Source organism: Paraburkholderia sp. (genome assembly GCF_047605525.1).
Classification (GTDB): domain Bacteria; phylum Pseudomonadota; class Gammaproteobacteria; order Burkholderiales; family Burkholderiaceae; genus Paraburkholderia.
The window spans coordinates 1-57,545 of the sequence record NZ_JASGFN010000007.1 but is presented as its reverse complement, the minus strand read 5'-3'; the positions used below and the strand labels follow the sequence as shown (position 1 = coordinate 57,545).

Below are 57,545 nucleotides of genomic sequence, written 5' to 3'. Positions count from 1 at the left end.
TCAGGGCTGCGGCGAGCCCCCAATTGAGCGAGGTCTGAATGTTGAAAGCGATCATGTTCGAGATCATCTGACCGGACTGGCCACCGACAAGAGCGGGAGTAATGTAGTACCCAAGGGCCAGGATCAGAACGAGCAGCGCGCCGGCTCCGACGCCGGGAAGCGTTATCGGGAAATAGACTTTCCAGAAGGAACTGAAGCGCCCCGCGCCAAGCGATTGCGCCGCGCGCATATAGCTGGGCGGAACGGCGACCATCACGCTGTAGAGCGGAAGTATGAAGAACGGCAACAGGATATGTGTCATCGAAATCAGGGTGCCGGTCAGGTTGTAAATCAACATGACGCGATTGTTTTCATTCACCACGCCGGCGAAGACGAGAAGATCGTTCACGACGCCCTGAGATTGCAGCATCACCATCCACGCGGTGACGCGAACCAGCATCGATGTCCAGAACGGCACGAGCACGAGGATCATGAGCCTGTTTGCGGTTGCCTTCGATCGCGTTGCCATCAGATAGGCAATCGGATAACCCATCACACCGCAAAGCAGCGTTACGACAATCGCGACCCAGAACGTCTTCAGATATAACGAGCGGTAAACCCGGCTATCCGCGGGCTGGGAGACGATGTGTCCTTGCTGGTCGCGACGGAAGTCCAACGCCGAAAGATAGTTGTCGAACGTGAACGGGCGCGTGGCACGCGCCAGCAGCGGGAGCACGCCTGCGTCATCCCACATCGGATCGACGCCGGCGAACCATTCACGGGTAGGCGCTTCGTCGGTCGCGGCAGCCCGCCGGGCGGTACGCTCCACGACGGAACGCAGGCCCGGACGTTGCTCGTTCAGCCGGCTTGCGACAACACCTATCTTGCCCTGCTCTCTTGCCGCAACGAGATCGTGCGCCAGACTTTTCCATATCCGGTCTTTCGCGCCGCCATCGAGTGCTCGAGCCGTAGCCGGAAGAAGGTCGCGCAACGTCGGATCGTACAGGCTTACCTGAAACATCTTTGCAATGGGTATCAGGAAAGCAAGCACCAGAAAGACAATCACGGGCAGTACCAGAAGCAGCGACTTGCGCGTCTCGTGGCGCCTCGCCTTCTGAACACGACTTTTCAAGGACGTGCCGCACCGCTCCTGATATGAGGCCTCGGGGCCTTTCCCGGTCATCGTCACGGGGCTCATCCCTGTCCTCCCGCGGCCAGCAGCGCACGACTGTCGACCGACCGCCAGCCAATAGGCAGTGTTTGTCCGGAACGCAGAGAACCCAAACCTGAAGTGTTGGCGACTTTCACGGCAATGTCATTGCCACTCGGGATTCTGCAGGTGAGGCGAACGTGATCCCCGAAATAGGTCGATTCGATGATTTCCGAGTTCACCCGGTTTTCGAAATCCGTATCGTGCGCCGCGATCGATACCCGTTCGGGCCGTAAAACAACGGAGACCCGCGTGCCCGACACCAGCGGCTTCGCAGTGAGTGCCTCGAACTGGCAACCTCCGTGCGTAACTTTTGCCCGGTAGTCGCCGCTCGACGACGCGTAGCATTCGTCTACGACGCCATCCAGAAGATTGTTGTCGCCTACGAAGCGCGATACGAATTCCGTGTTCGGCGACTCGTAGATCTCGGCCGGCTCCCCAATCTGCTCGATCATTCCATTGTTGAAGATAGCGACGCGATCAGACATCGCCAGAGCTTCGTCCTGGTCATGCGTAACGTACACGACAGTCACACCGAGCATCTTGTGCAGGTGCCTGATTTCCGTCTGCATATGCTCCCGGAGCTGCTTGTCCAGCGCACCGAGGGGCTCATCCATCAGGACCAGGGCCGGCTCGAATACCAAAGCGCGAGCAAGCGCAATCCGCTGTTGCTGCCCGCCCGAGAGTTGCGCGGGACGACGCGACGCAAAGTTCCGCATCTTCACCATCTCCAACGCCTGCGACACCCGCCTGCCGATCTCATTTCTCGGCGTCTTTCTTGCCGCAAGCGGAAACGCCACGTTGTCCGCGATGGACATATGCGGGAACAGCGCATAGTTCTGGAAAACCATGCCGATTCCCCGTTTGTGCGGCGGCGTCGTTGTCAGATTCACGCCGTCGATGCTGATCGTCCCGGCAGTGGGCGCCTCGAAACCGGCAAGCATCATCAACGTCGTCGTCTTGCCCGAGCCCGACGGTCCCAGTAACGTGAGAAATTCGCCACGCCTGACCGCGAGGGAAAGCGATTTCACGACATGGGTAGCGCCGTCGTAACTCTTCTCCACCTGCGAGAAAACGACGTGATTGCCGTCGGCTGACTTCTCGTTCGCGTGGTGTCGCCGCTGGGAGACGTTTAGCATTTTCATTACCCTGTTTCTCAACGGGCCATCCACGCAGCCCAGCGCCGATTGATTTCGTCCTGCTCGTCGTTCCAGAACGCCGTGTCGTTCGCGAGACCCACCTTCAGATTGGCGGGCGAGGTCGGCAGGTTGTCTCTTAGAGAAGCATCTACCATCGGCAGGGCCGAGCGGCGCGCGGGGGCATAGCTGATATATTTCGTCTGCTCGGCGAGCTGCGGCGCCGAGGTCGCGAAGCGAATAAAGTCGAGTGCCGCGGCTTTATTCCTGCTCACCTTCGAGATCGCGAACACATCCCCGTTGATGATCTGGCCTTGCCAGATGATTCCAAAAGGCTTCTTGTCCCTAGTGATCGCGTCTGTGAATCTGCCATTTCCTCCCTCGGTCATCACCACTTCACCATCGGCGAGAAGCTGGACGGACTGCGCCTGCGCTCCCCAGAAGATTGCGTCGGCCTTGATCGTGTCGAGCTTCCTGAACGCGCGCTCCAGTCCGGCTGGCGTGCGCAGGGTCGCGTAGATCTTTTCTCTCGGCACGCCATCGGCCATCAGTGCCCACTCCAGATTGCCGTTTGGTTTATTACTGAGCCCGCGCTTTCCGGGAAATTTCTTCAGGTCGAAAAAATCCGCGATCGTCGTCGGCTGCGCACCACCGAACCTGCGCTTGTCGTACGAAATTACGTTTGACCAGAGGATGGTTCCCACGCCGCAATCCATCAGCGTGCCGTCCACGAAGTCGGCGGACACGGGCTTACCGTCCGGGGAGTTTGTCAGCGAGGCTGGCCTGATTGGATCAATCAAGCCTTCGTCGCATGCGCGCGCGGCATCCTGAAACTCGAGATCGATCACGTCCCAGGCTCCGGAGCCCGCCTGCACCTGCGAGCGCAGCTCCGCCAGTCCGCCGTTATAGTCCGCCGGCAAAATTTTCGTGCCGGTTTTTGCGGTGTACGGCTCAAAAAAGGCCTTCGACTGGCTGGCCGTATATGCCCCCCCGAACGAAGCGACAACCAGTTGTTCCGCATGAGCGGAAGCGGCTGGAAGAATCGCGCTCACTAACAGAAAAAGACGCAGAAAAAGACACGCCCGGGCTCGTTTCGAACTGTTTCGGAGCTGCATATTTACCTCTCTACATGCGTTGAAGTTTCAATCGCTGGAGATCAGGCGCATCTACATGTGCGCCAGATCCTCTTCGAGACGTCGTGCAAGTTGCAGAAGCCGCTTGTCTTTTCCTGTTGCACCAACGAGCTGCACGCTCACAGGCAGACCTTTTTCATCGGTGCCGGCAGGTAGTGCAATGGCGGGCGCGCCGACCAGATTGAAAAAAGACGTAAACAGCGTCAGCGCGTTTCCAACCGGAAGGAGCTGATCGCCGACCGGTATCCTGCTGCTACCCGTCTCTGGGGCAACAACCGGACACGTGGGAGTCAGGATCGCGTCAATAGTCGCGAACTGCCTGATGAATGTGCTTCGGTACGCGCTCAGCAGTCTTTGACATTGGACGTAGCTCTCCGCGGACAACTGCTGGCCCAGGACAAATCCACTCCGGACATCCGACCCGTACATCTCACCCGACGTGGCTATCAACGGCGAGTGGTACGCCAACGCTTCAGCGAGTTGGATAGTGAGAGATACCGTCCTCGATTCCGCGGGATCCGGTAATTCGATCTCGTGAAACGTGGCGCCAGACGACCGCAAGGCAGTAACGGCCGACTGATACCCGGCTCGCACACCGGGCTCCAGAGCCAGAGGCGATCCCTTTGGAATTCCGATGTGAAGGGATGCCGGGGAGTCGTCCACACTGAAGACGTCGAGATCGGTCAGCCAGTCCGTGACGATGGAAACATCGTCTGCATTCGCCGCGATGATGCCGACATGATCCAGCGTCCAGCAAAACGGAATGACGCCAGTCGAGTCCAGAAGGCCGAATGATGGCTTGAAGCCGGTCACTCCACAAAGCGCCGCTGGAACGCGCACCGAGCCTCCTGTATCGGTGCCTAGAGCGAACGGCACGACACCAGCGGCAACCGCGGCGGCGGAGCCGCCACTCGAGCCACCCGCCAGACGCCGGCAATCCCAGGGGTTCACCGTGGTTCCGGTGAACTGATTCTCCCCGGTCGCGCCGTACGCGAATTCGTGCATGTTCGCCTTGCCGATAAGGACGGCACCGGCGTCCGCCAGCCTCCGCACGGCAGTTGCATCTTCCGCCGGGTAATGTTCGGCAAGCACCCTGCTTCCCGCGGTCGTTCGGATGCCTTCCGTCCTGAAAACGTCCTTGGCCACGTACGGAATGCCATCAAGCAGTCCAAGCGATACGCCGAGCCGGCGGCGATCATCAGCAGCCGCTGCCTGAGCACGCGCGAGCTCACCGGTGATGGTTATCAGGCTTTTAAGGCGCGGATTCGTCGCTTCCGCGAGGGCCAGGCAATAATCCACGATCCCGCGCGACGTGACCTCACCGCGCGACAACGCTGCCGACATCTCCCTTATGCGGGTGCCTTTTGCTTGCGTCACGGTTGGCACTCCGTGATCCAGGGCGGCGCCAGGTCAGCAAGGTCTTTCGCACGGATCGCCGATAGCCGGTCGACCAGGCTGGACAGGTCGGAGACGACACCGAAGCGCGGATCGACCAGTTCCTCGAGGTCGTCGTCATGCCAGCGACCACCGAAGAATTCACGATTCACCGCGATCAGGGTCCTCAGTGATACTGGATAGACCATGGCGCTCACACCACTGCCAGTTTGCGCGGGTAATCGGTCAGGTATTCGAATCCGTCCTTTGTGACGACGATCGAATCGCCCACACGTCCGCCGAACTCGCTTTCGATCGTGATACCGCCGTCGACGGCGAAAGTCATGCCGGCTTCCAGCGTGCGTTCTTCGCCGCGCTTCAGTTCCGGCGTCTCGAGGAACGAATAACCAATCGAACGCCCTGTGCGATATCCCGGCGCGAAACCCGCGCTGCGATAGACCTCTTCCGCAGCGGCATTGACATCTTCGCAGCGCGCGCCAGGTTTGATCCGCGCCAGCGCGGCCTGCTGCGCCGCGACCGCTGCTTCGTAGACTCGAGCCTGTTCATCGGTCACGGAGCCGACAAAGAATTCCCGGTCGAACCCGAGCTTATAGTTCCTGAAATTGGCGATGCCGCAAAAGCACAGGTAGACGGGATCGCCGCGCTTCAGTTTGCGTACCGAGGATCGACGATGCACGAGGCAAACGTCGCGGCCGGACTGAAGAATCTGCAGGTTGTAGATGGTGGGTGAAACAAACCTGTCGGTATGCTGATCCAGAAATGAAGCCGCTTTACGGGTTCCACTGGCGATGACCGCCAGTGCGATCTCGTACTCAGGTACGCCTTCCACGATCATCTCTTTCGCCGCCTCGACCATCGCAACAGCAATCTGGCCGGCCTGCTTCATGGTGACGATTTCGCTTTGAGTCTTGATCGCTCTGAGATCGAGGATGATCTGACCCACGTCGACCAGGTGGTCCGCCGCGACCGGCAATGCGGCTGAAACGAGCGGTGGCATTTTTGCGCGCTCGATCCCGAGACGCCGCACGCCCGTGGCCTGCAGTACCTCCCGCAGCAGCTTGCGCCATTCGTCGTCAATTCCGTCGGCCCAGCAACGTATGTCCTCGATCCAGCTCATCTGGGCGCACATCCCGGATTCCATTAGCGGCGTGATCAACACCGGATCGCGATCCCGTGCAACGACGAGCAGCGTCGGCCGGCCGAAATCCATGCCCAGGTAGTTCCAGAAGCCCCCGAAGTAGGCAACGGCATCCGGGTCGCTGATCAGCGCTACGTCGATGTCCGCGACATGTAGCGCATCCCGTAGTTTGCCCACCCGTCCTTCGTATTCGCTCACATTCCCTCCGCCCGATTAGCTGTATTCATCAAGTACACAGGTCCGACTCTAGGAAGGACAATTTCCGCTGTCAAGTGATGGATTTGCCTGGGCACGGATCAACATCGAATTAGCTCGCCTCCCAAATTTATCTAGTAATTTCATATATTTATATAACTCATCGCAGCCAACGCCGACGCTGTGCCGAAGTCTCAATCTGAAGCAAAACTTATTCACGACCAGAACCTTTACAGATGCTATCTATTTGCTGTGTACAGGTTGCATATAGCCGGCACTTGTAGTTATCATTGTCCGGTACGCTGTACCTGTTCGGTCATAACCGGGTTGGATCGCCGTGACCATTGCGGCGGCATCCTGTGAGGGAATATCCATGGCACGTGTCGTAAAACTGAAGGGTCAAGCGCGGCGGCTCGCACCGAGAGCGCCGGCAGCGCGCGGTCAGACGCCGGACATATATCGGGTAGTTCGGGATCGCATCTGTAGCCTCCACTACCCGCCCGGCACTTTGCTCGGAGAGGGTGTGCTCGCGGAAGAATTCGAGGTCAGCCGCACACCGATTCGACAAGTGCTTCAGCGACTCGAATACGAAGGACTGGTCGAAACAAAAAACGGCGTCGGTACCATCGTGAGCGGTGTGGATTTCCGTGAGTATCGGGACACTTACAATTTCCGCCTGAGACTGAGCGAGATGCTCGGAGACTTTTGCTCGCCTGCCGACGCACCCCAGGCACTCGAACGCATTGAACGCCTTATTCCCCGTGCCACTGCGTTATCCAGTCAACCACGTAACTTCGACGAGTTCTGGGCAATCCTTCACGAACTCCATTTCGCGATCAACGAATTGATCAGGAACAGGGAGTTGCGCCAGACGCACGACAGATGCTATTTCCAGGCCTCGCGCGTCTGGTACAACTTCGCTGCCGACCTGTGGGACGAGGAAATCGAATACCTGAACCGCGAACTCGAAGAATGCTGCAGAGCCTTGCGGGCTGCCGATATGCGAGCTCTGGGTTTGGTACAGCGCAACTACATATCTTTCGGCCTGGCGCGGATCGCCCGATTCATAACCGGTTAATCCGTCCAGCTAGGGCTTTGGGTCGCGAAGCATGCTACCGGGCGTGCGTCATCTTCAGACAGGAGTTCGTAACGTGGGACGGAACATTGGGTTCAATATCAAGTTTGACGGTGGTCGTCACGATCGTGCCAAGGCAGGTTTCGTTTTGCTCGCTACTGAGCAGACGATTGAAGACGACATGTTCGCGTTGCTTCCGAAAGGCGTGGGAATTCACTTCACCAGAGTCCCGAATCCGGACAGCATCACAAGGGAGTCGCTCGACAACATCGCCACCAGTCTCGCGGAATCGGCGGCGCGCATCCTCCCCGACGGAAGCCTCGACGTCATCTGTTATGGCTGTACATCCGGAAGCCTCGTCGTCGGCGAGAAGAGGGTCTTCGCGGAACTGTCGCGCGGCGCTCCCAATGCGAAAACGACAAGTATGGTCACGGCGGTCATTCGCGGACTCCGTGCCGTCGGTGCCAGGCGGATCGTCATCGGTACGCCGTACCTCGACGAGATCAACGTCATGGAGAAGGTCTACCTCGAGAACGAAGGCTTCGAAGTGCTGGCTATTCATGGCCTGCAGCTTGAAAAAGACAGCGATATGGTGCGCGTCACGCCTGACAGCATCATTCGGATGGCGCTGTTCCTGGACCGGCCGGATGCCGATGCCATCTTTATCAGTTGCGGAGCGCTGAGATCGATCGAGGTCATTGAGGAAATCGAGAAGCAGACCGGCAAACCGGTTATCACGAGCAATCAGGCAGTCGCGTGGGATGTGATGCGGCTTGCGGGACTGCAGGATCGCATCAGCGGGTTTGGTCGTTTGCTTTCAGAGCACTGAGCAAACCGTCGAACATTCACGGCGTGGCCCGATAACTCGTGCAGTCGCAACGCCGCCCTTTCATGCATAGGGAGAAGCAGAGAAAGGGCTGTTCATGTCGACAGCGCTGATCGGCTACTCAAGGGCGTCGTCGGGTTCACATGCATGAATAGGCATCGAGCGCTGTCGGGCTTTTTACGAGCGATCAATGACACGATCCCGTCCACCAATAGATCTACGTGCTCTGGAAGCATTCGTCACCGTGTGTGAAACCGGTTCAATGACAGCGGCCGCCAGGCATCTGCACGTCAGCCAGAGTGCCGTCAGTCAATCCATCGCCGCTCTCGAGCGCGAACAGAACGTAGAGTTGTTCGACCGGGAAAGCCGCCCACCGCGTCCTAACTTTGCCGGTCGGGCGTTGCTCGAACTAGCCGGCCCACTTCTGAAGCAGGCGCACGCGGTAAGTAGCCGGATCCGGGATGCTGCGCTGGGACAGACACTGCCTGTGCGCCTGGGGTGCGTCGATTCATTCGCCGCCACGATTGGACCAGAACTGATTCGCGCGATGTCGGGCTCGGCTCGACAGATCGAAATGTGGTCTGGGCTCACCCCCACGCTTTCCCAGCAAATTCATCAACGCGAAGTCGACGTCGTGGTGTGCACTCAGCCTCCCGTCAGCGACACCCGCATCGCGGAGGCGCCGCTTTTCTCCGAATCTTTTCTGGCGGTTGCGTCACGCCGCTGGCTTGAAAAACGCGATCCCGCCGACGTGGATTGGAGCCGATTGTCCTTCGACCTTCCGTTAATCCGGTACACCGCGCGTTCAGTGATTGGACAGCAGGTCGAACGCCTGGCTCGACATCTGAACATCGATAGCCCGCGCCGTTACGAGTTCGACGCGACGGATCCGCTGCTCAGTCTGGTCAGCGCAAATCTCGGATTTGCTATCTCCACGCCGCTCTGTCTGTGGCAAGCGCGACACTATCTCGACGAGATCATCGTGCTTCCGCTTCCGGACGGACGTCTTAGCAGGCGTGATTTCTTCATCATGCACAGGCACGGCGAGTGGGACGATCTGGTCGACAAGATCTCGTCGCTCACCGAAAAGATTCTCGATGAGATCATCCGCCCGGCATTCAACCGCAGTTTGCCTCAGATGCCGGAGAACGCGCTGCTCCAGACCAGACAATCTGGAAAACAACGGTGAGTGACTGCCCGCCATAAAACCACGCGCCCGACTCCACGCAACAGCCTATTGCCGCATACCGATCGCGAGCCGGTTGAACGCACTCATCAGCGCGATCGCAAAGCACAGGTCGGAAATTTCCTGATCGCTGAAGTGCGCTTTGAGCGGCTCGAAATCTTCATCCGGCGCGTGGGTACGCCCTACTTCCACCAGCGACTCCGTCCAGACCAACGCAACCCGCTCGCGCGCCGTAAAGCGCGAACTCGCCTGCCAACCCGCCACGCTGTCGAGCTTGGCGGCCGGCATGCCTGCTTCACGTAAGAGTCTCGTATGCATCTCCAGGCAGAACGCGCAGCCGTTGATCTGCGAGATCCTCAGATACACGAGTTCGATCAGCTCCATGCCGAGGCTGCTTTTTTCCAGCGCGTGCCTGGTGGCGATGAAGCCTTGATACGCTTCAGGGGACAACTTGCTGTACGGCAAACGAAGGGTACTCATGCGGATGCTCCGGTCGAAGAGAGTGTGTCGAGAAGGGAAAGCACGCTGCGCCGGGCATCGGCCCATGCGTGTTCCGGAGGCTGACGTCCCGCCAGGTAGCTGAACTGCACGTTGCGGATGCCTATCGTGTGCAACACGTGACGCAGGTAAGGTGTGAGGAAGTCAGGCTGGCGCGCGTCGTCGCCGGTGCAGACACCGCCCGAGCGCACCAGCACGAGCACGGGTTTGTCCTGCAACAGCCCGATTTTTCCGGCCGGCGTGGCAACGAATGTGCGCCCGACGCGCAGCACGTAATCGATCCACAGCTTCAGCGCCGCGGGCACGGTGAAGTTATGCATCGGCGTGCTGATAAGGACGCCGTCGCTATGTTCCAGTTCGTCGATCAGTTGCCCGGAACATGCGAGGACGTCGTCGTGGCGCTGGTCGGACGCGGTGATGGCCTGCGCGTACCCGGTCGAAATCGGCTCGAGCGCGGTCTCCGCCAGGCTGCGCGTCGTAACGCGCAACCCCGACGCGCCGGCCTCGTCAAGGATCGGGCGCAGCAGCCGCGCGCTGCCGGAGCGCCCGGCGTGCGGACTGCATTCCAGATAAAGCAGTCGTGCCATGGGTCACTCCCCCTGCAATGACTGGCCGAAGTGCAGCCCACGCGCCAGCAACCCGTGCCGGAAGTAGAAGCGCTGCCCCAGCGCATTGGCGAGCCCGGTATCGAGCACCAGATACGCGCAGCCCCGGTTTTTCGCTTCCTCGCGCACGGCGTCGATCAGCGCGGCACCGAGGCCATGACGGCGCGCGCCGCTGCTTGCCACCAGATCGTCGATATACACGAAGCGCCCGTACAACAGGTTCTCCATGACGCGGTAGCCGGCGAGCGCCACGACCCGGCCATCCCGCGAGGCGGCGAGCAGCCGATAACCCTCGCCGGCCTGCCGGCGCACCTGCCCGGCGAAGGCCGCCGCATCGGTCAGGTGGGGCCTGAGTTCGCGCATCACGTCGAAGCAGGCCTCGCGCTCTTCGTCGCTGTCGGCGTGTCTCAATTGAAAGGGGCTCATCGCGTCGATCCTTGTTTCAGAGCCCTTACTATAGAAAAATGATGACCTATCCGACAGGTGCAAGAAATTGATAATTGACCAGGACAAGACGATGGACCTGAAGCTGCTGGAACCCGACCGGGATCGCGCCGAGCCTATCTACCTGCAGTTGTACAGGCGCTACCGCGAAGCGATTGCCGCGGGCCGGCTGCAGCCGGGCGACCGCGTGCCGTCGGTACGCAGCCTCGCCAGCGAGCTGAACCTTGCCCGTGGCACCGTCGAACTCGCCTATCAGATGCTGACCAGCGAGGGCTATCTGCTGGCGCGCGCTCAGGCCGGCACGGTGGTGTCGCAAGGGCTGGAGAACCTGGGCGGCGCGCGGCCCCGGGTGCTTCGCAAGCCACGCGCGCTGATGCCGTCTCTCGTGGCGGGCACCACCCTTCGTTCATTGCAAATGGGGTTGCCGGCATTGGATGCGTTTCCGCACAAGACCTGGGCACGTCTGGCCGGCCGCGCCGCACGCACGCTGGATACCGCCGCGCTCGGCTACCCCGACCCTGCCGGCTACGAGCCGCTACGGCATGCGATCGCGAGTTATCTCGGCATTTCGCGAGGCATCGCCTGCGCGCCCGAACAGATTTTCGTCACCTCCGGGTACCGCGGCGCGCTGCACCTGATAAGCCATGCGCTCCTGCATGCCGGCGACACCGGCTGGTTCGAGGAACCCGGATATCCGATCGCGCGGCGCTACCTCGAACACATGGGCATGCGTCTGAAGCCGGTGCCCGTCGATGACGAAGGATTGAACGTGAACGCCGGCATACGACGCGCGCGCAACGCGCGGTTCGCGGTGGTCACGCCAACGCATCAAAGCCCGCTCGGCGTGGCGCTGTCGCTGCCGCGGCGGCTGGAGCTGCTGCAATGGGCGCGCCGCCAGCGGGCGTGGATCGTCGAGGACGACTACGACAGCGAATTCCGCTACCATGGCCGCCCGTTGCCCGCGCTGAAGAGCCTGGATCGCGACGGCCGTGTGCTTTACACCGGGACCTTCAGCAAGGTGCTGTTTCCCGGACTGCGTCTCGCGTATCTGGTCGTGCCGGAACAGGAAGTCGAGCGTTTCCGCGGCATCGCGCACCTGCTGGCCGGTTCGTGTCCAATCCTGCAGCAGCGCACCGTCGCCGAGTTCATCGAACAGGGACACTTCGCGCGTCACCTGCGCAGGATGCGCACGCTTTACGCGATCCGTCGCGAATGCCTCGTCGATGCGCTCACACAGGTATTTGGCTCGCATCTGCATATCCAGCCGCAGGCCGGCGGCATACACGTGACGGCACATCTGGATGCGGCACGGGACGACAAGGCGCTCGCTGCCGCGGCAAGAGAACGGGACCTCGCCATCGAGCCGCTGAGCGACTGGCACATGATGAAAACATCGCGCAGCGGACTGCTGATGGGCTTCACCAATATCGTCGATGCGCAGCAGGCACAGACCCTGGCGAGCAGATTGAAGCAAACGTTCGATGATCGGGCGGGCAAGCGTGCGCGCTAGACGCGCTCTTTACGTACGGTGTGCCCGGCTCGATTTGCGTCCTCGACGGCGAGCGGATCGCCGGGAAGTGTGCTATTCAGATCCGGACAGCAGCATCGCGAGCAGCCGCCGCAACTCCGAAGATTCCTGCTGCGTCAACGCGGCGGTGAGAATGTGCTCGACGCGTTCGACGCGCGGGCGCAACGTAACGAGCTGCTTTTTCCCGGTCGCGGTCAGGAACAGGACGTAGCTGCGTTTGTCGGCCGGATCGTCCGTTCGCTCGACGAGGCCGTTGCGCACCATCCGGGCGACCAGGTCGGCGATCGTGGACCGGTCCAGGTCCAGTTCGTCGCCGAGCTGCCGCTGGTTGATCCCCGGCATTTGCCGCAGGACGACGAGCGCCGCGTACTGCACGCTCGTCACCTCGGTCGAAACCTCATTGAGCCATATCGCCACGTGCCGCTGCTGCGCACGGCGTACCAGGCTGCCCGTGTATTGGGCGAGCGCATGGGAATCAGAGAGTTTCGTCGGCAATTTGGTAGTGTTCCGCGCAGTATTACTTCATCCGGAAAATGGGTTGCAGGAACGCGCTCAGTTCGGCGTACGCATTCAGCGGCAGCACATGAGCGACGTACTGATCCGGGCGGACCACGACCAGCGCACCCCGTTCGCGGTCGATGCCGCGCTCGTGGAAGATATCAGTTGCCGCGTCGCTCGTAAATGCCTTCTCATAGTCGATGAGTCCGTAGCGCCCCTTGCGCGGCATCAGCAGCGTGGGGAGCGTTTCGACACGTACGTCGCCATGAGGCTGCTGCAATACCGCGCGCAGATCAAACACGCTGTCCGGGTCGGCATCCGCGGGAGTGATGCGCCGCAGAACCGAATCGGACGCGTTGACGAAGTGCTCGCACAGCGCATCGAGCGCGCTGCGACTGGCGTCGGCGAAAGCATATAGACGCCAGCGGCCGTCCGCTTGCGCGGCGTGCCCGAGATGAACGGGCCTCGCATCGGCAAGCCGGATTACCGGCGACGAATGGAATCGCGTTCCGATCGTGAAGCCGCGCGCGAGCGATTGATGTGTCGCTTCGCCGATGAGCGGGCCGGGGCGGTAGCGCGTCGCGACCCCTGCCGTGTACCGCCCCGCGCGCACGAAATAGGCCTGCAACTCGGCGGGATCGACTCCGCCGGCCTCGGGACGGTTGGGGTCCCTGGGCCGCGCCGCCATCATGGCCGACCACTCCTTGTCGAAATCGATCAGTTCCTGTGCGATGGGCTGACGTTCGTCGGAATAGGTGCGCAGCAGTTCGGCGCCGCTGAGTCCCTGAAGAACCGCACCGAGTTTCCAGCCCAGGTTGAAGCCGTCCTGCATCGATACGTTCATTCCCTGCCCCGCCTTCGCACTGTGGGTATGACACGCATCGCCGGCGATGAACACGCGCGGCTCGCGACTGGTGCCGTCGGCGGCAATGGCGTCGTCGAAACGGTCGGTCAGACGCTGTCCCACCTCGTACACCGAGAACCACGCGACTTCCTTCACGTCCAGCGAATAGGGATGCAGAATCCGCTGCGCGGTCGCAATGATGCGATCGACCGTGGTTTGTTTGATGCTGTCGCGGTTTTCCGCCGTCACGTCGCCGAGATCGACGTAGAAGCGCACGAGATATCCGCCTTCGCGGGGAATGATGAGCAGATTGCCGCCGCTCGCGGACTGAATGGCCGCTTTCAGGCGGATGTCGGGGAAGTCGGTGACGGCAAGGACATCCATCACGCCCCACGCATGATTGGCGGCATCGCCGCGCAGCGTCTGACCGATGGCGGTGCGTACCTGGCTGCGGGCGCCGTCGCAGCCCGCTACATAGCGGGCGCGCACGATGAGTTCCTCGCCGGCGCGCGACGCATCGGTGCGACGCAACGTGACGCGCAGCGGATATTCGCCTGTGTCGTCGCGTTCGACGGCGACGACTTCGAGATCGTAATCCGGCTCCAGCCGTTGCGGGGACTGACGCATGACGTCGAGCAGATAGTCCTGGATACGCGCCTGATTGACGATGACATGAGGGAATTCGGACAGCCCATCTTCGGTGTCCTTGACGCGTCCGGTACGCCTGATTGCGCCGCGATCTTCGGCATCCGGCCGCCAGAATACGGTCTCGTTGACCCAATAAGCTTCCCGGATCAAACGCTCGGCCTGCCCGAACGCATGGAACATCTCGACGGTCCTGCAGGCGATGCCGTCGGCCTGGCCCATTTGCAGCGGTCCGCCGCGGCGCTCGACGATGCGGGTGGTGATCGCCGGGAATTGCGATAACTGCGCCGCAAGCACGAGTCCCGCGGGACCGCTGCCGGCGATCAGAACGTCGACCTTCTCCGGCAGCGCGTGACCGTGTACGCGCCGCGCGGCAGGCTCGATCGCAGGATCGCCGACGCGAAAACCGTTGAGATGAAATTGCATGATGTCTTCCTCCGTTTCGACGCATCTCCGTCCGGCGACAAATATACTCCGTACACAAACTATTGCAAGATGTTTTGTGGACGCGGAATTGATGCGACGAAACGGATTATGGATGCGGCGTGGAGTGACCGGCTCCCGCGCTTGAGTGGGCTTCCCAGCGCTCCAGCGTCACTGCGGATGTGTCTTGAAACGGTCATTGACTGCGCGTGGGTCGGGAAACGGTTCCCCATCCCACGGCGAGAACAACGCAAGTAAAGCAGGCCAACGAAAGGCAGTCAGTTGCCCATCCACTTCGAATGAACGCGGGGCATATCACTGCCCAGCCAGGATTCGCCGGCCTTATCACGAGAGCATCAGTATCATTTCCTTAATGATGCGACGGCATGAATTCCATCCCTCTCGTCAATCGGACTCCCGTCAATCGGAATCGCACGACGCTGCTTCGGAACGGCAAGCACCGCCATCGCGGCCACGAGGCCCGCACCGGCAAACGCGTAGAAATTCCACGGCAATGGCGCACCCGCCTGGGCCAACGCTCCACCGATCAGCGGTCCCACGATCGCGCCGAATCGGCCGATTCCCAGCGCCCAGCCGATTCCGGTTGCCCGGTTGCGCGGCGGATAGTAGTGGGTGATATACGCGCCAAGCAGCATGGTGTTTCCGATCGTGCCCACTCCGGCGATGCCGACGAGCACGTATGTTTGCGCGATGCCGTGGGCAAACGGCAACGCGCACAGGCTCGCGGCCGCAAGCAGATAGAGCACGCTGACCACTGACTTCGAGCCGACGCGATCGGCCACCGCGCCGCCGGCCAGTGAGCCCAATGCCGCGGTCGAATTGAGCATCACCAGTAATGCAAGGCTCGATCCGAGTGGAAATCCCGCCTTTCGCATCAACTGCGGCAGCCATGTGCTCAGCCCGTAAAGCAGAAGCAGGCCCATGAACATCGCTATCCAGAACGCCAGTGTCGCCCGCACGGTCGATGCGTCGAAAAGCGCGCGTATCGGCGCAGCATGCTCGCGGCTGGCCGCTTTCCCGACGCGCGTTGCCTGAGCTGCCGGTTCGTGGATCGCATCCGTGCCGAGCGCGGGGTGACGAATGCTCAATGCCCGCGCGACTTGCCGCGCCTCGTCCATTCGACCCCCGGCAAGCAGGAAGTCCAGGGATTCCGGCAGATGACGCCCGACGAAGAGCACAGCCGCCAACGGCGCCGCGCCGAGACCAAACAGCAATCGCCAGCCGTGCGTCGGCAACCAGGTCATCGCGAGCAGCGCGACGAGAATGCCGCCCAGTGAATATCCGGTGTAAATCAACGCGTAGTTGAACGAGCGACGGCCGGGCGGCGAGTACTCGACGGTGAGCGCCGCGGCAGTCGGCACCACGCCGCCCAGCCCGAGTCCGCCCACGATCCGCGCGACGACGAACCACGTCGGCGTGGGCGCGAGCGCGGCGGCCGCCATCATCGCGGAGAACAGCGCGACGCTGCCGAGCAGCATCCGGCGCCTGCCGATCATGTCGCTCAGCGTGCCCGCGACCATCGCGCCGATCATCATGCCCGCGAGCGAGCAACTGGCGATGGCGCCCAACTGCAGTTCCGACAAGGACCAGTCGGTTCCGTGCGTCAGCATCGGCAGCACGGCGCCGTAGATCGCGACGTCATAACCCTCCGCGAGAATCATCGCGAGGCAGATCGCGACGATTCGCACGGTTACGCGCGTGGGAATCGTCGCGACGGCCACTTCGGACCGCTGCTCGGCTTCGCCGCGCACACGACGCGCGGTGACGGCCTCTTCTCCGGATGACCAGGTATTCATGGACGGCATGCTCCTTCGAGTAAGTTCGGCCGGCTGTCAAACCGCCATGCACAGGTATTTGATGACGAGATAATCATCGATGCCGTAGTGCGAACCTTCTCGCCCCAGCCCCGATTGCTTCACGCCGCCGAACGGCGCAACCTCGTTTGAAATCATGCCGGTGTTGATGCCCACCATCCCGTACTCGAGTTGCTCGGCGACCCGCCAGATGCGTCCGATATCGCGGCTGTAAAAGTAAGCGGCGAGTCCGAACTCCGTATCGTTGGCCAGCTTCACGACTTCTTCATCGCTCGAGAAGCGGAACAGCGGCGCAAGCGGACCGAACGTCTCTTCTTTCGCGACATTCATCCGCGCGGTGGTATCGGTCAGAACCGTGGGTTCGAAGAAACCGTGGCCGAGCATGTGCCGCTTGCCGCCTGTGACAAGCGTCGCGCCTTTGTCGAGCGCGTCCGCGATATGCGCTTCGATCTTTACGAGCGCTGCCTCGTTGATGAGCGGGCCGAGGGCCACGCCCGTTTCCGTGCCGTGTCCAACCTTCAAACCTTGAACAGCATCGGCAAGCTTCGATGCGAAAGCGTCATAGACGCGGTCATGCACATAAAAGCGATTCGTGCAGACACACGTTTGTCCGTTGTTGCGGAACTTGGAAGCGATCGCGCCTTCCACCGCCGCGTCGAGGTCCGCATCGTCGAACACGATGAAGGGCGCGTTGCCGCCCAGTTCGAGTGTGACCTTCTTCACCGTGGGCGCGCTTTGCGCCATCAGCAATCGCCCCACCGCGGTCGAGCCGGTGAACGACAGCTTGCGGACCACGGGGCTGCTCGTCATCGCCTGCCCAATCGCCTTCGGGTCACCGGTCACGACATTGAGCACGCCCTTCGGCACGCCCGCGCGCTCGGCGAGAACGGCTAGCGCGAGCGCGGAGAATGGTGTCGCTTCAGCCGGCTTGACGACGATGGGACAGCCCGCCGCGAGCGCCGGGCCGACCTTGCGGGTAATCATCGCGTTGGGGAAATTCCACGGCGTGATCGCCGCGCACACGCCCACGGGTTCCTTGACCACCACGAGCCGTCTGTCCGACGCCGGTGTGGCGAGCGTGTCGCCCGCCACGCGCTTGCCCTCCTCGGCGAACCATTCGATGAACGACGCCCCGTAGAGAATCTCGCCTTTCGCCTCGGCAAGCGGCTTGCCCTGCTCGGCGGTGAGAATCAGCGCAAGGTCGTCGGCGTTCTCGAGCATCAGTTCGTACCAGCGCCGCAGCACGAGCGCGCGTGCCTTCGCCGTCCGCGCGCGCCACGCGGGCCACGCAGCGTTGGCCGCGGCGATCGCGCGCAACGTTTCGGCCTCGCCCATCCGGGGGACGCCGCCAAGAGCGTTGCCTGTCGCGGGATCGACTACGTCGAAACTCTCGCCCGAATCGGCCGCGCACCACTGGCCATCGATATAGGCCTGATCGCGCAATAGCGCCGGGTCCTTCAACAGGGTCTTCAATTCCACGATGATCGTTCCTTGATGGGAGAAAAAAATGCCGCGCCCGCAGGCGCGGCCGTCATGCGGCGCGTCGCCCTAGCCCGCCCGACGCTGCATCGCATGCTCATGCCCTTCCGCCAACAGCTTCCGGGCGATCTCGGCCACCCTGTTGACGTGCGCAATCGCGGCCTCGCGCGCACCCGGCGCGTTGGACGAGCGAATCGCCGAGAGAATCTGGTGCATTTCCTCGACGGCCTGCCGACCGCGGTCGTCGGAAGCGATCGTCAGCGCTCTCAGGCGGTTGATGCGCGCCGTCAACGACTGCACGATCTCCCAGGCGACGTGTTTCTGGCCGCCAACGAACATCCGCTCATAGAAAGCGGACGTGAGTGCCCTGACGGCCTGATAATCCTGCGCGTCGAAAGCCTGCTGAATCCTGTCGACATAGCCGGCCAGATCCGCGACGGTACGCTCGTCGGCATGCCGCGCGCAGGCCATGGCCGCCTCGCCCTCCAGCAATGCGCGAATTTCGTAGATCTCCGCCGCCGTATCGAAGTCGAGCACGGCGACGATCGGCCCCTGGTTCGGTATCGAGTCGACCAGCCCTTCCGTTTCCAGATGCCGCAAGACCTCGCGCACGACGGTACGGCTCACGCCGAGCAGCTCGCATAGCGAGCGCTCGACCAGCCGCTCGCCCGGATGGAAATGCGCGTCCAGGATTGCCGTGCGCATTTTCTCGAGCGCGAGTTCCCGCAAGGTAGCCGTCGGGCGTTTCACCTTCAGCGATGGAAGCGCGTCACTCATGGCCGTCATCGTCAAGCCTGCGCGAAGAGGCGCACGTCGCGCGCATCCCAGTCGACGAGCGCCTGCGCGCCGATCACGATGCCGCTGTCGTGGCGGTGCGCCGCCGGCACGCGAATCGAAATCTCCTGCTGCCAGGGCGTCGCCACCGCGTAGTGCATCGCGTCGCCCAGATAGGTGACGTCGCGCACGGTGACCGGAAGGCCCGACGCTCCCGTCGCGCTTTGCAGCGCGCTGATCCGCATCTGTTCCGGGCGGATCATCAGCGTGCCCTCGTCGCCGCTGGAGAGTGTCGCGCCGAAGGTGTCGGAAGCGATTCGATGACCGTTCGGGAACACGCCGTTCATACGGCCGTCGCTGTTCTTCGTCACTTTCACCGGCAGGAAATTCGAATTGCCGATAAAGCTCGCGACAAAGCGCGACGCCGGGTTCGCATACAGTTCCTCGCCGGTGCCGACCTGCTCGATGCGGCCCTGGTTGAATACGGCGATCCGGTCGGACAGACGCAGCGCCTCTTCCTGATCGTGCGTGACGTACAGGATCGTCACGCCGGTTTCCTGGTGAATGCGCCGCAATTCGAGCTGGATTTCCTCACGCAGCTTCTTGTCGAGCGCGGAGAGCGGCTCGTCCATCAGCAGCACCGGCGGATCATAGGCCAGCGCGCGCGCAATCGCGACGCGCTGCTGTTGGCCGCCCGACAGTTGCGCGGGCATGCGGTCGCGGCACTCGGACAGATGCACGAGCCTGAGCATCTGTTCCACTTTCGCCCTGATTTCCGCGTCCGGCCTGCGGCGCACGCGCAACGGGAACGCGACGTTCTCGCCAACGGTGAGATGCGGGAACAGGGTGTAGCGCTGGAACACCATGCCGATGTTGCGCCTGTTCGGCGCGACCTGAAGCAGCGGCTTGCCGTCGAGCAGCACGCGCCCGTCGGTCGGCTCCTGGAAGCCCGCGACGATGTAGAGCGTGGTGCTCTTGCCCGACCCCGAAGGTCCGAGGAACGTCATGAATTCCCCTCTGCGCACATCGAGGGAAACGTGGTCAATGGCGACCACATCGTCATAGGTCTTGCGCAGACGCTGGATTTGCAGGAAAGCAGTCATGGCTTGTCTACCTCGGTTATCGCACGCGGCGCAGCACGGCGCCCGCGAGCATCAATACGGTCGTCAATGCGACGAGCAGGGAAGACGCCGCCGCCACGACGGGCGTCAGGTCCTGACGCAGCGTCGACCAGATACGCACGGGCAGCGTCTGCAATGTCGGGCTCGACATGAAGATCGACACCACGACTTCGTCCCATGACGCGAGGAACGCGAATATCGCGGCGGCGAAGAGGCCCAGCCGTATCGCGGGCAGCGTGACGCGCAGTTTCACCGTGAGCGGCGAGGCGCCGCAGATGAGCGCCGCGTCTTCGAGCGCCGTGTCGAAGCTCACGAGCGAGTTGCTGATCGAAATGATCGAGAACGGCAATGCAATGATCAGATGGCCGATCACGAACCCGGTCATCGTGCCGTTCAGGCCGATGCGCAGAAAGAACGCGTAGAGCGCGACGGCCAGCACGACGACCGGCAGCACCATCGGCGTGAGGAAGAAGCCCTGCACCGCCTTGCGACCGCGAAACGTGCCGCGCACGAGCGCAAGCGAGGCGAGAAAGCCGATTGCGACGGAAAGCGCCGTGACGATCACCGCCAGCTTCGCGCTCGTCATCAGCGAGTCGAGCCAGCCGGGGTCGGTGAAGAGCTGGCGATACCACTCGAGCGTCCAGCCCGGCGGCGGGAAAATGAGCCACTGCGAATCGCCGAACGACAGCGCGACGATGAACGCAATCGGCAGCAGCAGAAACAGCGCGACGGCCGCGCCGACGGCCACCAGCATCCAGCGCAATGCGCCCAGACGATCGAAATCGAGCAACATGTCAGCGGCCTCCCGGACTTGCGCGCCCACCACCCGTGAAGCGCAGTTGCAACGCGTAGAGCGCGAGCGTCACGCTCAGCAGCACGAAGGCCGCGGCGCCCGCCAGACCCCAGTTCAGCAGTTCCTGCACGAGTTGCGCGATGAGTTCGGCGAGCATCATGTACGACGGACCGCCGAGCAGCGCGGGCGTGACGAAGTAGCCCAGCGCCATCACGAACACCATCAGCGCGCCCGACGCAATGCCCGGCATCGCGAGCGGCACGAGGATGCGCCAGAACGCCTGCCAGCGGTTGGCGCCGCACACCGCCGCGGCGCGCAGCGTGGACGGGTCGATGCTGCGCAGCGTCGCGTGCAGCGGCATCACGAGAAACGGCAGCATGATGTAGGTCATGCCGATCGTTACACCGACCAGGTTGTTTACGAGCCTCAGCGGCTCGTGGATGACGCCTATCGCCATCAGCACGCGGTTGATCGGCCCGGTCTCCTGCAGCAGCACCATCCAGGCGAAAGTGCGGGCAAGCAGGTTGGTCCACATCGAGAGCAGCAGGATCGCGAACAGCACCGAACTGAGTTTGCGCGGCGCGATCGCGAGCAGCCACGCCATCGGAAAACCCACCAGCAGCGTGACGAGCGTGACGACCGTCGCCACCAGAAACGTATTGCCGAAAACGCGCAGATACGTGGTCGTGCCCAGCAACTGCTGGTAGTTGTGCAGGCCCGGCGTCGGCTCGAGCACGCTGCGCAACAGCAGGGAGAGCACCGGCAGCAGGAAGAAGATCACGAGAAGCAGCATGGCCGGCGTGAGCAGCCGGATGCTGCGCCAGTCGCGCCGCTTGCGCGTGGCCGACGCGGGAGGATGCGCGACGGTACTCAATACGTTAGGCATGATGTCTCCAATGACGCCGGCTTGCGATGCGCCGGTCGCGTCTCGCCTCTATCGGCGCGTGCTTACTTCGATTGCCACGCGTACCAGCGCTTCGCAATCGCATCGCGGTTGTCGGCCCAGTACTTCATGTCGAGATTGACCTGCGAGTCCTTGTACTGATCAGGCAGCGTCTTCGCCAGCGCCGGCGGCATCAGCGCGGCCGACTTGAGGTTGATCGGCGCGTAACCCGTGTCGGCCGCGAACTTCGCCTGGGCCTGCGGGCTCGTCGCCGCCGCCAGGTACTTCATGGCTTCCGCGCGATGCTTCGCGCCCTTCGGAATCACCAGCATGTCGGCGGCGGTCAGGTTCTGGTGCCACGAAATGCCGACCGGCACGCCGGTTTGCGCGAGCGCGTGCAGGCGGCCGTTCCAGAACATGCCGATCGGCGCCTCGCCCGAAGCGAGCAACTGTTGTGACTGCGCGCCGCCGCTCCACCAGACGATGTCGCTCTTGATCGTGTCGAGCTTCCTGAACGCGCGGTCGAGGTCGAGCGGATAGAGCTTGCCGGGCGGCACGCCGTCGGCGAGCAGCGCGATTTCCAGCACGCCCGGCGCCGACCATTTGTAGAACGTGCGCTTGCCCGGGAAGCGTTTGGTGTCGAAGAGATCCGCCCACGTTTGCGGCTGCGCGCCCGTGTACTTCGTCTTGTTGTAGCCGAGCACGAACGAGTAGTAGAAGCTGCCCACCGCGGCGGGTGTCGCGAAGCGCGGGTCGAGCTCGTCCTTCTTCACGACCGAGTAGTCGATCGGCTCGATCAGGCCCGCCTGCTGCGCGGCATAGGCGAAGTCGCCCTCCACGTCCACGACGTCCCACGTCACGTTGCCGCTGTCGACCATCGCCTTGAGCTTGCCGTAGTCGGTCGGGCCGTCCATCAGTACGTTGATGCCGCTCGCCTGGGTGAACGGCTGCGCCCAATCCTTCTGCTGCGACGACTGGGTCGTGCCGCCCCAACTGGTGAACACGATCGGATCGGCGGCCAACGCGGGGCCTGCCGCGAGCGTCGTTGCGCAAAGCGCGGCAAGAGGTGCCAAAAACGGGATGCGTCTGCTGCTCATGTCTGTCTCCGGAGAAACGGTAGGTTGTCGCTTCGTCAGGCCGGCGGCGAGGATTGCGCCGGCTTCATGGTTGTGTTTTGCACCGCTTCGATGCGCCCTTCCTGCGCGCCGCGGTCTCTTCACTATGCGAGGCCGAGCGGCTGCACGGTGCCGGCCTCGCTGTCGCCGACATAAATGCCGAACGCGTCCTGCCTGCGTTCGCGCACATAGCGTTCGAGCATCGCGCGCACGGCGGCGTCGTTCACTTCGTCCCAGCGAATTTGCGAAAGCGGCACGATGCGCACGCTGCTGTCGAGCCAGGGCGAGCCGTTGTGAAGTACGCGGCCGCGATAATAGATTTGCACCTGGGACTCCGTGCCGCCGCGCTCCTCGAACACCGCGAACAGGAAGTCGAGATGCGCGCTCAGGCCGAGCTTCGCGAGCACGCCGCGCAGGCTCGCGGGGTCGCTTGCCGGTTCGAGCCTGATGCCCGTCGGCAGCGCCAGGCCTTGGGGCGTATCGACGAGCACCAGCCCGTCGCGATGTTCGAGAATCGCGCCCACGCGCGCTCGCGCGCCGGCCGCGGCGAGCGCGTCCTGCGAGAGGCTGAAGTTCACGTAGGCGCCACGGCAGTAGCCGAGCGGCGAGGAACTCGTATCAACGAAGTCGACCACGCGGCCGATCAGGATGATGTGATCGCCCGCGTCCACGACGTCATGCGTGGTGCAGTCGAAACTCGCCGCCGCGCCGTCCATGACGGGCGCACCGGTTTTGCGCGCGCTCCAGCGCACCTGCTCGAACTTGTCGGCGGCCTTCGACGCAAACACGCCCGAAACGTGCTTCTGGTCTTCGGCGAGCACGCTCACGGCAAAACGATGGGTTGCCGAGAACACGGCATGGCTGGACGCGGTCTTCGCGATGCACACGAGAATCAGCGGCGGGTCGAGCGAAACCGAGGTGAACGAGTTCGCCGTGAAGCCGCGCGGCGAGCCGTCGGGCTGGAGCGTGGTGACGACGGTCACGCCCGTGACGAACGCGCCGAGCGCGCGACGAAACCCGGCGACATCGAAAGCGTTTGCCGCGTTCGGGGCGGTACTCGACTCAGTCATGGCGTTCTCCACTGCTCACTGCGGGCGCGGCCGAGGCTTCGGCGAGGAACGCGAGCAGGCTTGCGTTGACGCGGGCCGGGTTGGTGACGTTCATCATGTGACGCTCGTTCGCGATAACTTCAGCGCGGGCGCGCGGCGCGACGGCCGCCATCGCCTGCGACATCTGCGGACTCGAATTCGGATCGCACTCGCCGGTGAGAAAGAGCGCGGGAACCGCGAGACCCGCGAGACGCCCCACGTGCGCGTCGTCCGAGCACGCAAAAAGACGGTAGGTGCGCGCGTAGCCCACCGGATCGACACCCAGCAGCAGCGTGCGCACCGCCTGCGCCGCCTGGGTCAGATGCCCCGGAACCGGATCGCCGAACCAGCGCGAAATCGTCGCGTCCACGCCGCTCGCGGCAGGCGCGTCGCCCAGACTCGCGGCGCGCGCCATCACCGCTTCGCGCTGGGCCGGCTCGCGGTCGTACACCGCGTTCAGCGCGACGACGCTCAACGCGCGCGGCGCGTTGACGAGCGCAAATTCCAGCGCTACCAGCGCGCCCATCGAATGCCCTATCACGTGCGCGCGCCCGATCTGCAAGGCATCGAGCAGCGCTTTGAGCTGCGCGGCGTATTCAGCGAGCGTGGGCGTCGCGCTCGGCAGCACGCTCTCTCCGTGACCCAGCATGTCGTAGACGACGACCCGGAACGATTCGGAGAGCGCTTCGATTTGCGGCGCCCAGACGCTCTGGTTCATGCCGACGCCATGAATCAGCACGACCGTTTCGCTCGCGGCGCCCGATCGTGATGCGTACACGCTGTAGCTCGTGCCCGCGGTGTGGCCCCGCGACACCGCACGCTGCGGCGCGAGTTCAGGTTTCATGGAATTCGGGCTCCTTTGGCAATGCGGCTGGCATCCGGTTCATGGGTTTCTCCCACGCGACGGAATGCACTTCGTCTTCGATGAGATTATGGTATTCCATCTTATGGTCGACAACAATGCACATCGTATTATGGAATACCATGAGATCGCCAACGGAGCTGCTGGCACGTTTCGGGCTTGGCGTAACGTCGCCCGGATCGATCAGGTCATCGACGGGCAAAGAAAAAGGCCGCCGGTTTTTGCCGGCGGCCTTTCTGAACTGAAGGAAAACGCGCGTGGGGAAATGGCGTCAGGCGTCGCCGACTGCCTCGTTCTGCTGGGCGAGTACGGACAACGCGAGTTCGGAGGTCCGTTTGATGTGGGCAAACGACGCCGCGGCAGCCGCATCGCCGTCGCGTCGCTCGATGGCATCGAGCAGCAGGTTCATCTCGCGGTTCGAATCGCCGCCGCGCCCCGGCATCGCGATGGTCAACGCGCGCAGGCGGTTGATGCGCGCATTGAGCGTCGTCACGACCCCCAGCGACACCAGCTTGTTGGCAGCTTCGAACAGCGTTTCGTAGAAGCGCTCGGTGTGCTCGAGCACGCGCGGCAGGTCGCGCTTCTCGAATGCATCTTCGATGGTCGCCCGGATCTCGCGCAGCCGCCGCACGACCTCGGGCGTGGCGTTCTCGGCGCAGGCACGGGCGGCGTTGGCTTCGAGAAGCCCGCGCAATTCGTAGATTTCGCTCACTTGCGTGGGATCGAGCCGCGCCACGATAGGCCCTTGCCGCGCGACGATCTCGACCAGCCCTTCGGTCTCCAGATGCCGCAGCACCTCGCGCACGACCGTGCGGCTCACGCCGAGTTCGTCGCACAGCGTGCGTTCGACGAGCCGGGTGCCCGGCCGGAAATATCCCTGGACTATCGCGGCGCGCAGTTTGTCGAGCGTGAGCTCACGCAGCGTTTTGACGTTGCGGTCGATTTTGAGGTCTTGCATAGGCGGCAGTTGGGAAATGGACAAAAGCCCGCGCACTGGGCACGTGCGCGGAATGCCATATTATGACCCAACTGACATCCAGCCTTCACGCAAGGGCACAATCAGCCATCCAGGCCCTCGACGATCGTGATCTGAGCCACGCAATGTCCATCGCGCCGGGTTTTGGCCGCCTGATATTCAGGCGAGTGATAACACCCGAGCGCCGTTCGCATGTCCTTGAACCGAATCACGACGTGCCGTTCGAACGACTCGCCTTCCAGAACCTCCGACGCGCCGCCGCGCGCGAGAAACACGGCGCCGAACTTCCTGAACGCCTCCGGCGCGATGTCCGTGTAGTCCTTGTATTTCACCGCATCGAGCACGGTGACATGGGCAATCCAGTATGCAGTCATTTCACCTCCTCTTCGCTTCCGGGATCGGTTGGGCAATTCCCGTCGCCTCGGGTTAACACTCATGGAATGCCGTAACATGGTATACCAAAATGCTTCACACGATCAACGTAACGAAGGAAGCTGCCATGAGCCTGATTCGCAAATCCATCCTCCATGTCGAGAACGTCTTCGTCGACGGCGACAAGGCCGCCGCGAAACCGCTGAAGATGATCGGAGCGGCCGCGGTGATCAAGAACCCGTGGGCGGGCCGCGGTTATGTCGAAGACCTGTCGCCGGAGATCCGCGCTATCGCGCCGCAACTGGGCGAACACCTGACGAAGCTGATCATCGACGAAGCCGGTTCCGGCGAAGCGGTCGAAGCGTTCGGCAAGAGCGCCATCGTCGGCCTCGAGGGTGAGATCGAGCATGCATCCGCGCTGATCCACACGCTGCACTTCGGCAACATCTATCGCTCGGCGGTCGGCGCGAAGTCGTATCTCGCGTTCAACAACACGCGCGGCCCCGCCAACGCGCCGCTGCTGATCCCGATGATGGACAAGAACGACGAAGGCCGCCGCTCGCACTACCTGACGCTGCAGTTCGCGATTCCGGACGCGCCGGCCGCCGACGAACTCGTCGTCGCGATCGGCGCCGCCACCGGTGGCCGTCCGCATCACCGCATCGGCGATCGCTACAAAGACCTCGCGGAACTCGGCAATGATGTCAAGAACCCTGCTGCTGTCAAATAATCGCGTCGCCCACTATCTCGAGCAGGGCACCGGCGAACCGCTGGTCCTGATTCACGGCGTGGGCATGCGGGCGCTCGCGTGGCACCCGCAAATCGAGGACCTGTCGTCCGGCTTCCGGGTGATCTCGGTCGATATGCCGGGCCACGGCGACAGCGATCCGCTCGAGGCGAACGCGGGCCTCGCGCAATTCGTCGAGTGGGCGGCGGATTTCATCGAGACATTGGACGCGGGCCCCGTCAACCTGGCCGGCCACTCGATGGGTTCGCTGATCGCCGCGGGCGTCGCCGTCACGCGGCCCGATCTGGTCAGGCGCGTGGCCGTGCTGAACGGCGTGTATCGCCGCACGCGGCAAGCGCGCGACGCCGTGCTGCGCCGCGCGGCCGAATTGCGCTCGGGCACCATCGACGTGCAAACGCCGCTGCAACGCTGGTTCACGGCCGGGGAGTCGCAACGCATCGCGGCGCAAAAGGTCGAGTCGTGGCTGAAGTCGGTCGACCTCGCGGGCTATGCCACGGCCTACACGGCCTTCGCCAATGGCGACGAGTTCTACGCCGACGGCTGGAACACGATCGCCTGCCCCGCGCTCGTGCTCACCGGCGCGGACGATCCCAACTCGACGCCGGCGATGGCGCGACAGATGGCGCAAGCCGCTCACCACGGCCGCGCCGTCGTGATCGAAAACGAGCGCCACATGGTGAACCTGACCGCGCCTAATGAAGTCAATCGCGCGCTGCGTGCGTGGTTGCAGACGCAGCCGCAGGCCGCAAACCTGAAATGGAAGTGTGATATGAGCGAACAGACAGCGAAGATCAACACCCGCGAGCTGCGCGATGCGTTCGGCGCGTTCATGACCGGCGTCACGATCGTGACCACGGCTCGCGAAGACGGCAAGCCGCTCGGCTTCACCGCGAATTCGTTCTCGTCCGTTTCGCTCGATCCCGCGTTGCTGCTCGTCAGCATTGCGAAAACTTCGGGCAATTACGAGACTTTTTCCACGACCGGACACTTCGCCATCAACATCCTCGCGGAAGGACAAAAGGATCTGTCCAACACATTCGCGCGGCCGAGCGACGATCGCTTCGCCAACGTGCGCTGGCATCCGAGCGCCAACCGCAACCCGCTGATCGACGACGTCAGCGCATGGTTCGACTGCACGACGCACGCGGTGATCGACGCGGGCGACCACGCGCTGATCATCGGCAAGGTCGAGGCGTTCCATTCCGCCGGATACGCGGGCCTTGGCTACTACCGCGGCGGCTATTTCACGCCGGCGAGGGTGTCGGCCGAGGTCATCGCGGGCCCGCAGGTCATCGTGAGCGCGATCATCGCGCGCGAGGACAAAGTGCTGCTCGTGAAGACCGCCGGCGACAAATGGGCACTTCCTTCGAAGGAGATCGGCAAGGAAGGCGCCGATAAGGCGCTCGCCGACATCTTCACGAGATACCAGCCCGATGCGTCGGCAAGCTTCATCTACTCGGTTTACAACAACACCGAGACCCATTACCAGTACATCTCGTTCCTGTGCAGCGCGCCGGACGAACTCGCCGCTTCGGGCGACGCGTCGGGCAGATTCGTGAGCCTCGACGACATCGAGACGCAAGCGTTCCAGGACAGTGCATTGGCCAGCATGCTCCAACGCTATCGCAAGGAAAGCCAGTTGAAGAGCTACGGGTTGTACTTCGGCGACCACAGCAACGGCACAGTCCGCCCGCTTCATTCCTGAAAGGTTAAATCATGCGTTTCTCGCTATTCGTTCATATGGAGCGCGTCTCCGACCAGACCAGTCAGAAGCAGCTATACGACGAAATGCTCGAGCTGTGCCAGATCGCCGATCGCGGCGGCATGCACGCCGTCTGGACCGGCGAGCACCATGGCATGGACTTCACGATCGCGCCGAATCCGTTTCTCAACCTCGTGGATCTCACCGGCAAGACCAGAAACGTCCGGCTTGGCACCGGCACGGTAATCGCGCCGTTCTGGCATCCGATCAAGCTCGCGGGCGAAGCCGCGATGACCGACATCATCACGAATGGGCGTCTGGAGCTGGGGATCGCGCGCGGCGCCTACTCGTTCGAATACGAACGCCTGATGCCCGGACTCGATGCCTGGGGCGCGGGTCAGAGAATGCGCGAACTCATTCCGGCCGTGAAGAAACTGTGGGAAGGCGATTACGCGCACGAGGGCGAGTTCTGGAAGTTCCCGTCGACCACGTCCTCGCCGCGGCCGCTGCAGCAGCCGCATCCGCCGATCTGGGTGGCCGCGCGCGACCCGAACAGCCACGAGTTCGCGGTGGCCAACGGTTGCAACGTCCAGGTCACGCCGCTGCATCTGGGCGACGAAGAAGTCGAAAAGCTCGTGAGTCACTTCAACGCCGCGTGCGAGAAGTTCAGCAACGTGCCGCGCCCGCAGATCATGCTGCTGCGCCATACGTATGTGGCGAGCAGCGAGGACGACGCGCAACGGGCCGCCGAAGAGGTCAACGTGTTTTACAACTACTTCGGCGCGTGGTTCAAGAACGAGCGTCCGGTGAGCCGCGGTCTGATCAGGACGCTGAGCCCGGAGGAGATCGCCGCTCATCCGTTCTACACGCCCGCCGCGATGCGCAGGAACAATGTCATCGGCACGCCCGCGGAAGTGATCGGGCGCCTGAAGGCATACGAGGCACTCGGCTTCGACGAGTACTCGTTCTGGATCGATACGGGCATGAGCTTCGAGCGCAAGAAAGCGTCGCTCGAGCGGATGATCAACGACGTGATGCCTGCGTTCAGGTAAGGAGTTGATTCCATGGATTTTCATTTTCAGCTTTATATCGACGGCCAGTTCGAGCCCGGCGCCGCGACGTTCGGAAGCGTGAGCCCGGCCACCGGCAAAGTGTGGGCGCACATGCCCGAAGCGCGCGCGGAGCAGGTCAATCGCGCCGTCGAGGCGGCGCACCGCGCGCTGACCGATTCCGCGTGGGCCGGCCTGACCGCCTCGGCGCGAGGCAAGCTGTTGTACCGGCTCGCCGGGCTCGTCGAAAAGGCGGCGCCGCGACTCGCTGAAATTGAAACCAACGACACCGGCAAGATCATTCGCGAAACGTCCAGCCAGATCGCTTACGTCAGCGAGTACTACCGCTATTACGCCGGGATCGCCGACAAGATCGAAGGCAGCAGCATTCCCGTCGACAAGCCGGACATGCAGGTCTGGCTCGAGCGCCAACCCGTCGGCGTGGTCGCGGCCATCGTTCCCTGGAACAGCCAGTTGTTTCTTTCCGCCGTCAAGCTCGGGCCGGCGCTCGCGGCCGGTTGCACGGTCGTGCTCAAGGCGTCCGAGGAAGCGCCCGGCCCCTTGCTCGAATTCGCGAAGCTCGTTCACGAGGCCGGCTTTCCGCCGGGTGTCGTCAACGTGATCACCGGCTTCGGGCCGGAATGCGGCGCGGTGCTGAGCGGCCATCCCAAGGTCGATAAAGTGGCCTTTACGGGCGGCCCCGAAACCGCGCGGCACATCGTCTCCAACACGTCCGGCAATCTCGCGAAGGTCTCGCTGGAACTGGGCGGCAAGTCGCCGTTCATCGTGTTCGCCGACAGCGATATCGAGAGCGCCGTCAATGCGCAGGTCGCGGCGATTTTCGCGGCAAGCGGCCAAAGCTGCGTGGCGGGCTCGCGGCTGCTGATCGAGGCATCCGTCAAGGCGCCATTCCTCGCACGGCTCGTCGAGCGCGTCTCGCGCATTCGGGTAGGCTCACCCAATGAGATGGCGACGGAATACGGTCCGCTTTGCACCGAAAGGCAACTGCGCAACATCGAGAAGATCGTCGCCAGTTCGGTGCGCCAGGGTGCCACGGTGCTCGCCGGCGGCCAGACGCTGGAGCGCGACGGCTACTACTACGCCCCGACGATTCTCGACTGCACCGGCGTGAGCAACGCCGACAGCATCACGACGGAGCTGTTCGGGCCGGTGCTTTCGGTGGATACGTTCTCTTCCGAGCAGGAGGCCATCGAGAAGGCGAACAGCACCGCCTACGGACTCGCCGCGGGCATCTTCACCGCCAGCCTCACGCGTGCTCATCGCGTTTCGCGGCGCGTGCGCGCGGGAATCGTCTGGATCAACACGTATCGCGCGGTCTCGCCGCTCGTGCCGTTCGGCGGCTTCGGGCTTTCCGGACACGGCCGCGAAGGCGGCATCAGCGCCGCGCTCGAATACACGACGACGAAGTCGGTATGGCTTCGCACGTCGGACGAGCCGATCAGCGATCCGTTCGTGATGCGCTGAGCGCGCCGCTCACCGCGGCACCGTTTCAAAGCCTCCCGGAGTCACACTACGCTACGCCCTGTCTGTCGGGGCGTGGCGCAGCCTTGTCCGTGCAATAGAGATGGAGACACCATGAAAAGTCCGGCGAACGATAACAGCGTTCTGACCATTGAAAGCAACTCGATCGAGTATGTCGCTCCCGAGAATCGGCATGGCAAGCCGGTCGATCTGTTCACCTTGTGGTTCTGCACGAATGTCGCGCCCCTTGCCGTGATTTCCGGCGCGACTTCAGTGCTGGTCTTTCACCTCGACGTGGTCAGCGCCATTCTCGCCATCGCGGCCGGACAGTTCTTCGGCGCCATTTTCCATGCCCTCACCTCCGCGCAAGGCCCGCTTGTCGGCGTGCCGCAGATGATTCAAAGCCGCGCGCAGTTCGGCCGGTATGGCTCCCTGCTCGTGGTCGGTTTCACCACGCTGATTTACCTCGGATTCTTCGTTTCGAACATCATTCTCGCGGGTAAAACGCTGCACACGGTGGCGCCCGTGGTGCCCGCGCAGGTAGGGACGGTGCTCGGCGCCATTCTCGCGACGTTCGTCGGCGTGATCGGGTATCACTTCATCCACCGCTTCAACAAGGTGGGCGCGTGGTTCATGGGCGGCGCGCTGCTGATCGGCATGATCATGATGGTGCCCGATCTCGACGCGCGGGTCTTCCAGCAGGGCCATTTCGAGGTGTCGGGCTGGTTTGCGATGTTCGGGCTGTGCGCCGTCTGGCAAATCAGCTTCGCGCCCTACACGTCCGATTATTCGCGTTATCTTCCGACCAGCACGGGCTTCGCGAAGACGTTCGCGTACACGTATTTCGGCACGTCGCTCGGCACGATCTTCGCATTTCTGTTCGGCGTGCTCGCGGTCAGCAGCGGCCACGCCACCGACGCCATGCAAGCCATCCGGGCGCAAACGGGCGTGTTCGGCTACGTTCTGATCTTCCTTTTTCTGGTCAATATCATCGGCCATAACGGCATGAATCTGTATGGCGGCGTGTTGTCGTTCATTACCGCCGCGCAAACCTTCCGTCCCAACTGGGTGCCGGGCCGCAACGTGCGCGTCCTCGTGTCGACGGTGCTGCTGGTTTCGTCCACCGTCACCGCGTTGTGGGCGTCGAGCAACTTCCTTGCGATCTTCCTGAACGCGATCTTCGCGATGCGTATCGTGCTCGTGCCCTGGGTGGCGATCAATCTGGTGGACTTCTACCTGATCAGCAACCGGCGCTACCGTGTCGCCGAGATCATCAGCAGCAACGGCGGCATGTACGGCTCGTTCAATTTCAAGGCCATCGCTATCTACATCTTCGGCATTGCGATCCAGGTGCCGTTCATGGACGAAAGCTTTTTCCACGGTCCGTGGGCATCGATCATGGGCGGCGCGGATGTCTCGTGGATGGTCGGCCTGATCGCGACGGCGCTGACCTGCTACCTGTTCGGATCGAACCACGGTTCGCGTGCGCCCCGCGTCGCGCCGACCGGCGCTCCCGCTTCCGAATGAGCGGCTCCCCGGCTCGCTCGTGAACATTGCCGCCCGCTTCGCGGCTCGTCGACAAGCCTGAACCTTCGGGCTTGTCGACCACTCCTATTTCCTTTGAGCGGACTTCGACCTGCGCGCAGACGTAACCCCATCCGCGAACAACTCGATCACCACCCCGCGCAGCCAGCGATTCCCTTCATCCTGCTGGACCCGTTCGTGCCAAAGCAGATGTATCGGCGCGGCGGGCAGCGTCACCGGCAATCCGCGCAGGCTGAGCGAGAACGGCTCGGCCAGTTGCAACGCAAGTCGCTCCGGCACGGTGGCGATCAGCTCGGTGCGTTGCAGGATATAGCCCACGCTCATGAAGTGCGGCACGGTCAGCCGCACCTGGCGCCGTACGCCACGCCGTTTCAGCCATTCCTCCACCTGGCCGTGACCGGTGCCGCCCGACACGACCACCAGATGCTCGGCGTCGCGCCAGCCGGCGAGCGTGAGCGGCACGTCTTCGAGCGGATGCCCGCGTCTGAACAGACAGACATAGCGCTGATCGAACAGGCGGCGCTGATAGAAGCCCCCCTTGAGTTGCGGCAGCAAGCCGATCGCGAGATCGACGCGGCCGTCGGCCATCTCTTCGCCCAGGTTGACGCCGGTGTTGCGCACCGTATTGAGCGCGACACCCGGTGCTTCCCGCGAGAGCCGTTCCAGTAACGCGGGCAGAAACACGACTTCGCCGATATCCGTCATGCCGATGGTCATGGTGCGCGTCGCGCGCAGCGGATCGAACCCGGTCACCGGATTGAGCGCGGTATGCAGCGTCGCGAGGGCCTGCGCAACCGGGTCCGCCAGGCGCAATGCGAACGGCGTGGGCACCACGCCGCCGGGCCCGCGCACGAACAGCGGATCGCCAAGCCGGCGGCGCAGCTTGGCGAGCGCATTGCTGACGCCGGGCTGGCTCATGTTCATTTGCTCGGCCACGCTCGCCACGCGCCGCTCCCGCATCAGGCGGTGGAAAAGCAGCAGCAGGTTGAGATCGATCTCGCTCAGCTCCATGATTTTGGCGTCTCCGGGCTCATTCAATTCAGTGATGATGCAGATTCCATCCATTTTATTGTGGAATGAGAGTCGGCCACCGAGAATATCCACACGACGTCCGCACGGCACACGCATTCGATACGCCGCTGGCGCGCTATCGCCACGCCTTTAAAACTGAACATCGGAGACACGGTCATGAAGCAGACGGATCTGACAATCGCCATCGTCGGCGCCGGTATCGGCGGCCTCACGCTGGCGCTCGCGCTGCGCGAGCACGGCATCGACGCGCAACTCTACGAGCAGACCGACGAACTGCGCGAGGTAGGCGCGGCGGTCGCGCTCTCGGCCAACGCGACGCGCTTCTACGATCGCATGGGACTGCGCACGGCATTCGAAAAGGTGTGCGCGGAAGTCCCCGGGCTTATCTATCGCGACGGCCGCAGCGGTGAGGTCATCGGCCATCATCGCGGCGCGCCGGATTATCGCGGGCAATTCGGCGGCTCGTACTGGGGCGTTCATCGCGCCGATCTGCAGATGGTGCTTTCGGGCGCGGTCGGTCTGGAGCGCATCAGGCTCGGCCATCGGCTCACCGATCTCACGCAGCATCCGGATCGCGTGGCACTGACTTTCGAAAACGGCCGGCGCGTCGAGGCCGATCTGGTGATCGGCGCGGACGGTGCGCGTTCGATCACGCGACGCTGGATGCTCGGCTATGACGACGTTCTGTATTCGGGCTGTTCGGGCTTTCGCGGCGTAGTGCCGGCCGCGCGCATGGATCTGCTGCCCGATCCCGACACGATCCAGTTCTGGGTCGGGCCGGGTGGCCATCTGCTGCACTATCCGATCGGCGACAACGGCGATCAGAACTTCCTGCTCGTCGAGCGTCATCCATCGCCGTGGCCATCGCGCGACTGGGTCATGCCGGCCAGCGAGGGCGAGCAGCTACGCCACTTCAAGGACTGGCATCCGGCTGTCGTGCAGATGATCACGGCCGTGCCGGTCAGTCAGCGTTGGGGCCTGTTTCATCGCCCGCCTCTCGGCCGCTGGAGCAAGGGCCGCGTGACGCTCATCGGCGATGCCGCGCATGCGCTCGTGCCGCACCACGGCCAGGGGGCCAATCAGTCGATTGAAGATGCCGTCGTGCTGGCCGACCAGCTCGCCAAGGCGGGGCCGGGCCACTGGCGGGAAGCGCAGGAAGCCTACGAACGTCTGCGCCGGGGCCGCACGCGCAAGGTGCAGTACGCGTCGATTTCCACCGCGGACGTGCTGCATCTTCCCGATGGGCCCGCGGCATTGGAGCGCAATGCCCGCCTCGACTCGCGCGAGCGGGTTCTGCATCACCTCGACTGGATTCACGATTTCGATGCCCTCACGCAGGAGCCGAATGAACGTCAGGGCGGCACCTGGCTTTGAGGTCGGCGTGCGAGCATCGCGAGCGAGGGGAAAAGCATGTCGCGTCCGTGCCGAACGACGTCGCGATCATATTATTCGCCGGCGATCGATCGTCCACATAATCGGCTTATCGACATCGCCGCCTGTTCGGGGTGGTCCGCCAGATAACGATTTTCCAGCGAATGAGACGCGCCCATGGACACGGATAAACGGACCTGCGCGGCATATCCGGATACGAGCGGCATCGGCGGGAACCGGCATCGCGTGCCGCGCGCAATCGGCTCCGAGATTGCCGCATTGATGCTGGCGTTTGCCGTGCTGATTACAGGCAACGGCCTGCTCGGTACGCTGGTCGCGTTACGCATGGTTCACTCGGACTTTTCTCCGATCGTCGTGGGTCTCGTTCAGACTGCGTATTACCTCGGTTTTATGATCGGCGCATGGTGGCACGGTTCAACGATTACACGGATCGGCCACCATCGCGCGTTCGCGACGTTCGCCGCTCTCGCGTCGTGCACCGCGCTCGGATACGCGGTCTCCATCCAGCCGCTGGTCTGGGCATGCCTGCGTTTCATGACCGGCTTTTGCCTCGTCGGCATTTTCACGGTAGTGGAGAGCCGGCTAAATAGCGTGGCGCCCAATGCATGGCGAGGACGGATCTTTTCGCTGTACCTGATCACCACGTATCTATGCGTCGGTGCCGGACAGTTTCTGATCGGCGCGGCCGATCCCTACGGCTTCGAACTGTTCAGTCTCGTCACGGGACTGTTCGCGGCGTCGCTCGTGCCCCTCGTGCCCCTCATGTCCGTTACCCTCGCCCATCGTCAGCCCGCCCCGGCAGACGTCCCTCCAAAGGCATCGACGCTCCGGTCCGGCCTGGCCGGCGTGCGCATCCTTCGTCGCGTGGCGCCGCTCGGCTTGTGGGGATGCTTCGCGGCAGGGCTGCTGAATAGCGTCTTCTACGCTCTCTATCCGGTGTACATGCGCGGTGCCGGCTATTCCGTCGAGGCGGTGTCTCATTTCATGGGCTTCGCGCTGATCGCGACGCTTCTGCCGCAATGGCCGGTCGCGCGCCTCGCCGACCGCTTCGATCGAAGGCGGATCATGCTGGCCGTCTCGGTCGCGCTGTGCGTGAGCAGCGCGGTACTTTTTCTCCGCGGCGACCGGTGGCTTCAGCCCCTCGCCTACCTGTTCGTCAGTCTGCTCTTCAGCATGTACGGCCTGTCCATTTCGCATGCCAACGACCGTCTCCCGCCGGCACACCGGGTCCCGGCAAGCGCGGCCTTGCTGCTCGCTTTCGCGCTCGGCGGCAGCGTCGGACCGCTCGCCGCGTCGTTCGTGATGACATGGGCCGGTCCGCGAGGCATCTACGCGTTCACGATGTCCGTGACCGCGGTCCTCACGCTGTTGATCCTGCGCAGCCTGTCGGCCCGTCACCGGCAACACTGGCCGTCGCCGGACTCCGCGTGAATCCGCGTCGAGCGTTCGCACCCGACACGCAAAAGGGCACCCGCCTCGCCCGATTCATCGGGTTTGCGTTGATGCGCTCGCACGCGCGAGCGCATCCGGGTCTTCCCTGACGATCCGCTCCCGCACGCCCGATTCCTCGCCACGAGACTCCATCACAAATCCGCCATGTCGCTTTTGTGACATAAAACGTCGACCGTATATTAATGGCCGGCGGGCCATCCTGCCTATCCTTCAGTCAGGCAGTAAAACAAAAGACGACCGCGCATGGCGGTCAGGAGACATTGTGGAAACCCTCAGTTTCATTCTCGGCAATCTGGCGTCGATCGCCAGGATGACGGTCGAGCATATCGAGATCGTCGGCGTGGGCGTCGGACTCGCGATCCTCACCGGCGTACCGCTCGGCATCGCGATCACCGTCAACGAACGCGTCGCGAAACTGGTCCTGTACGTCGCGTCGATCATCATGACGATTCCCTCCGTCGCGCTGTTCGGCCTGATGATTCCGGTGCTCTCGGTGATCGGCCAGGGTATCGGCTTTCTGCCCACGGTCATCGCGCTGTTCCTCTACTCGCAGTTGCCGATCATCCGCAACACGTACACGGCGATCAACAACATCGATCCCGCGTTGCGCGAGGCGGCCAGAGGCATGGGCATGAAGACCGGCGAGCGGCTGCGCCTCGTCGAAATTCCGATCGCGCTGCCCATCATCATGGCCGGCGTGCGCATGGCGGTGGTGATCAACGTCGGCATCGCGGCCATCGCCGCCTATATCGGCGCGGGCGGTCTCGGCAAGCTGATCAGCCGCGGCATCTCGCAGTCCGACCCGCGCCAGTTGATCGCCGGCGCGATCCTCGTCAGCCTGCTGGCCATCGCGGCCGACTTCGGGCTCGGCTACGTTCAACGGCGCCTCACGCCCAAAGGGCTGCGCAAGCCATCCCGGACCCTCGGTCTCGCGTTGCGGCTTGGCGCCCTGACGGGTTCCCGCAAACATTCACGACACGTGCAATGACCATGATCGAGTTATCGAACATCACGAAGCGCTACGACGGCGCAAGCACCCCGGTTGTCGACGGGATCAACATGTCGGTCGGCGCGGGAGAAATCTGCGTGCTGCTCGGGCCGTCCGGCTGCGGCAAGACGACCACGCTGAAGATGATCAACCGGCTGGTCCAGCCCACCTCCGGCAAGATCTTTCTCGAAGGCAAGGACACCGACGAATTCGACGTGGTGGAACTGCGCCGCCGGATCGGTTATGTGATTCAGCAGATCGGGCTGTTTCCGAACATGACCGTCGAGGAAAACATCTGCGTGGTGCCGCAACTGCTCGGCTGGGACAAGGCGAAGGCCCGCCGGCGCGCGGCGGAGCTGCTCGACATCGTCGCGCTCGATCCGGCCATCTACCTGAGCCGCTATCCGAAAGACCTCTCGGGCGGCCAGGCGCAGCGGGTCGGCGTGGCGCGCGCGCTCGCCACGGATCCGGCCGTGATGCTGATGGACGAACCATTCGGCGCGATCGACCCGATCAACCGCGAGCTGATCCAGGACGAATTTCTGCGGATTCAGAAGCAGGTCAGAAAGACCATCGTGTTCGTCAGTCACGACATCGACGAAGCGGTGAAGATGGCCGACAAGATCGCCATTTTCCGCGGCGGCCACATCGAGCAGTTCGACTCGCCGGACAACATCCTCGCGCGGCCGGCGAGTCCGTTCGTCGCGGGCTTCGTCGGCGCGGACCGCGCGCTCAAGCGGCTGCGTCTGGTGCGCGCCCGCGATGCGGTGTCGGCGAGCGGATGCGCGGTGCGCGTCGGCGAAAGCGGCGCGCGGGCGCGCGCGGTGATGGCCGAATACGGCGTCGACCAGATCGCGCTTGTCGATGCGACGGACCGGCTGCAAGGCTATTTCACCGCCGCGCAACTGCACACGCTGGACGGTTTGCTCACGCCGGCCGAGGCGCTCCCGGTCGAAGGCGCGGCCAACTGCGGCGACGATCTGCGCGCGGTGGTTTCCTCGATGTTCGCAAGCGGCACGTCACGGTTGCCGACGATCGACGACGACGGCCGGTTCGTCGGCTACATCGAGCAGGCGCATATCGTCGAACTGCTGCGCGTACCCGCGGGAGAACCGGCATGAAACCCGAACGGCAGACCGGCGCGCCGACGCGCGCGCTGAAGACCGCCGCCGCCGCGATGCTCGCGCTCGCGTGCACCGGAGCCCGCGCGGACAACTGGTGGTCCGGCATAGCCGAATACCGCGGCGACATCGCCTACCAGTCGGTCCAGATGATGGTGATGGTCGCGATCGCCGGCGTGCTGGCGATCGCCGTCGCGGTGCCCGCGGGCATTTATCTCAGCCGGCCGTCGCAGCGGCACGGCGCGGCCGTGGTCATGCAGACGCTGAACGTCGGCCAGGCGATTCCGAAGCTCGCGTTGCTCGCGCTGGCGATGAGCGCGATCGGCATCGGCCCGGTTCCGGCGATCTTCGGCTTGTGGGTCGCGACGCTGCTGCCGATCGCGCTCAATACGTACGAAGGTCTGCGCGCGGTCCCGCGTCCACTGATCGAGGCGGCCACGGGGATGGGCATGACCCCGCTGCAGATCCTCTGGCGCGTCGAATTGCCCAATGCGCTGTACGTCATTTTCGCCGGCATCCGCACCGCGCTGGCGATCACCGTCGGCACGGCGCCGCTGGCCTTTCTGATCGGCGGCGGCGGGCTGGGCGAACTGATCTTTACCGGCATCGACATGAACGATTTCACCATGTTGCTGGCCGGCGCGATTCCTACCGCGTTGCTGGCGATCCTCACCGACGCCTGCGTCGGACAGATGCAGCGCCGGCTCGTATCGCCCGGCGTCACTCCGAAGAACTGAACCTTCATCCGTCTCTACCTGCTCATTGAGAACACCATGAAACATTCATTGCTCAAGCGCGCGTTTGCGCTGATCGTCATGCTGGCCACCGGCCTGTGGAGCTTTTCGTCGTTCGCGGCAACGATCGTCGTCGGCGGAAAGAACTTTACCGAGCAGCAACTGATGGCGGAAATGACCACCCAGTTGCTGGAAGCAAAGGGCTTTACGGTGAACAAGAAAGACGGCATGGGAAGCGCCGTGCTGCGTCAGGCGCAGGAAAACGGCCAGGTCGACGTGTACTGGGAATACATCGGCACGTCGCTGATCACCTACAACAAGATCAACGACCGGCTCAGTCCGGACGACGCCTACCGTAAGGTCAAGGAGCTCGATGCCGCAAAGGGTCTGGTGTGGCTCAACCCGTCGCGGGCGAACAATACCTACGCGTTCGCGATGAACGAGGACGAGGCGAAAAAGCTCGGCATCGCGACCCTGAGCGACCTTGCGAAAGTACTCAAGAGCGGCAAGACGCTCACTTTCGCGTGCAATTCCGAGTTCTATGCGCGTCCCGACGGCTTGCGTCCGCTGCAAAAAACGTATGGGTTCGAGTTCACGCAGGACGAAATCAAGCGGATGGACTCGGGGCTCACGTATCAGGCACTCAAGGACCGTCAGGTCGATATCGCGCTGGTGTTCGCCACCGATGGCCGCGTACCCGCGTTCAACTTCGTCATCTTGAAGGACGACAAGGGATTTTTCCCGGCTTACGCGCTGACGCCGGTGATCCGCAAGGCGACGCTCGACGCCAACCCGTCGCTCGGGCCGCTTCTGAATTCGCTGTCGGCCAAGCTCGATGCGCCCACGATGGCCCGCCTGAACGCGAGCGTCGACGTATCGAAGAAATCCTTCAGCGACGTCGCGCACGAATTCCTCAAGCAGTCCGGCCTGATCTGATGCCGAGCCCGACCTCACCACGCGAGATCAACGACATGGCTCCAGTCGCCGAAAGCAGACAACCTCACGCCCCCATCAGAGTGGCCGCCGCGCAGATCGACACCGCCTATGGCGATATCGACACGAACGTGGAAAAACACCTGACTCACATCAGTGCGGCAAAAGCCGCCGGCGTGCGCCTGCTGGTCTTTCCCGAGCTGTCGCTGTGCGGACACAGCGCGGGCAAGGATCTGCTGCGCCTCGCGATGAGGCCCGATGACCGGGTGTTCGCGACGCTCGCCGAAGCGAGTGCCGGCATCCATACGGTGTTCGGCTTTATCGAGGAAGCGCCCGGCGGGCAGTTCTACAACAGCACGGCCACGGTGACGAACGGCAGGACCGTCCATATCCATCGAAAGGCGCAACTCGCCACCTACGGCAAGCTGAAAGACGGCCTCTACTACGCGCCGGGCACCGAACTCGGCAGCTTTGCGCTCGATGCCCGCTGGCAGGTCGCGACGCCGATCTGCGCCGATCTGTGGAATCCGGCCATCGTGCACACGCTGGCCTGCTCGGGGGCCACGCTGCTCGCCGCGTCGATCAGTTCCGCGCGCGAGGCCGTCGGCGAAGGATTCGACAACCCGGCGGGCTGGGACATCAATCTGCGCTTTTACGCGCTGACCTACGGCGTCGGAATCGTGATGGCGAACCGCGTCGGCACCGAAGGCATGATGAGCTTCTGGGGCGGCTCGCGAATCCTGAATCCGTTCGGCCAGACCGTGGCGATGAGTGCCGGTACCGGCGAGGAACTGGTCGTCGGCGAACTCGACTACGAAGCGGTGCGACGCGCGCGGTTCCTGTTGCCGACCGTGCGCGACGCCCGCGCGTTCGCCGCGCGCGGGATGCCCGGCTCGCGTGAAGCCACGCTCGCCGTGTCGAACGGCGCGGCAACGGAAACCGGGAATCCGCAATGAAAGACTTTCTTCTCGACGCTGCCGATCGCGCGTTCCGCGCCGAAGTGCGCGACGTGCTGCAACGCGAGCTGGCGCCGCGCATGGCCGACATCGAGGAACGGCAGGACTGGTCGGCCGTCCGGCACGTGGTGCGCGCGCTCGGCGAAGCGGGCTATCTGCGCCTGATGTTTCCCGACCTGTATCAGGGCCCGCTCGTGCAACCCGGGCTCACCCACGCGACGATCCTGTCCGAGGAAGCGTCCTACCTGAATTACGCGTTCGAGACGACGATCGCCACCGCGCTGAGCTGCGCCTATCCGCTTTATCACTTTGCGAGCGAGCCGGTGCGCGATCGATACCTGTTGCCGATTCTCGACGGCACCGCGGTTGGCGCGATCTGCGTGACGGAGCCCAACACCGGCAGCGACTCGGCGGGGATGGAAACCCGCATCGAGTTCGACGCACGGACGAACGAGTGGGTCATCAACGGTTTCAAGCGATACATTTCGAACGCGTCGGTCGCCGACGTCTACATCGCTTATGGACTGACCCGCGATACCGGCAAGCCGCAGGACGGCATGACGGCGATCGCCGTGCCAGCCACGGCGCCGGGCATCCGTTTCCCACGCAACTACACGTTCATGGGGCGGCGCGGCTGCATCGTCGGCGAAGTCGAGTTCGACGACTGCCGCGTGCCGGCCGATCACCTGCTCGGCGAGCGCGACGGCGGCTTTCGCATCATGCTGCGCATGTTCAATTTCGAGCGGGCGATCCTCGGCGGATCGGGGCTGGGCGTCGCGCGCAGCGCGTTCGACATCGCGACCGCGCACGCGCAGCACCGCAGGGCGTTCGGCCAGTATCTCGGCTGCAAGGAGCTGATCTGGGACAAGGTCGCGCGGATGAGCTGGCGCATCGACTCAACCGAACTGCTCACCTACCGGGCAACCAAGATGTACGACTCCGGCATCGACGGCAAGGCGCTGATGAAAGAAGCCGCGATGGCGAAACTCGTCGCGACCGAAACCGCGAATTTCTGCGCGAACGAAACGGTACAGATTCTCGGCGGCGACGGCCTGACGAAGGAATACGGACGGGCCGAACAGATTTACCGCGACGCCCGCGCGCTGACGATCGTCGGCGGAACCTCGGAAATGGCCAAATACCTGATTGCCTGCCGCGACCTGCCGGACATCCGGATCGGCCTTTAAACACGCAACACGCGTTGACCCTACCATGCTGACCATCACCTCGCTGTTCGAAAACACGGTCGAAAAATATCCCGACCGCCTTGCCCTCGTGTGCGGCGACACCACGTTGACCTATGACGCGTGGGGCAGCCGCGTGCGCCGCTTCGCCCAGGCGCTGTTCAATCTGGGCGTGCGGCAGATGGACCGGGTCGCGATCCTGCAGAAGACCTCGGACGCGACCCCGACCGCGTACATGGCGTGCCAGTTGCTCGGCGCCATCGCGGTACCGATGAATTTCCGGCTGTCCGCCAACGAAGCCGCGTACATCATTCGCGATGCCGGCGCGCGCGTGCTCATCTATGACGACTCGATGGCAAGCATCGTCGACAGGATCGGGCAGACGTTGCCCGAGCTGCGCACGTTCGTGTGCGTCACGGGCGGCAACGGCGGTGCGGCGCCGCTGCCCGCGCAGCATCATTCGTTCGACGCGCTGATCGAGGACATCGACCGCTTCGAGGCGCCGCAGCCGCGGCTGAAACCCGCCGACGTCTCGGCGCTCGTCTATACGTCGGGCACGACCGGCCGTCCCAAGGGCGCCGTTCACACGCACGGCAACGACGTGGCGATCGCCGCCAACATCGTGATGGAATACAGCCTCACGAGTACCGACGCCGCGCTGCATATCGCTCCGCTGTATCACGTCGGCGGCATGCAGGCCTATTTCATCCCGCATATGATGGTCGGCGCGGCGAATGTCATCCTGCCGCGCTACGAGCCGCTGGCCACGCTGGAAGCCATCGCGCGGCACCGTATCACCACGCTGTTCGCCGTGCCGACGCAGATCCAGGACATGCTGTTCCATCCGGGATTCGCGTCGATCGACGTGAGCAGCCTGCGCATGATCACGACCGGCGGCGCCGCGATCACCGCGGCGACGATGCAGCGCGTGATCGACGAGTTCTGCCCGGGCGTGTTCAACGGATACGGCATGACGGAGGCCAGCCTGACCCTGCTGCTGCACCCGCGCGACGCGCTCGCGTATCTCGGCTCGTGCGGCAAGCCGACGCTGATCAGTACCTGCCGTGTCGTGAAGAACGACCCGGATCGCGTGGTGTCCCCCGCCGAAACCGTGGCCGCCGGCGAGGTGGGCCAACTGATCGTGAAAGGCCCGCAGCTCGCGCACGGCTACTGGAACAACCCGGCCGAAACGGAAAAGAAATTCAGGGGCGGCTGGCTCTACACGGGTGATCTCTTTCGGGTCGACGAAGCGGGCTATTTCCATTTCTGCGGCCGCGCCGACGACATGATCGTCTCGGGCGGCGAAAACATTTATCCCCGTGAAGTCGAGGAAGTGCTGTACCACTGTCCGGGTGTCCAGGAAGCCGCCGTGATCGGCGTGCCGGACCCCAGGTGGGGACAGGCGGTCACGGCCTTCGTGGTGCGCAGCGACAGCGGCGTCACCGAGGCGGACATCGTTGCCTTCTGCAAGGCGAGTGACGACCTCGCGCCATACAAGCGGCCCAAGAAGGTGTTTTTCGTCGACCGGCTGCCGCTCAATCCAAGCGGCAAGGTGCTGCGGCACGAACTTGCCGGACCGGTCTATCAAAGCCTGACGGCAGGAGTTTCGCCATGACTGATGCGGTGCTGTACGAGCAGGACGACGCCATCGTCACGCTGACGCTGAACCGGCCGGCCACCCGCAATGCGCTGACCGAAATGGAAGTGGTCGACGCGCTGGTCGGCAGCCTCGAGCGGGCGCAGGCGGACCGCGCCGTGCGTGTGATCGTGCTGACCGGCGCGGGCTCCGCGTTCTCGTCGGGCGGCAACATCAAGCACATGCGCGACGATGTCGGGACGTTTTCGGGCAGCTCGGCGCGAATCCGCGAAAACTACCGGCGCGGCATCCAGCGTATCCCGAAGGCTTTTCACGAGCTGGACGTACCGTGCATCGCCGCGGTCAACGGCCCGGCGCACGGCGCCGGATGCGACCTGTCGCTGATGTGCGATATCCGCATCGCGTCGGCGAGCGCGGTATTCGCGGAGAGCTTCGCGAAGGTCGGCATCATTCCCGGCGATGGCGGTGCGTGGCTATTGCCGCGTGCGATCGGTCTGTCGAGCGCCTGCGAAATGATCTTCACCGGCACACCGATCGATGCCCAGTGCGCCTGCGAATGGGGGCTGGTGTCGCGCGTCGTGCCGGACGCCGAGCTGATGGACGCGGCGCTGACGCTCGCGCGTGCGATCGCGTGCAATCCGCCTGACGTGCTGCGCATGTCCAAACGGCTGGTGCGCGAAGGTCAGCGGATGGATCTGCCGAGTCTGCTGGAATTGTCGGCCGCGTTTCAGGGCATTGCGCATCGCACGGCGGATCATCGCGAAGCACTCGCCGCGACATTCGAGCGGCGCCCGCCCCATTTCACCGGAGAGTGACGGATGGGCGCCCCGACGATTCCGTTCATTCACGCGCTGAGGTTCGGCGATCTGCCGGACGACGTCGTCGCGCAAGCCAGGCAGTGCATGCTCGACCTGCTGGGCGTCGCGCTCGCGGGCAGACAGACGGCGCTGTCACGCATCGCCTGCGATCATGCGGTCGAGTTCTTCGCGCCGGGCAGGCTGCGCGCGCGCCTGCTTTTCGACGGCCGCGTGGCAAGCCCGCCCGGCGCCGGACTTGCCGGCGCGATGACCATCGACAGTTGCGACGGCCATGACGGTCATGCGCAAACCAAAGGCCATGTCGGCGTCACCGTGCTCCCCGCGTTGCTGGCGCTGGCGGAACAATGTCCCGGCATGAGCGGACGCGAATGGCTCACCTGCCTCGTGCTCGGCTATGAAATCGGCACTCGCGCGGGCATCGCGCTGCATGCGAGCGCCTGCGACTATCACACGTCGGGAGCCTGGAATGCGCTGGCGGCGGCCGCCCTCGCCGCCCGGCTGTTGCCGCTCGACGCGCGGCAAACCCGCGAGGCGCTCGGCATCGCCGAATATCACGGACCGCGCAGTCAGATGATGCGCTGCATCGATCATCCGACGATGGTCAAGGACGGCTCCGGATGGGGTTGCATGGCGGGCCTGAGCGCCGGCTTTCTGGCGCAGCGGGGATTCACCGGCGCGCCGGCGATCACGCTCGAACAGCCGGAAACCCAGCATGACTGGCGCGATCTCGGCGAGCGCTGGCGCATCCTGGAGCAGTATTTCAAGCCGCAACCGGTGTGCCGCTGGGCGCATCCCGCGATCGACGCGGCGCTGAACCTCAAACGGCGGCACGGCTTCGCCAGCGGGCAGATCCGCGCGGTTAGCGTGCGGACCTTCCATCATGCGGTCCGGCTCGCTCATGCGCAGCCGGCGACGACCGAGGAAGCACAGTACAGCCTGCTGTTTTCGGTCGCGGTGGCGCTGCGGCATGGCGTCGTCGATTTCGATGCGATCCGCGGCGAAGCGCTGACGGATCCCGAAGTACTCCGGCTGAGTCAATTGATACGCACGCAGGAGCACGCGGAGTTCACGTCGCGCTTTCCGAACGAACGAATCGCCGACGTGAGCGTGGAATTGCTCGACGGCCGCCGCTTCGACTCCGGACCGACTCAGGCGGCCGGCGATCCGGACCGGCCGCTCGGCGCCGTGGCGATCCGGCAAAAGTTCCGCCGGTTTGCCGAAGGCGTCTGCGAAGCCGGGTTGGCGGAAGAACTGGAGAATTGCATCGACGAGTTGGGCACGAACGACGCACCGGTTGCGCCGCTGCTGGATCTGGTGACGGACAGAATCCGCGTTGCCCAAACCACGCAGTAGCAATACGATGCGTGCCTGTGTCAAACTGGCTTCGCGCGGCGAAGTCCCCGTTTCGCCGGTCGGCATCGCGGACACCACAGTGACGGAGTCGAGCATAGGCACCCACGAGAAAACCCACGCAACGAACCAGGCGACGCAGCGCATGGGATTCTTTCTCGTCCCGCATTTTTCGATGATGGCGCTGAGTTCCGCTACCGAGCCGCTGCGCGCGGCGAACCGCATCAGCGGCGAGCCGCTCTACAGTTGGCATCTGATCAGCGTGGACGGCGAAGCGGTGTCGTCGAGTTCGGGTTTTGCGCTGCTGCCGGAATTCGCGATTACGTCGTCGCCGGCATTCAGCCATCTTTTTGTCGTTGCCAGCATCGGGGTGACCGACTATCGCAACGTGCAGGTCTTCGACTTCCTGCGGCGTTATGCGGCGACCGGCCTGACGCTGGGCGGCATCAGTCTGGGCACGATGATTCTCGCCCGCGCCGGGCTGCTCGAGCGGCGCCGCTGCACGATTCACTGGGAAGCGCTGCGGGAACTCGCCGACGAGTTTCCTTCGCTCGACCTGAGCCGCGATCTCTACTGTATAGACGGCGACCGCGTGACCTGCGGGGGCGGCACCGCGGCGATCGACATGATGCTCGATCTGATCGCCCGCCAGCACGGCCAGCAACTGGCCGCCGAAGTGGCCGACCAGTTTCTTCACACACGCATTCGCACGGCCCAGGAGAGCCAGAAGATGGCGATCCAGTGGCGCTATGGTCTCGAGGACCGGCGGCTCGTGAATGCCGTCACGCTGATGGAACAGAACATCGAGTCGCCGATTCCGCTGAAGACCATCGCGGACCTGGTCGGCGTGTCCGCGCGTCAATTCGAGCGATTGTGGCTGAAGGTCTTCAACGTGCGCCCGTCCCAGTTCTATCTCGAACTGCGCCTGAAGGCGGCCCAGAAGCTGCTGCGCGAGTCGACCTACTCCCTGCTCGACATCGCGATGCATTGCGGTTTCGCGAGCCCGTCTCATCTTGGCCGGTGCTATAAGCAGATGTTTGACAGGACACCCGGACAGGAACGCGCGATCCGGGACTCAGGGAAACAACCATAGTTTTCCAGTGTTGCCTGGCTTTCCATGTCGGCGTGCGATCTGAAAATACGGACGTGAGAACCCCTTCGATCCCCTATCCAGCCCGGCAACGCCGCCAGAGTTCGATGATCGCCGCGTAAGCGCAAACCGCAATGAACGAGTGAATGGTCACCAGGACAACGAAATACAGGTTATCCATATCGTCGATACCAAGCCAGTGCGAGACGAGCAACCAGACAAAGATCGCAACGATGAACTGGATAATCACCACGACCAGAAAATACCAGTCGTCGGAATCGCGGATACGGAGCCAGCGCGAGAGCTTCCGCAAAATATGCAACTGGTTCGCGGGCATCGGAACCGGATAGGTATGCACGAAGCGAACGGCAAGATAAAACAGGCCGAGAAACAGTAATGCCTTGAATTGCCTACGGGCAAGTGCCGTCATTCGCTACTACCTCTATCGTTCCATTCCATGCAAAGCCCACTGTTACCCCCGGTTGTGGTTCGTACGTTGACCATAACGCGGCATGGCCGTGTCCGGATTTCAGACAACTCCGAAAGCCGCCGGATACGGCGTGATACGCGACATAGCCCAGGCGGCAAGCTGGCAATTTGCGTAGCATCACGTGGACGGCACGATCATGATCGTCCCGCGCTGCTACTCGACAAGGAGGTCTTCATGACCGGGCCGGATCTGCGCACCATTTACCGCCATTACCTCGACTGCCTGAACAGACGCGATTGGGCGTCGCTCGGCCAGTTCGTCGACGACGACGTCAGTCACAACGGCCGGCCGCTCGGCCTGTCGGGCTATCGCGACATGCTGGAGCGCGACGTCCGCGCTATCCCGGACTTGCGCTTCGACATCGAACTGCTGGTGATCGAGCCACCGGTCGTCGCGAGCCGTCTGCGATTCGACTGCGCGCCGAGCCACACTTTTCTCGGCTTGCATATCGACGGCAAACGGATCGCGTTCACGGAGAACGTGTTCTACACATTTCGCGGCGGGAAGATCGCGCAGGTGTGGTCGGTGATCGACAAGACGGCGATCGAAGCGCAGTTGTCGTGAAACGTGACGTGGCGGGATCCGTTTCCAGTCAGCCGTTCTCAGCGGTGACGCTGACCGCCGCCAGCAGGTCTTCCGCATGCACCATCAATTCGCGGACCTCGCGCAGCGTCGCGTATTGATCGAGCACCGCGCGCCACCTCGGCGCTTCCAGCAACTGATGCCAGACAGGCTCGAGGTCCGCGCAATCCGCGTGGCGCTTTTGCGCCAGCGCGCCGGCGAATGCCAGACTCGCCGGCGCCGACAGAAGCTGCATCCGGCTCGCGGCACTGAGCACGCGCGGCGCCGCTTCGGCAGGCGCGTCGCAGCAATAGAGCACCGTCCTTGCAAGACTGGCGTCATCGGTGCGCAGCGCGCGCAGCGAAGCGCCGTTCAAACGCACCGTGCCCTGCTGCGTCTGAAAAAGATAAACGGTGTCCTTGTCGGCGTGCGCGAGCAGATCCAGTCCACGCAATAGCCGCGGAAAATCCGTCGTCACCGAATCCGCGGAGGCCTTCGCTTCGACGAGCAGACAGACGTCCCACGCTGCCGCGTTCTCAGCCGCTTTCGCCTGCCTGAGCAGCACCACGTCCCATTCGGTTTTGGCGCGTTCATGGCTCGCGGGTATCGCGGCCGGCACGCGCATCGAGTTCACGACGCGATAGGAAGCGAATGAACCCTCCGCCTCGTTCAGGCGCCGCGCCAGTGCGTCGATAGCGCGTGTGGCCAGCGCTTCGACGGCAGCGCCCCGCTGCTTCGCGGTCGCGCCGCGCGCCACCGCCAGCGAGCTGCCTGGGCGGGGACCCTGGCGATCCCACAGCGCCCGGTAATGGCGCACGCGCTCATCCGACGCCAGCGCTTCGAGGCGCCGCAAACGCTGCAATGCGGGATTCTCCCGCAACTGGGCGAGGCCACGCTGTACAGGCAACGGGTTCGCCGTCTCCGGCGCGTCGATCAAACGCCGCGCGACATCGTCGAGCTCCGACCAGGCTTCGGACGACGCGCACGCATGGAGCCGCGCCAACGCGTCGCGAAGCGGACCCGATTGCGCGCGTTGCTGTTTGGCCGGATGCGCGATCGCATTGACGGCCGCATGGATCAGACGGCGGTCCCGCCCGGCATGCGCGGACAGTGACGCATACTCGCGTATCACGGCCGTGCGGTGCCGCAGCAGCATCGCCTGAAAGACCGGGTCTGCGGATTCGTCGCGCAGCGCCTCGCGAATCATGCGCGCAAGCGCGTCGATGAAAGCGTCGCGGGTTGCCGTAGCCGGTGCCTCGCCACGAGCCACGGCCTCGCGAGCCCGTTCGATCGCAAGCACGAGCGCCGTCGCGGGACTGGTTTTTATCGCGCCAACCGACGCGTCCGCGTTCGGCGGCAGGCGATAGCGGCGAGCGACGACGTTCAGCGTCTCGTCGAGCAACGACGGCGATGGCGGCACGGACTTGACGAGGCTCGACATAGGGGCGAAAGGTTGTGTACGCGGTGCGTGCGCGGATCACGGGATCTCCAGGGTCAGCAACAGGCATGCCGCTTGCACGTCACGCCTCCCGTCAACGGGACGAAGATTGCGGTCGATCGAGGTTGCGGTTGGAGCCATAGCGATGCCCCGCAAACCTGGCAAGGATGGTGCACCAGAACTCCGGCAAGCGAAAGACCATGAAACCACTCCGCGCGCTCGAAGCGCTCAATTTCTTCATGGCCGACGTGCAGGCGGGCGCCGGTCCGTTCATCGGCGTGTTTCTGCTCGGCCGCGACTGGCAGGCCGGCGACATCGGTTCGGTGATGACGCTGGCCGGGCTCGCCGCGATGGCCGCCACGCCGCTCGCCGGCGCGCTCGTCGACGCGACGCGCCGCAAGCGCGCGCTGATCGTCGCGGCGACGGCCGGTACCACGCTCGCGTCGCTCGCGCTGCTCCCCGCGCGCGGTTATGCGGCCGTGCTGGGCGCGCAGGTGCTGGCGGCAATATGCGGTTCGGCGCTGCTGCCCGCCGTCGCCGGGGTGACGCTAGGCATGGTGCGCGCGGCGGGCTTCGACCGGCAGTTCGCGCGCAACCAGATGGCCAACCATGCAGGCAACGTCGCCGGCGCCGCCCTTGCGGGCTGGCTCGGCTGGCGCTACGGATTGGGCGCCGTGTTCGCGCTGTGCGCCGGATTCGCCGCGCTCGCGATTGCCTGCGTGCTGCTCATTCCGGCGCGCTCGATCGATCACGCAAGCGCGCGCGGCCTCGAAACCGACGGCGCGTCTCGCCGCCCGGGCGATGCACTCGCGAGCGAAGCGGGCGCTCCCCCGCATCACGCCGCCGCCCCGCGCGACCCAGGCGGGCTGCGCACGCTGCTGCACAATCGGCCCCTCGCGCTGCTTGGCGCGTCACTCGCGTTTTTTCATCTCGGCAATGCCGCGATGCTGCCGCTCTACGGGATGGGCGTCGTGGCGGCGCATCGTGGCAATCCGAGCGCGTTCACCGCGCAGACCATCGTGGTCGCGCAACTCGTGATGGTCGGCGCGGCATGGCTCGCCCCGCGCCTGCTGCGGGCGTACGGCTACTGGTGGGTCCTGCTGGTTTCATGGCTCGCGCTGCCGATACGCGGCCTGCTGGCGGCGACGATGATGAACGCCACCGGCGTCTGGCCCGTGCAATTTCTCGACGGCGTCGGCGCGGGGCTGCAAAGCGTCGCGGTGCCGGCGCTCGTCGTGCACCTGATGGAAGGCACCGGCCGCGTCAACGTCGCACAAGGGACCACCGCGATGGTCCAGGGCGTGGGTGCGGCGCTCAGTCCGTTGCTGGGCGGCATGCTCGCGCAACACTTCGGCTATGCGGGCGCGTTCGTCGCGCTTGGCGCGGTGTCGCTCGGCTCGCTGGTGCTTTGGCTCGGCTTCGGCAAAACGCTGCGGCGCGTTTGCGATGCCGGCCAGGGGCAACCCGTCTGGAGATAATCCTCATGGCCCCAACCGCAACAGCAAAATGCCCCGCATCTCCCGATTAAAAAACATTACAAATACCATCATAAATACAAACATATTCAATACAAAAATTACATATAACCGACATTAAGTATATGTTGCAAATCCAGCACGAAAATTGCTCTCCGGATTAACACGGATAAAAGCGGGTTCAACCATGCAAGCGCTTAACGCTCGGCGTACACTCGCCCGGAAGCGCTCCCCACAGGGCGCGGGGACCATGGAGCCATCCGTCGTCAAACACGGATTTCTGGAGACTCAGGAGAACAATCAATGAGCTGGACTCGGGAACAGAGAAACGTCACGATCGCCGCCTATCTCGGCTGGACGCTCGACGCATTCGATTTCTTTCTGATGGTGTTCGTATTGAAAGATATCGCGCAGGAATTCAATACGGACATCCCGGCGGTCGCGTTCGCGATCATGCTGACCCTGATGATGCGTCCGCTCGGCGCATTGATTTTCGGCTGGCTCGCCGACAAATACGGCCGCCGTCCGACGCTGATGGTCAACATCGCGTGTTTCTCGCTGCTGGAATTGCTGTCCGGTCTGTCGCCGAACCTGATGACGCTGCTCGTGTTGCGCGCGCTGTTCGGTATCGCGATGGGCGGCGAATGGGGCGTCGGCGGCGCGCTGACGATGGAAACCGTGCCTCCGAAATCGCGCGGCATCGTCTCCGGTCTGCTGCAGGCGGGCTACCCGAGCGGCTATCTGCTCGCGTCGATCGTGTTCGGGGTGTTCTATCAATACATCGGCTGGCGCGGCATGTTCTTCGTCGGCGTGCTGCCCGCGCTGCTGGTGCTGTACATCCGCGCGCACGTGCCGGAGTCGCCCGCGTTCCAGACGCTCGAAAAGAAGGTGCGCCCCGGCCTCGTCACCACGCTCAAGCAGAACGTCGGCCTGTCGATCTACGCGATCATCCTGATGACCGCGTTCAACTTCTTCTCGCACGGCTCGCAGGATCTGTATCCGACCTTCCTGCGCGTGCAGCATCAGTTCGACGCGCACACGGTGTCGTGGATCACGATCACGCTGAACATCGGCGCGATCTGCGGCGGTCTCTTCTTCGGCTGGGTATCGGAGAAGATCGGCCGCAAGCGCGCGATCTTCATCGCCGCGCTGATCGCGCTGCCGGTATTGCCGCTGTGGGCTTTCTCCAGCACGCCGATGCTGCTCGCGCTCGGCGCGTTCCTGATGCAGATCTCGGTGCAGGGCGCGTGGGGCGTGATTCCGGTGCACCTGAACGAAATCTCGCCCGATGAAATCCGCGCGACCTTCCCCGGTCTCGTGTATCAGCTCGGCAATCTGATCGCGTCGGTCAACGGTCCGCTGCAGTCGAAAATCGCCGAGATACACGGCAACGACTACGCGCTCGTGATGGCGGTCGTGATCGGCATCGTCGCGGTCGTGATCTGCGCGCTGATTCCGTTCAGCCGAGAGCGCCGCGGCATCGACATGACGCAGTCCGCGCGCGAGGTCGGCGCGCAGCCGGCGGGCGGCGCGGTCGGCGGACAGGTTTGACCGCCCGAACGAACTTCGGGCATTCGAAGCAGGCAGCTATTGAGCCGGCGCGTGCCGGAGCACGATAGCCGCAACGGCGGTTCGAACCGCCACCACGACGCGCATACGCGTCACGCGCATCAGAGTACGAGGCCGTTCCGATTCGTTCGGAACGGCCTTTTTATTTTCCGCTCGGCATCACGCGCGGCGTCTGCCAAAAGACGACTCACGTCAGGTCTTCTAGAGGAGTTAGTCGAATCGGACCCCTTGATCGCGTGCGTCATCCTTCCTTATCCTGAAAAAACACCTGTTTCAAATACCAATTTGAATCGCTTGTTTGCGAGCCGGCAGCCCGGCAACTGGGAGACGCGATATGGCAGTTCGCACGACAGGCCGGCATGCCGGCGATACCAAGTCCCGCATTCTCGATGCCGCCGAGACGCTGTTCATCGAATGCGGCTACGAGGCGATGTCGCTGCGGCAGATTACTTCGCGCGCCGAAGTCAATCTCGCGGCGGTCAACTATCACTTCGGCAGCAAGGAAACGCTGATTCACTCGATGCTGTCGCGTCGCCTCGACCGGCTCAACCAGGAGCGGCTGAAGCTGCTCGACCGCTTCGACAGGATGCTCGGCGCGCGGCTCACCTGCGAGCACGTGCTCGGCGCGATGTTCATTCCGGCGCTGCGTCTGTCGCGCGATCCGCGCGTCGGCGGCAAGGCTTTCCTGCGGCTGCTCGGACGCGCCTATACCGATCCGTCCGCATTCATTCGCGACTTTCTGAACGCGCATTACGAATCCGTGGCGGTGCGTTTTTTCGATGCGTTCCAGCGCGCGCTGCCGCATCTGCCGCGCGAGGAACTGGGCTGGCGGCTGCACTTCGCGATCGGCGCGCTATCGGGCGTGCTGGCCGGCACCGATACCGACAGCCTGATTTCCGAGTTCTCGCAGGGCAAGTCGATGAACGATCTGCAATTGATCGCGCGTCTTGCGTCGCTGATGGTCGCCGCGCTGAAAGCGCCGCTGCCGGACGGCTCGCAACTGGCCGCGTTCGCGGCGGTGCTGGGGGATGCGACCGAAGACGGGACGCAAGCCGCCGGCGACTGCGTGCTGGAAGACAGCCCGCGTGAAGACGGAAGCCTTCAGACGATCGCTGAACCTGCGGCACGCGAGAACATCGTGGAAGCCGCGGATCGCCACGCATTGCACGGCGCCGCGTCATAGCGCTGCCGCGTGGTGCGATACGGTGCGGTGCGCGTCGAACGCATCGACACGACCGGTGCCCACTACCGGGAAAGATCAACAGAACACGAACCGCCCGCGCCCCGCGGATGCGTTCGCCCGCACCGCCGGAACAGCAACCGTCTTTCATGAGATCGGAGGAAACGTCATGCCGTGGTTCATCCTGACGCTCGTCGTCGCCGCGTTCGCACTCGTCTACGTTCAGGCCCGCGCATCCTGGTGGCTCGTGGCGATGCTCGCGTGGGTCGCGGCCGCGCACGTCAGCGGCGCGGCGGGTCCGCTCGCCACGACGCTGCTCGCGATCGTGCTGGTGCTCCCCGCCCTCGTGCTGACGGTCAAACCGCTGCGCCGCGCATGGCTCGCGAAGCCGGTGCTCGATATGTTCCGCAAGATCCTGCCGGAAATGTCGCCGACCGAGCGCGATGCGATCGAAGCGGGCACGGTCTGGTGGGACGCCGAACTGTTCTCGGGCCGCCCGCATTGGGACACGCTGCTCGGCTACGGCCCGGCCACGCTGACGCCGGAAGAGCAGTCGTTCCTCGACGTCGAATGCGAACAGTTGTGCGATCTCGCGAACGACTGGGAAACGACGATGGTCTGGCAGGACCTGTCGCCGCAAACGTGGCGCTTCATCAAGGAGCGCGGCTTTCTCGGCATGATCATTCCGAAGCGCTACGGCGGCAAACAGTTCTCCGCGTACGCGCATTCGCAGGTCATCATGAAGCTCGCGACGCGCTGCTCGGCGGCGGCCGTGTCGGTGATGGTGCCGAACTCGCTCGGCCCCGCCGAACTGCTGATGCACTACGGCACCGACGAGCAGAAGAACCACTATCTGCCGCGCCTCGCGCGCGGCGAGGACATCCCCTGCTTCGCGCTGACGAGCCCGTACGCGGGTTCCGACGCGGCCGCGATTCCCGATGTCGGCGTCGTCTGCAAGGGGATGCACGAGGGCCGCGAAACGCTCGGCTTTCGCGTCACGTGGGACAAGCGCTACATCACGCTCGGCCCGATCGCGACCGTGCTCGGTCTCGCGTTCCGCGCGCTCGATCCCGACCATCTGCTCGGCGCGAACGACGAACCCGGCATCACCTGCGCGCTGATTCCGACGGATCACCCCGGCGTCAACATCGGCCGCCGTCACTGGCCGCTCAATGCGGTGTTCCAGAACGGCCCGAACTCGGGCAACGACGTGTTCATTCCGCTCGACTGGGTGATCGGCGGGCGCGCGCAGGTCGGCAACGGCTGGCGCATGCTGATGGAGTGTCTGGCGGCCGGACGCGCGATCTCGCTGCCGTCGTCGAATGTCGGGATGGCGAAGATCGCGGTGCGCGGCACCGGCGCCTATGCGGCGATCCGGCGACAGTTCCGCACCGCCGTCGGCAAATTCGAGGGCGTGCAGGAAGCGCTCGGGCGCATGGGCGGCAACCTGTACGTGATGGACGCCGCGCGCCGCCTGTCCGCGCAGGCGGTCGACCTCGGCGAGAAGCCCTCGGTGATTTCGGCGATCGCGAAATATCACATCACCGAGCGGGCCCGCCTGGTCATCAACGACGGCATGGACGTCGCCGCCGGCAAGGGCATCTGCATGGGGCCGTCGAATTTTCTCGCGCGCGCGTATCAGCAGGTGCCGATCGCGATCACCGTCGAAGGCGCGAACATTCTGACGCGCTGCCTGATCATCTTCGGCCAGGGCGCGATCCGCTGCCATCCGTATGTGCTGAAGGAAATGACCGCGACGCGCGAGCCGGATCGCGCGAAGGCGTTGCGCGAGTTCGACGCGGCGTTCTTCGGCCACGTGAGCTTTACGCTGTCGAACGTCGCGCGCGGCGTCGTGTACGGGCTCACCGGCGGCGCGCTGATCGCGAAGCCGCGCCGCGCCTACGCGCCATTGCATCGGTACTACCGCGCGGCGACGCGTCTGTCGACCGTGTTCGCGCTGCTCGCCGACGTGTCGATGTTCGTGCTCGGCGGCGATCTGAAACGCCGCGAACGTATCTCCGCGCGCCTCGGCGACGTGCTGTCCCAGCTCTACCTGATCTCGGCGACACTCAAGCGTTTCGAGGACGAGGGCCGTCAGCCGGAGGACCTGCCGCTCGCGCGCTGGGGTGTCGAGGATGCGCTGTACAAGGCGCAGCACGCGCTCGACGGCGTGCTCACGAACTACCCGAACCGGCTCGCCGCGACGCTCGTGCGCGTGCTCGCGTTCCCGTTCGGTCTGCCGCATCGCGAGCCGTCGGATCGGCTCGGCGGCGAGATCGCCGAGTTGATGCAGACCCCGGGCGCCGCGCGCGAGCGGCTCGTCGCCGACTCGTACGTGCCGCATCCGGACGTCGACGCGCTCGGCTACGGCGAGCTCGTGTTCGCGCTGAATCCGCGCTTTACGCAGATCGACCAGAAGCTGCGCGAAGCCGTCAGCCAGGGCCTGCTCGAACCGATGCCGCAGAGCCTGCCGCAACTCGCCGCATGGACCGACGCGGCCGAACGGCAAGGCCTGATCGATGCGGACGAACGGCGCGTGCTCGACGATTACGCGCGCTATGGCGCGCAGGTCGTGAAGGTCGACGATTTCCCGGCCGATTTCGACATGCTTGCCCATTTGCAGAAACGCAAGGAGGCGCTGGAGAAGGCGCTGGACCTCGCGGCTTGACGACGGCCCGGTGGCGGCGTGCTGTGGGACGGCTTGCGCGCCGGGTTCGAATGCGACCCGGGCACGGCCCCGAGCCTGGGATTCAAGCGCATAAAAAACGGACGGTGCGGCGCGGCAAAGCCACCCGATACGCTGAACTCAAGGCACACTGACACACGGCCGGGGCCCTCGAAGGGACGTCCCGCCGCGTCCGGCGGAGCAACCAACGACATGAACGACTCGTACCTGAAGTTCGTCAACTCGCCGTTCGGCGCGCGTCTCGCGCGCTCGCTCGGTCTGCCGAAGCCCGAGGTGCTGCGGCGCTATCGCGCGGACCGGCCCGAGTTCGACGGACTGATCGCGATCGGCGCGGGCCGCGAGCCGCATCTGCTCGACGCGCTTGCGAAGCTGATCGCGAGCGTCGGCATGACGGGCGTCGCGCACGCAAGCGCCGGGCTGTGGGTGCCGCTCGCGAATCGCCACGGCCTGCTGACCGGGCGCTTCGAGCCGGCCGAGCCCGGCTCGGCGGGCAAGCTCGCCGCGCTGCTGTTCGACGCGAGCGGCATCGAGGACAGCAGCCAGCTCGAACCGCTGCACGGCTTCTTTCACGACACGCTGCGCTCGCTCGGCAAGTGCGGGCGCATCGTCGTGCTGGGCCGCCCGCCGCAAGCGGGCGCGAGCCCGCGTCAATGGACCGCGCAGCGCGCGCTCGAAGGCCTGACGCGCTCGCTCGGCAAGGAAGCGCGGCGCGGCATCACCGCGAATCTCGTGTATGTCGGAGAAGGCGCGGAAAGCGACATCGAAGCGACGCTGCGCTTTTTCCTGTCGCCGCGTTCCGCGTATGTGTCGGGCCAGGTGGTGCGGATCGAAGCGGACGCCCCCCACGCCGCGAGCCCGCCGGCCGCCCCCGCGTTCGACTGGCTGCAACCGCTCGCCGGCCGGCGCGCGCTCGTGAC

The 57,545-nt window shown here is 63.9% G+C and carries 52 protein-coding genes and 1 pseudogene (1 of these 53 running past the window's edge); 27 read left to right on the top strand and 26 right to left on the bottom strand.

Annotated features, from left to right (window positions below; genetic code table 11):
• The 6 genes in view from QM685_RS12015 to QM685_RS11990 are tightly spaced (at most 51 nt apart) and all read right to left on the bottom strand, a layout consistent with a single transcriptional unit that may run on beyond the window.
• Positions 1–1,177: the 5' portion of an ABC transporter permease gene (locus QM685_RS12015; protein ID WP_415116068.1), read on the bottom strand. 83 nt of this gene lie to the left of the window's left edge; the window shows 1,177 of its 1,260 coding nt (coding positions 1–1,177); it begins with the start codon at positions 1,175–1,177; its stop codon lies off the left edge, out of view.
• A complete protein-coding gene (locus tag QM685_RS12010; protein WP_415116066.1) occupies positions 1,174–2,334 on the bottom strand; it encodes an ABC transporter ATP-binding protein in 1,161 nt (386 codons plus the stop codon). The genes QM685_RS12015 and QM685_RS12010 overlap by 4 nt, the downstream gene beginning before the upstream one ends.
• Before the next feature lie 11 nt (positions 2,335–2,345).
• Positions 2,346–3,440 carry an ABC transporter substrate-binding protein gene (locus QM685_RS12005; protein WP_415116064.1) on the bottom strand — a complete coding sequence of 365 codons (1,095 nt, stop codon included), beginning with the start codon at positions 3,438–3,440 and terminating at the stop codon, positions 2,346–2,348.
• A gap of 51 nt (positions 3,441–3,491) precedes the next feature.
• A complete protein-coding gene (locus tag QM685_RS12000; protein ID WP_415116062.1) occupies positions 3,492–4,835 on the bottom strand; it encodes an amidase in 1,344 nt (447 codons plus the stop codon).
• Entirely contained in the window at positions 4,832–5,041 is a 210-nt protein-coding gene (locus QM685_RS11995; RefSeq protein WP_415116060.1) for a hypothetical protein, read from the bottom strand. The genes QM685_RS12000 and QM685_RS11995 overlap by 4 nt, the downstream gene beginning before the upstream one ends.
• 5 nt (positions 5,042–5,046) lie before the next feature.
• The gene (locus QM685_RS11990; protein ID WP_415116058.1) at positions 5,047–6,189 is read right to left on the bottom strand and encodes a M24 family metallopeptidase; all 1,143 of its coding nucleotides are present in this window, start codon (positions 6,187–6,189) and stop codon (positions 5,047–5,049) included.
• A 370-nt stretch (positions 6,190–6,559) separates the two neighbouring features.
• Between QM685_RS11990 and QM685_RS11985 the strand changes: the two genes are divergently transcribed.
• From QM685_RS11985 to QM685_RS11975, 3 genes are all read left to right on the top strand, one after another.
• Positions 6,560–7,264, top strand: a complete 705-nt coding sequence (locus QM685_RS11985) for a GntR family transcriptional regulator (protein WP_415116056.1) — start codon at positions 6,560–6,562, stop codon at positions 7,262–7,264.
• A gap of 73 nt (positions 7,265–7,337) precedes the next feature.
• Positions 7,338–8,090: an arylmalonate decarboxylase gene (locus QM685_RS11980; protein ID WP_415116054.1), complete on the top strand. Its 753-nt coding sequence runs from the start codon at positions 7,338–7,340 to the stop codon at positions 8,088–8,090.
• 187 nt (positions 8,091–8,277) lie between these two features.
• The gene (locus tag QM685_RS11975; RefSeq protein WP_415116053.1) at positions 8,278–9,276 is read left to right on the top strand and encodes a LysR family transcriptional regulator; all 999 of its coding nucleotides are present in this window, start codon (positions 8,278–8,280) and stop codon (positions 9,274–9,276) included.
• A 45-nt stretch (positions 9,277–9,321) separates the two neighbouring features.
• Here QM685_RS11975 and QM685_RS11970 read toward each other — a convergent pair whose 3' ends face one another.
• The 3 genes from QM685_RS11970 to QM685_RS11960 are packed head-to-tail and all read right to left on the bottom strand — an operon-like array spanning position 9,322 to position 10,802.
• On the bottom strand, positions 9,322–9,753 hold the full coding sequence (locus QM685_RS11970) for a carboxymuconolactone decarboxylase family protein (RefSeq protein ID WP_415116052.1): 432 nt from the start codon (positions 9,751–9,753) through the stop codon (positions 9,322–9,324).
• Positions 9,750–10,358: an FMN-dependent NADH-azoreductase gene (locus tag QM685_RS11965; protein WP_415116050.1), complete on the bottom strand. Its 609-nt coding sequence runs from the start codon at positions 10,356–10,358 to the stop codon at positions 9,750–9,752. The genes QM685_RS11970 and QM685_RS11965 overlap by 4 nt, the downstream gene beginning before the upstream one ends.
• Before the next feature lie 3 nt (positions 10,359–10,361).
• Positions 10,362–10,802, bottom strand: coding sequence for a GNAT family N-acetyltransferase (locus tag QM685_RS11960; protein ID WP_415116048.1), 441 nt, complete (start codon positions 10,800–10,802; stop codon positions 10,362–10,364).
• A gap of 91 nt (positions 10,803–10,893) precedes the next feature.
• On the opposite strand from QM685_RS11960, the gene QM685_RS11955 reads away from it, so the two are divergent.
• Positions 10,894–12,330, top strand: a complete 1,437-nt coding sequence (locus QM685_RS11955; protein ID WP_415116046.1) for a PLP-dependent aminotransferase family protein — start codon at positions 10,894–10,896, stop codon at positions 12,328–12,330.
• Positions 12,331–12,402: 72 nt separating this feature from the next.
• Here QM685_RS11955 and QM685_RS11950 read toward each other — a convergent pair whose 3' ends face one another.
• The 14 genes from QM685_RS11950 to QM685_RS11885 all read right to left on the bottom strand — a co-directional run bounded on the left by QM685_RS11950 (position 12,403) and on the right by QM685_RS11885 (position 26,058).
• A complete protein-coding gene (locus QM685_RS11950; RefSeq protein ID WP_415116044.1) occupies positions 12,403–12,843 on the bottom strand; it encodes a MarR family winged helix-turn-helix transcriptional regulator in 441 nt (146 codons plus the stop codon).
• Between the two features lie 22 nt (positions 12,844–12,865).
• Positions 12,866–14,761: an FAD-binding monooxygenase gene (locus QM685_RS11945; RefSeq protein WP_415116042.1), complete on the bottom strand. Its 1,896-nt coding sequence runs from the start codon at positions 14,759–14,761 to the stop codon at positions 12,866–12,868.
• A gap of 359 nt (positions 14,762–15,120) precedes the next feature.
• Entirely contained in the window at positions 15,121–16,575 is a 1,455-nt protein-coding gene (locus QM685_RS11940) for an MFS transporter (RefSeq protein WP_415116040.1), read from the bottom strand.
• A gap of 36 nt (positions 16,576–16,611) precedes the next feature.
• A complete protein-coding gene (locus tag QM685_RS11935; protein ID WP_415116038.1) occupies positions 16,612–18,072 on the bottom strand; it encodes an NAD-dependent succinate-semialdehyde dehydrogenase in 1,461 nt (486 codons plus the stop codon).
• 69 nt (positions 18,073–18,141) lie between these two features.
• Positions 18,142–18,849: a GntR family transcriptional regulator gene (locus QM685_RS11930; protein WP_415116036.1), complete on the bottom strand. Its 708-nt coding sequence runs from the start codon at positions 18,847–18,849 to the stop codon at positions 18,142–18,144.
• Positions 18,850–18,860: 11 nt separating this feature from the next.
• On the bottom strand, positions 18,861–19,949 hold the full coding sequence (locus tag QM685_RS11925) for an ABC transporter ATP-binding protein (protein ID WP_415116034.1): 1,089 nt from the start codon (positions 19,947–19,949) through the stop codon (positions 18,861–18,863).
• A 16-nt stretch (positions 19,950–19,965) separates the two neighbouring features.
• On the bottom strand, positions 19,966–20,760 hold the full coding sequence (locus tag QM685_RS11920) for an ABC transporter permease (protein WP_415116032.1): 795 nt from the start codon (positions 20,758–20,760) through the stop codon (positions 19,966–19,968).
• Between the two features lies 1 nt (position 20,761).
• Positions 20,762–21,646 carry an ABC transporter permease gene (locus QM685_RS11915; protein WP_415116030.1) on the bottom strand — a complete coding sequence of 295 codons (885 nt, stop codon included), beginning with the start codon at positions 21,644–21,646 and terminating at the stop codon, positions 20,762–20,764.
• Between the two features lie 62 nt (positions 21,647–21,708).
• Positions 21,709–22,740 carry a polyamine ABC transporter substrate-binding protein gene (locus tag QM685_RS11910; RefSeq protein ID WP_415116028.1) on the bottom strand — a complete coding sequence of 344 codons (1,032 nt, stop codon included), beginning with the start codon at positions 22,738–22,740 and terminating at the stop codon, positions 21,709–21,711.
• A gap of 122 nt (positions 22,741–22,862) precedes the next feature.
• Positions 22,863–23,828 (bottom strand): flavin reductase, encoded by a 966-nt coding sequence (locus tag QM685_RS11905; protein ID WP_415116026.1) that lies wholly within the window; start codon positions 23,826–23,828, stop codon positions 22,863–22,865.
• Positions 23,821–24,690, bottom strand: coding sequence for an alpha/beta fold hydrolase (locus tag QM685_RS11900; RefSeq protein ID WP_415116024.1), 870 nt, complete (start codon positions 24,688–24,690; stop codon positions 23,821–23,823). The genes QM685_RS11905 and QM685_RS11900 overlap by 8 nt, the downstream gene beginning before the upstream one ends.
• Complete coding sequence (locus QM685_RS11895; RefSeq protein ID WP_415116022.1) at positions 24,680–24,910, bottom strand: hypothetical protein; 231 nt, start codon at positions 24,908–24,910, stop codon at positions 24,680–24,682. The genes QM685_RS11900 and QM685_RS11895 overlap by 11 nt, the downstream gene beginning before the upstream one ends.
• A 69-nt stretch (positions 24,911–24,979) precedes the next feature.
• A complete protein-coding gene (locus tag QM685_RS11890; RefSeq protein ID WP_415116020.1) occupies positions 24,980–25,666 on the bottom strand; it encodes a GntR family transcriptional regulator in 687 nt (228 codons plus the stop codon).
• 101 nt (positions 25,667–25,767) lie between these two features.
• On the bottom strand, positions 25,768–26,058 hold the full coding sequence (locus QM685_RS11885) for a DUF1330 domain-containing protein (RefSeq protein WP_415116018.1): 291 nt from the start codon (positions 26,056–26,058) through the stop codon (positions 25,768–25,770).
• A gap of 125 nt (positions 26,059–26,183) precedes the next feature.
• Here QM685_RS11885 and QM685_RS11880 point away from each other — a divergent pair, with 125 nt between their 5' ends.
• From QM685_RS11880 to QM685_RS11860, 5 genes are all read left to right on the top strand, one after another.
• The gene (locus QM685_RS11880) at positions 26,184–26,786 is read left to right on the top strand and encodes an amino acid synthesis family protein (RefSeq protein WP_415116016.1); all 603 of its coding nucleotides are present in this window, start codon (positions 26,184–26,186) and stop codon (positions 26,784–26,786) included.
• Positions 26,755–28,509 carry an alpha/beta fold hydrolase gene (locus QM685_RS11875; RefSeq protein WP_415116014.1) on the top strand — a complete coding sequence of 585 codons (1,755 nt, stop codon included), beginning with the start codon at positions 26,755–26,757 and terminating at the stop codon, positions 28,507–28,509. Before QM685_RS11880 ends, QM685_RS11875 begins: the two co-directional genes overlap by 32 nt.
• 11 nt (positions 28,510–28,520) lie before the next feature.
• Positions 28,521–29,558 (top strand): LLM class flavin-dependent oxidoreductase, encoded by a 1,038-nt coding sequence (locus QM685_RS11870; RefSeq protein WP_415116012.1) that lies wholly within the window; start codon positions 28,521–28,523, stop codon positions 29,556–29,558.
• Positions 29,559–29,570: 12 nt separating this feature from the next.
• The gene (locus tag QM685_RS11865) at positions 29,571–31,040 is read left to right on the top strand and encodes an aldehyde dehydrogenase (protein ID WP_415116010.1); all 1,470 of its coding nucleotides are present in this window, start codon (positions 29,571–29,573) and stop codon (positions 31,038–31,040) included.
• A gap of 111 nt (positions 31,041–31,151) precedes the next feature.
• On the top strand, positions 31,152–32,564 hold the full coding sequence (locus tag QM685_RS11860) for a purine-cytosine permease family protein (protein ID WP_415116008.1): 1,413 nt from the start codon (positions 31,152–31,154) through the stop codon (positions 32,562–32,564).
• 84 nt (positions 32,565–32,648) lie between these two features.
• On the opposite strand, the gene QM685_RS11855 is transcribed toward QM685_RS11860, so the two are convergent.
• On the bottom strand, positions 32,649–33,593 hold the full coding sequence (locus tag QM685_RS11855) for a LysR family transcriptional regulator (RefSeq protein WP_415116006.1): 945 nt from the start codon (positions 33,591–33,593) through the stop codon (positions 32,649–32,651).
• A 177-nt stretch (positions 33,594–33,770) separates the two neighbouring features.
• Between QM685_RS11855 and QM685_RS11850 the strand changes: the two genes are divergently transcribed.
• The 12 genes from QM685_RS11850 to QM685_RS11795 all read left to right on the top strand — a co-directional run bounded on the left by QM685_RS11850 (position 33,771) and on the right by QM685_RS11795 (position 47,232).
• The gene (locus tag QM685_RS11850) at positions 33,771–34,988 is read left to right on the top strand and encodes an FAD-dependent monooxygenase (RefSeq protein ID WP_415116004.1); all 1,218 of its coding nucleotides are present in this window, start codon (positions 33,771–33,773) and stop codon (positions 34,986–34,988) included.
• A gap of 174 nt (positions 34,989–35,162) precedes the next feature.
• The gene (locus tag QM685_RS11845) at positions 35,163–36,437 is read left to right on the top strand and encodes an MFS transporter (RefSeq protein WP_415116002.1); all 1,275 of its coding nucleotides are present in this window, start codon (positions 35,163–35,165) and stop codon (positions 36,435–36,437) included.
• A gap of 283 nt (positions 36,438–36,720) precedes the next feature.
• The gene (locus QM685_RS11840; protein WP_415116000.1) at positions 36,721–37,446 is read left to right on the top strand and encodes an ABC transporter permease; all 726 of its coding nucleotides are present in this window, start codon (positions 36,721–36,723) and stop codon (positions 37,444–37,446) included.
• 2 nt (positions 37,447–37,448) lie between these two features.
• Positions 37,449–38,567, top strand: a complete 1,119-nt coding sequence (locus QM685_RS11835) for an ABC transporter ATP-binding protein (RefSeq protein ID WP_415116516.1) — start codon at positions 37,449–37,451, stop codon at positions 38,565–38,567.
• The gene (locus tag QM685_RS11830; RefSeq protein WP_415115999.1) at positions 38,564–39,304 is read left to right on the top strand and encodes an ABC transporter permease; all 741 of its coding nucleotides are present in this window, start codon (positions 38,564–38,566) and stop codon (positions 39,302–39,304) included. The genes QM685_RS11835 and QM685_RS11830 overlap by 4 nt, the downstream gene beginning before the upstream one ends.
• 36 nt (positions 39,305–39,340) lie before the next feature.
• Positions 39,341–40,237, top strand: coding sequence for a glycine betaine ABC transporter substrate-binding protein (locus QM685_RS11825; protein WP_415115997.1), 897 nt, complete (start codon positions 39,341–39,343; stop codon positions 40,235–40,237).
• A 35-nt stretch (positions 40,238–40,272) separates the two neighbouring features.
• Positions 40,273–41,190, top strand: a complete 918-nt coding sequence (locus QM685_RS11820) for a nitrilase-related carbon-nitrogen hydrolase (RefSeq protein ID WP_415115996.1) — start codon at positions 40,273–40,275, stop codon at positions 41,188–41,190.
• Positions 41,187–42,377 (top strand): acyl-CoA dehydrogenase family protein, encoded by a 1,191-nt coding sequence (locus QM685_RS11815; protein ID WP_415115994.1) that lies wholly within the window; start codon positions 41,187–41,189, stop codon positions 42,375–42,377. Before QM685_RS11820 ends, QM685_RS11815 begins: the two co-directional genes overlap by 4 nt.
• A 25-nt stretch (positions 42,378–42,402) precedes the next feature.
• Positions 42,403–43,989, top strand: a complete 1,587-nt coding sequence (locus QM685_RS11810) for a class I adenylate-forming enzyme family protein (RefSeq protein ID WP_415115992.1) — start codon at positions 42,403–42,405, stop codon at positions 43,987–43,989.
• Positions 43,986–44,786 (top strand): crotonase/enoyl-CoA hydratase family protein, encoded by an 801-nt coding sequence (locus tag QM685_RS11805; RefSeq protein ID WP_415115990.1) that lies wholly within the window; start codon positions 43,986–43,988, stop codon positions 44,784–44,786. The genes QM685_RS11810 and QM685_RS11805 overlap by 4 nt, the downstream gene beginning before the upstream one ends.
• A 3-nt stretch (positions 44,787–44,789) precedes the next feature.
• Positions 44,790–46,142, top strand: a complete 1,353-nt coding sequence (locus QM685_RS11800; protein WP_415115988.1) for an MmgE/PrpD family protein — start codon at positions 44,790–44,792, stop codon at positions 46,140–46,142.
• 142 nt (positions 46,143–46,284) lie between these two features.
• Positions 46,285–47,232: a GlxA family transcriptional regulator gene (locus QM685_RS11795; RefSeq protein WP_415115986.1), complete on the top strand. Its 948-nt coding sequence runs from the start codon at positions 46,285–46,287 to the stop codon at positions 47,230–47,232.
• A 73-nt stretch (positions 47,233–47,305) separates the two neighbouring features.
• Here the strand turns inward: QM685_RS11795 and QM685_RS11790 are convergent, their stop codons facing one another.
• Complete coding sequence (locus tag QM685_RS11790; RefSeq protein ID WP_415115984.1) at positions 47,306–47,659, bottom strand: hypothetical protein; 354 nt, start codon at positions 47,657–47,659, stop codon at positions 47,306–47,308.
• Between the two features lie 234 nt (positions 47,660–47,893).
• Here QM685_RS11790 and QM685_RS11785 point away from each other — a divergent pair, with 234 nt between their 5' ends.
• The gene (locus QM685_RS11785) at positions 47,894–48,283 is read left to right on the top strand and encodes an ester cyclase (protein WP_415115982.1); all 390 of its coding nucleotides are present in this window, start codon (positions 47,894–47,896) and stop codon (positions 48,281–48,283) included.
• Between the two features lie 28 nt (positions 48,284–48,311).
• Here QM685_RS11785 and QM685_RS11780 read toward each other — a convergent pair whose 3' ends face one another.
• Positions 48,312–49,721 (bottom strand): 3-deoxy-D-arabino-heptulosonate 7-phosphate synthase, encoded by a 1,410-nt coding sequence (locus tag QM685_RS11780; protein WP_415115980.1) that lies wholly within the window; start codon positions 49,719–49,721, stop codon positions 48,312–48,314.
• 197 nt (positions 49,722–49,918) lie between these two features.
• On the opposite strand from QM685_RS11780, the gene QM685_RS11775 reads away from it, so the two are divergent.
• The 5 genes and pseudogenes from QM685_RS11775 to QM685_RS11755 form a co-directional block, all read left to right on the top strand.
• Entirely contained in the window at positions 49,919–51,196 is a 1,278-nt protein-coding gene (locus QM685_RS11775) for an MFS transporter (RefSeq protein WP_415115978.1), read from the top strand.
• 300 nt (positions 51,197–51,496) lie between these two features.
• On the top strand, positions 51,497–52,744 hold the full coding sequence (locus QM685_RS11770; RefSeq protein ID WP_415115976.1) for an MFS transporter: 1,248 nt from the start codon (positions 51,497–51,499) through the stop codon (positions 52,742–52,744).
• A 352-nt stretch (positions 52,745–53,096) separates the two neighbouring features.
• Entirely contained in the window at positions 53,097–53,945 is an 849-nt protein-coding gene (locus QM685_RS11765) for a TetR/AcrR family transcriptional regulator (protein WP_415115974.1), read from the top strand.
• A 166-nt stretch (positions 53,946–54,111) separates the two neighbouring features.
• Complete coding sequence (locus QM685_RS11760; protein WP_415115972.1) at positions 54,112–56,610, top strand: acyl-CoA dehydrogenase; 2,499 nt, start codon at positions 54,112–54,114, stop codon at positions 56,608–56,610.
• 210 nt (positions 56,611–56,820) lie between these two features.
• Positions 56,821–57,545 (top strand): annotated as a pseudogene (locus QM685_RS11755) (short chain dehydrogenase); the annotation flags it as partial.

Coding starts and splice junctions, on each gene's coding strand:
- QM685_RS11775 (WP_415115978.1), top strand. CDS start 49,919: ATGAAACCACTCCGCGCGCTCGAAGCGCTCAATTTCTTCATGGCCGAC.
- QM685_RS11985 (WP_415116056.1), top strand. CDS start 6,560: ATGGCACGTGTCGTAAAACTGAAGGGTCAAGCGCGGCGGCTCGCACCG.
- QM685_RS12005 (WP_415116064.1), bottom strand. CDS start 3,440: ATGCAGCTCCGAAACAGTTCGAAACGAGCCCGGGCGTGTCTTTTTCTG.
- QM685_RS11975 (WP_415116053.1), top strand. CDS start 8,278: ATGACACGATCCCGTCCACCAATAGATCTACGTGCTCTGGAAGCATTC.
- QM685_RS11825 (WP_415115997.1), top strand. CDS start 39,341: ATGAAACATTCATTGCTCAAGCGCGCGTTTGCGCTGATCGTCATGCTG.
- QM685_RS11765 (WP_415115974.1), top strand. CDS start 53,097: ATGGCAGTTCGCACGACAGGCCGGCATGCCGGCGATACCAAGTCCCGC.
- QM685_RS11760 (WP_415115972.1), top strand. CDS start 54,112: ATGCCGTGGTTCATCCTGACGCTCGTCGTCGCCGCGTTCGCACTCGTC.
- QM685_RS11815 (WP_415115994.1), top strand. CDS start 41,187: ATGAAAGACTTTCTTCTCGACGCTGCCGATCGCGCGTTCCGCGCCGAA.
- QM685_RS11820 (WP_415115996.1), top strand. CDS start 40,273: ATGGCTCCAGTCGCCGAAAGCAGACAACCTCACGCCCCCATCAGAGTG.
- QM685_RS11860 (WP_415116008.1), top strand. CDS start 31,152: ATGAAAAGTCCGGCGAACGATAACAGCGTTCTGACCATTGAAAGCAAC.
- QM685_RS11945 (WP_415116042.1), bottom strand. CDS start 14,761: ATGCAATTTCATCTCAACGGTTTTCGCGTCGGCGATCCTGCGATCGAG.
- QM685_RS11770 (WP_415115976.1), top strand. CDS start 51,497: ATGAGCTGGACTCGGGAACAGAGAAACGTCACGATCGCCGCCTATCTC.
- QM685_RS11810 (WP_415115992.1), top strand. CDS start 42,403: ATGCTGACCATCACCTCGCTGTTCGAAAACACGGTCGAAAAATATCCC.
- QM685_RS11785 (WP_415115982.1), top strand. CDS start 47,894: ATGACCGGGCCGGATCTGCGCACCATTTACCGCCATTACCTCGACTGC.
- QM685_RS11835 (WP_415116516.1), top strand. CDS start 37,449: ATGATCGAGTTATCGAACATCACGAAGCGCTACGACGGCGCAAGCACC.
- QM685_RS11885 (WP_415116018.1), bottom strand. CDS start 26,058: ATGACTGCATACTGGATTGCCCATGTCACCGTGCTCGATGCGGTGAAA.
- QM685_RS11855 (WP_415116006.1), bottom strand. CDS start 33,593: ATGGAGCTGAGCGAGATCGATCTCAACCTGCTGCTGCTTTTCCACCGC.
- QM685_RS11920 (WP_415116032.1), bottom strand. CDS start 20,760: ATGTTGCTCGATTTCGATCGTCTGGGCGCATTGCGCTGGATGCTGGTG.
- QM685_RS12010 (WP_415116066.1), bottom strand. CDS start 2,334: ATGAAAATGCTAAACGTCTCCCAGCGGCGACACCACGCGAACGAGAAG.
- QM685_RS11880 (WP_415116016.1), top strand. CDS start 26,184: ATGAGCCTGATTCGCAAATCCATCCTCCATGTCGAGAACGTCTTCGTC.
- QM685_RS11780 (WP_415115980.1), bottom strand. CDS start 49,721: ATGTCGAGCCTCGTCAAGTCCGTGCCGCCATCGCCGTCGTTGCTCGAC.
- QM685_RS11915 (WP_415116030.1), bottom strand. CDS start 21,646: ATGCCTAACGTATTGAGTACCGTCGCGCATCCTCCCGCGTCGGCCACG.
- QM685_RS11845 (WP_415116002.1), top strand. CDS start 35,163: ATGGACACGGATAAACGGACCTGCGCGGCATATCCGGATACGAGCGGC.
- QM685_RS11955 (WP_415116046.1), top strand. CDS start 10,894: ATGGACCTGAAGCTGCTGGAACCCGACCGGGATCGCGCCGAGCCTATC.
- QM685_RS11960 (WP_415116048.1), bottom strand. CDS start 10,802: ATGAGCCCCTTTCAATTGAGACACGCCGACAGCGACGAAGAGCGCGAG.
- QM685_RS11930 (WP_415116036.1), bottom strand. CDS start 18,849: ATGAGTGACGCGCTTCCATCGCTGAAGGTGAAACGCCCGACGGCTACC.
- QM685_RS11905 (WP_415116026.1), bottom strand. CDS start 23,828: ATGACTGAGTCGAGTACCGCCCCGAACGCGGCAAACGCTTTCGATGTC.
- QM685_RS11795 (WP_415115986.1), top strand. CDS start 46,285: ATGGGATTCTTTCTCGTCCCGCATTTTTCGATGATGGCGCTGAGTTCC.
- QM685_RS11900 (WP_415116024.1), bottom strand. CDS start 24,690: ATGAAACCTGAACTCGCGCCGCAGCGTGCGGTGTCGCGGGGCCACACC.
- QM685_RS11800 (WP_415115988.1), top strand. CDS start 44,790: ATGGGCGCCCCGACGATTCCGTTCATTCACGCGCTGAGGTTCGGCGAT.
- QM685_RS11995 (WP_415116060.1), bottom strand. CDS start 5,041: ATGGTCTATCCAGTATCACTGAGGACCCTGATCGCGGTGAATCGTGAA.
- QM685_RS11865 (WP_415116010.1), top strand. CDS start 29,571: ATGGATTTTCATTTTCAGCTTTATATCGACGGCCAGTTCGAGCCCGGC.
- QM685_RS11790 (WP_415115984.1), bottom strand. CDS start 47,659: ATGACGGCACTTGCCCGTAGGCAATTCAAGGCATTACTGTTTCTCGGC.
- QM685_RS11890 (WP_415116020.1), bottom strand. CDS start 25,666: ATGCAAGACCTCAAAATCGACCGCAACGTCAAAACGCTGCGTGAGCTC.
- QM685_RS11970 (WP_415116052.1), bottom strand. CDS start 9,753: ATGAGTACCCTTCGTTTGCCGTACAGCAAGTTGTCCCCTGAAGCGTAT.
- QM685_RS11875 (WP_415116014.1), top strand. CDS start 26,755: ATGATGTCAAGAACCCTGCTGCTGTCAAATAATCGCGTCGCCCACTAT.
- QM685_RS11830 (WP_415115999.1), top strand. CDS start 38,564: ATGAAACCCGAACGGCAGACCGGCGCGCCGACGCGCGCGCTGAAGACC.
- QM685_RS11940 (WP_415116040.1), bottom strand. CDS start 16,575: ATGAATACCTGGTCATCCGGAGAAGAGGCCGTCACCGCGCGTCGTGTG.
- QM685_RS11805 (WP_415115990.1), top strand. CDS start 43,986: ATGACTGATGCGGTGCTGTACGAGCAGGACGACGCCATCGTCACGCTG.
- QM685_RS11925 (WP_415116034.1), bottom strand. CDS start 19,949: ATGACTGCTTTCCTGCAAATCCAGCGTCTGCGCAAGACCTATGACGAT.
- QM685_RS11850 (WP_415116004.1), top strand. CDS start 33,771: ATGAAGCAGACGGATCTGACAATCGCCATCGTCGGCGCCGGTATCGGC.
- QM685_RS11965 (WP_415116050.1), bottom strand. CDS start 10,358: ATGGCACGACTGCTTTATCTGGAATGCAGTCCGCACGCCGGGCGCTCC.
- QM685_RS11870 (WP_415116012.1), top strand. CDS start 28,521: ATGCGTTTCTCGCTATTCGTTCATATGGAGCGCGTCTCCGACCAGACC.
- QM685_RS11910 (WP_415116028.1), bottom strand. CDS start 22,740: ATGAGCAGCAGACGCATCCCGTTTTTGGCACCTCTTGCCGCGCTTTGC.